Below are 57,221 nucleotides of genomic sequence, written 5' to 3'. Positions count from 1 at the left end.
AATCAGCGGTCAGTAGGCCAAGAGTGTAGGCACCGATGGCAAAAAAACCGCCGTGGGCCAGGTTCAACTGGCCGCAAAAACCGGTAATGATGTTCAGGCCGTAGACCGCGATCGCCCAGACAAAGGCGGTAGCCATCACGTACACCTGGTACTCATTCGCGGCGACCAGAGGGAACAGTATGGCGAAGGCCAGCATCAGGTATTTGGCGGCGGGCGTCATCAGCAGGGAAGCGACTTTGAACATGATCAGTGCGCCCCCTTCGCAAACAGGCCCTGTGGACGGACTGAGAGAATCAGCACCAACAGACCGAAGGCGATGATGTCCTTATAGGACGTCGAGATGTAAAAGCCTCCGAGGGCTTCGGCGAAACCGATGATCATGCCGCCGGCAATGGCGCCGGGCACGCTACCCATGCCGCCAAGGATGATAATGACGAAGGCTTTCATGATGACCAGGTGCCCCATGGCGGGATACACCAGATTGATGGGTGCATAGAGTGTGGCGGCAAACGCGGCCAGCATGCCCGAAATCGCAAACGTCATCATGGCCACCCGGTTGGCATCAATGCCCACCAGGAAGGCACCGTCCCGGCTCTGTGCCATGGCGATAATGGTCGCCCCCGTCATGGTCTTGCGCAGGAAGAGCTGCAGCGCCACCACCAACACGAACGCCCCCGCAATAATCAGCAGGCGCTGCTCAGGAATAATGAGTCCGTCGAAATTCATGATGCCGGTAAACGGCGATGACATGCGGCGGAAGTCCGATCCCCAGAACATCTGCACCACCGCTTCCAGGAACAGCAGAATACCGATGGCGGCGATCTTGTCGTGGATCGGTGGCGAATGCCTCAGCGGATGGAACACCAGGCGCTCACACAGTATCGCCAGAACAGCGACCACCGCGGCCGAACCGGCCATGGCGATCCAGTAATGCGCACCCAGATCCACCATGAAAAAGTAGGACATGAATGCCCCGACCATGTAGAGCGCGCCGTGTGCGAAATTGGGGATATGAAGTATCCCGTAAACCAGGGTCAGGCCCAGGGCTACGAGACCGTAGATACTGCCCAGGGTTAACCCATTGACGATTTGTTGTAAGAAAAGGCTCAAGTGTGCTCCTCCGCTGTTTTGTTGTTGTAGCAAGTTATGCGGTTTTGGGCAGGGCCTTGCGACCCATCAATCAGCTTGATGAAACAGTTACACTGAGCGTCTCAGTTGTCAATATTTAGAATTTGGTTTCGCAGTGCAGAACATTAATCGTGAGTTTGAACGTTAACCTTTGGTCTTCCATTCCTCTTCCTGCAGCGCACGCCACATCAACTTACCCGTGGGTGACTTAGGCAGCTCATCCACAAACTCAATGATTTCAGGCACTTTGTAAGCGGCCATCTGTTCCTTGCACCAACTGACGATATCCGCTTGGGATGCGTCTGCCTCCGGCGTCAGTACGATGCAGGCTTTCACGGTCTCCCCGCGTTTGGGGTGGGGCGATGAAATGACACACACTTCGTGGATGGCCGGGTGCCGGTACATCAGTCCTTCCACTTCCGAGGGCCACACTTTGAAGCCGGACGCGTTGATCATCCGTTTGACCCGATCCACCATGAAGAAATAGCCCTCTTCGTCGTAATAAGCGAGGTCACCGGTGCGGAAAAACCGTTTGCCGTCAATGTCGACGAACGCCGCCTCGGTTTCAGCCGGGCGATTCCAGTACCCCTGGGTTACCTGGGGGCCGTTGGAGACAATTTCCCCCACCTCGCCCGGGCCTTTCTCTTCCAGGGTCTCAACGTCAATGATGCGGCTATCCACATCAAACACAGGAATGCCCAGACACTGGGGTTTGGGATGTTTGGACGGGTTGATATGGGTGGCGGCCATGGTTTCCGACAGACCATAACCCTCGATGTAATCCAGACCGGTCATGGTCTTGAGTTTGGCAGCCACCGCTTCCGGCATCGCCGCTCCGCCACCACCAATGGTGTTGAGGCTGGAGAGATCGTATTGGCCAATCTCCGGATTCGACAGAAAATCCACCGCCATGGTGACAATGTTGGTCCAGCCGGTGATCCGGTATCTTTCTATCAGCCGGGCGGCGGTGGTGCGGTCCCAGCGCGTCATAATAATGGTGGTCGAACCGCTGAAGATGGGGCTGTTCATGGAACCGGTCATACCGGTCACATGGAAGAACGGCAACGTCGCCAACTGGACTGTGTTGGCCGTACTCAAATTCCAGAACGCCCGGTGAACCGCTGTGGCCATGACACTGTGGTGGGTGTGCATACAACCCTTGGGCGCGCCGGTGGTCCCGGAACTGTAGGGAATCACCGCCAGGTCGTCCGGGCCGGCTGTGTGCTCTGCCGGCTTGTGATTCCCGGCCAGCGCCTGTTCCCAGCTCACCACGCCCGGAACGTCTTTGGACCAGGCCGGTGCGGCCACCTCCGCTGGCAAATCCAGGTCGGTGTCCTTATTGATGTAGGTGTTATAGGACGCCACCACCACCTGTTCAAGATCCGTGCTGTCCAGCATCGGCAGGATAAAACCGGCCAGTTCCTGACCGGCCAGGCATACCCTTGAACCGGTATCCGCAATGTAGTGTTCCAGCTCAGCAGCCCGGTTCATCGGGTTCACCGGAATCACCACCGCGTCGGCACGGAGTATGGCGTAGTAGGAAACGACATACTGGGGGGAGTTCTGCATGTAGAGCAGAACACGATCACCTTTCTCCACACCCTGCGCCTGGAGATAACCCGCCATCGCTTCAACCTCAGCCAACAACTGGCGGTAACGCATCGGTGCATCGTAATAGATGACGGCCGTGTGGTCCGGGTACCGCAGAGCTGAGATTTCCAGGTTGGTGAAAACGCTGGTGTCAGGCAGCGTCATGGTTTTTGGCAACTCTTTTGGCCAGACGCTGTGGTGGCGTGTAAATGTCATTGTTGTGATCCTCTCAGTCAATTCAGTGAGCCGCAGCAGCAGCCAGATCGAATGTTCCAGTACCCCCGGGCAAGCCTTCCCGGTGACGCAAGGGCGTTATCGCAATGACTTTTTCCCGCAGCACGGTAACGTCCTCATCCGGTGCGGTAATGTGCCGCGAGCTGCGATCGAACCCGAGCCACCAGTAAGGCAGGTTGCGGGCGTCCTGACCTGCCAGCAGGCGGGGCTGCTGAATGGAGCCGGTGGATTGGCGACACCATTGCGCCTGCCGGATCACCCCGGCTTCGCAGGCCGGAAAGTTCACATTCCAGGCACGGTTCTCGCCGGGTTGCCAGAGCTTACGAATGACCTGCTCGCCAAACACCGACACCGGCGACCAGTCAACGCCCTCCCGGCTCAGGAAGGCCTGGCTCAGGGCAATGGCGGGTATACCCATATGCTCGGCGCTGAGCACCGCGCCCACGGTTCCGGAGTATTGCACTGAATCACTGATGTTGGCGCCGCAGTTCACCCCGGACAGCACCAGATCCGGCGGGCTGTCACCAAACCATTTGGCCATCGAGTACAACACACAGTCTGCGGGCGTACCGGACACGGCGTAGCGTTTCTCACCATTTTCATACACCCGTAGCGGGTCGTGGATGGAGATACTCTGCCCGGCGCCACTGCGATCATGCTCCGGCGCCACCACCCAGACCTCTTCCGCCAGGTTGCGGGCAATACGTTCAAGAATCGCCAGGCCCGGTGCGTTGATACCATCATCGTTGGTAATCAGAATGCGACGAACCATCGGTTCAGTTATTGCAGCAGGCTCACTCATGACCGGTCTCCTTCACTGGCTATTTTCCAGCCCGCTTCCGCCAGCTGACTCGCACGTTTGCCCACCTGCAGGGCATCGGCATTGGCGGCATTACCCTGCAGCGCGCGGGCATAGACCCCCTGAACAATCGCCGCCAGACGGAACAGGGAAAACGCCAGGAACACATGCCAGTCGGCGATGCCCTCGCGACCGGTCTGTTGGCAGTAACGGGTAATGGTTTCCTGCTCAGTGGGAACGCCCAGGGCTTCCAGATCCTCTCCCAGCAAACCGCGGGAACCTTCCATGTCCGAAGGCAGGTGGTACGGCAGGCAGTAATAGGCCAGATCCGCCAGCGGATGTCCCAGGGTGGACAACTCCCAGTCCAGAATGGCGATCACGTCCGGCCTGTCCGGCGCCAGCATCAGGTTGCCAAAGCGGTAGTCACCATGGGCAATGGCGCACTCATCGGTGGATGGCAGATTTTTCGGCAGCCAGTCCATGAGCTTGTCCATGGCGGGCTGCTCGTCCGTTTTCGACGCCAGGTACTGCTTGGTCCAGCGGGATACCTGCCGTGCCACATAACCTTCCGGACGGCCATAATCCCCAAGGCCGACCTGATTAACATCCACCGAGTGCAATGCTGCCAGTGTGTCGATAGCCGACCGATGAGCCGACAATCGCTCCTGACGATCCAGCGCCCGCAGTGCCGGATGGCTGACGATGCGGCCTTCCAGATAATCCATGACGTAGAACGGTGTGCCGATGATGCTGCTGTCTTCACACAAAGCACGGGTGGCCGGTACTGGCACATTCGTGTGCTCAGACAAAGCGCGCATGACTTTGTATTCTCGTTCCACCATGTGGGCGGAGGGCAGTGTTTTCCCGGGCGGCTTTTTGCGCAGTACGTATTGGCCGCTATCGGTGTCCAGCAGAAAAGTAGGGTTGGACTGCCCACCTTGAAATTGTTTCACGTCCAACCTGTCACCAAAGCCATCAATGGCTTTCTGAAGCCAGGCGAGGAGTTGCGATTCATCGAATTGGTGGGCTGGCAAAACGTCTACCAGGTCTGGGTTCATGGTCATCTTTGCTGTTGCCTTCCTTTGTTACATGGTTGCCCGGCATTGGGGGCAGCGGCCGGCGGGTGGAGGTGTCTTTCTTCCGGGAAAAAGAACTCGCGGCGCTCAGACATCTTTTTCCCTGCACAAAGACACCCCCACCCACCTGCCTTGGCATGCTTTTGGTGATGGCTTCTTAACAGATGGTTTCGCCGCCGTCGGCGACGATGACCTGGCCGGTGACATACGCGCTGGCCTTGGTTGACAGGAAAACGGCCAGGCCGGCGATGTCGACCGGATCACCAATTCTACGCAGTGGGGTTTTGTCTTCGGCGCGTTTAACGCGGACCGGGTCTTCCCACAGGGCTCTGGCAAAGTCGGTTTTGATCAGACCGGGTGCGATGCTGTTCACGCGGATGCCCTTTGGCCCCCACTCCACAGCCAGATTCCGGGCCAGCGCTGCTTCGGCGGCCTTGGATACGCCGTAGGTACCGATGGTGGTATTGCCGCGGATTCCAGCAATGCTGGACAGCAGCACGACGGCACCTTCACCTTTCTCGGCCATCTGCGGCAGCACCATGTTGGTGAGCCAGAAGGTGCCTTTGACGTTGGTGTCCATGATCTTGTCCCAGGCTTCGTCGGTCATTTCGGCGGTGGTGCCGTAGACCGGGTTGGTGGCGGCGTTGCACACCAGCACGTCGATGGAACCCCAGGCTTTGTTGGTTTTATCCACCAGGTTCTGCAGGTCTTCCTTCTTACCCACATGGCAGGGAATGGCGATGGCTTCGTAGCCCTGCTCTTTCAATTCGTTGGCGACCTGCTCACAGGCATCGGCCTTGCGGCTGGAGATCACCACTTTGGCGCCCAGGCGGGCCATTTCCTCGGCGATGGAACGGCCGATGCCTTTGGTGGAACCGGTGATCAGGGCGACTTTTCCGGTCATGTCAAAAAGCGGATTTACCATCTTTCGATCCTCATGCACTGAAGCTTGGGAGTGGCCGGGGTGATGTCCTTCCGGGACTGTGCAAAACAGGGATGTTTTGCTCAAGCCTACATGGACGTATTCACGGCGTGTCCTGGAAGGACATCACCCCGGCCGCTCTCCCCCTGATTCAGAGGTTGTCGTATTAGCGGTATTGGCGAAGTTCGATCTTGGCAACAGAATCCAGATGCACCTCATCCGGCCCGTCCGCCAGCCGTAAAGTCCGCACCTTGGCCCAGGCTTCGGCCAGGAAGGTATCCTGAGACACTCCGGCACCGCCGTGAACCTGAATCGCCCGGTCCAGTACCTTCAGCGCCATGCTCGGCGCGATCACCTTGATCATCGCAATCTCCTGACGAGCCACCTTATTACCAACGGTATCCATCATGTGCGCCGCTTTCAGGGTCATCAGCCGCGCCTGCTCAATTTCCATGCGACTGCGGGCAATGTCCTTGCGAATGGAATCGAAACTGGACAGCGGCTTACCGAAAGCCTCGCGGGCATTGGCCCGCTTGCACATCATCTCAAGGGCACGCTCGGCAACCCCGATGGTGCGCATACAATGATGAATACGGCCCGGCCCAAGGCGGCCCTGGGCAATTTCAAAACCGCGGCCCTCACCCAGCAGAATGTTGCTCACCGGCACCCGCACATTGTCATAGTGAATCTCGGCATGACCATGAGGCGCATGGTCATAGCCAAACACCGTCAGCGGGCGGATCATCTTCACGCCCGGCGTGTCCAGCGGCACCAGAATCATCGACTGTTGCTTGTGCTTCTCGGCGTCTGGATCGGTCTTGCCCATAACAATGGCGATTTTAGAGGTCGTGGTCATGGCACCGGACGACCACCACTTGCGACCATTGATCACGTATTCATCGCCTTCGCGACGAATTTCACAGGCAATATTGGTGGCATCGGAAGAAGCCACGTCGGGTTCAGTCATGGAAAAACAGGAGCGGATTTCGCCATCAAGCAGTGGCCTCAGCCATGTATCTTGCTGCTCTTTATTGCCGTAGCGAGCGATGGTTTCCATGTTGCCGGTGTCCGGCGCCGAGCAGTTGAACACCTCCGGCGCCATGGCGGAGCGCCCCATGACTTCACACAGATGGGCGTACTCATAATTGGTCAGACCAGCGCCGAATTCGCTGTCGGGCAGGAACAGGTTCCAAAGTCCCGCGGCTTTCGCCTTGACCTTCAACTCCTCGACGATCGGTACCGGAGCCCAGCGATTCTCCGCCTGCTCGACCTGTTCATGGTGCTTGTGCTCATTCGGGTAAATATGGGCGTCCATGAATTCGTGAAGCTGCGCCTGCAGTTTTTTTGCGTTGTCAGACAGCTCAAACATTCCAGTACCTCATTGGTTGAAGGATCAGATTGGCACGCCTTCCGGCTTCTCACTTCCGGAGCGAATTCGGAAGGTGCCTTCGGCGATGGCCAGGAGGTTACCCTTGTCGTCGTGAACCTCTCCGGTGCTGTTGAAAATCCGGGTGCCGCCGGCTCGCTTGCGGCCCGTGACCCGGATGGTTCCTCCGGAACACTGTCCGGTGAACGTCGTCGTCAGCGACAGGGTAATGGCCTTGCGTATCCGGCCGGGGTGCGGGCAGTAAGTGCCGGCCTCGGCCATTACTATATCCAACAGCGACGTCAAAACTCCGCCGTGAATCACACCGCCCAGATTGAGGTGGCAGGGCTGCAGCTCCAGGCCAATCACCGCCTCGTTCTCCTCCCAGGACAACTGGTGATACCCCAGCAGATTGTGAAATCCAGGCAGGTCCTGGCCACCACGGATATGCAGGCTGTCTTCATTCATTACACTTTCATTCCTGGCAAGTTGAGAGAGGCAGTGTTGCCGCCATCCACGGGCAAAGACTGGCCAGTGATGTAGCTGGCGTCATCACTGGCCAGGAATAGAATGGCGGCAGCAATTTCTTCCGGCGCACCATAGCGCCGCAATTCGCACCGTGATCCCAGCTTATGAGCTTTCTCATTGGCGCGGGCATAGTCAAAAACAGCCTGGGTCATGCCGGTTTCCACCAGCCCCGGGCACACCGCATTGACGCGTACGTTGTCGTTACCGAGATCGCAGGCTGCGGTCATGGTGAGGTTGATCACCCCGGCCTTGGAGGCACTGTAAGCATTGCCGCCGGCACCCGAGCGAAGACCGGCCACCGAGGCGGTATTAACAATCGAGCCTAGCTTGCGGGCCTGCATATGAGGCGCAACATGCTTTATAAACAGCATGGTGCCAATCAGATTCACCGCCAGCACCTGTTCCCATTCGCCCCGGTCGTTACCGGTAATATCGGGGTGACCACCGCTGGTGCTGGCGATGCCGGCAACGTTGCACAGAAGGTCGATCCGCCCAAAGGTAGAGATGGTTTCTTCCACCAGTGCGCTGACCTGTCCCTCATCAGACACATCACCAACGCGACGCAGGGTTTCGACTCCCTCGGGCATCAGGCCCTCGGTATCCAGCAGGCCAGCCTCGGACATATCCATCATCACCACCTGCGCGCCCTCCCGCGCCAGGCGAACCGCCGTGGCCCTGCCGATGCCACTACCGGCCCCGGTGACGATGGCGACCCGCTTGTCGAAACGCCCCATGCCGATGCTCCTTTTGTTGTGTTTGTTAGCGTCGTAAATTCGTCGTGACTGTAATTTGTCACGCCTTCCGGTTTTGAGTCAATATATTCGGAAGTAAATTTCACTAGATAAAACACTCATACAACAATAGGCGAAAAAATGAAAAACACGCAGCACATGCCCGTCTATGCCCCCACCGATCCAGAGGAGTCCATGGAGGCCATTGGCCAACGCATCCAACACCTCGCCCTCGAACGCCCGGACCATATCGCTCTCATCGATGGCGAGACCCAACTCAGCTGGCAGACACTTGCCAGGCAAGCTAACCGCATTGCCAACCGGCTGCGATCTGCTGGTCTGAAACGGGGCGATGCCGTAGCGGGATTATCAGAAAACAGCATCAATTATGTTGCTCTGTATCTAGGGACGCTGGTGGCCGGCGGTTGCATGGTGCCACTCTCGGGCATGGCGAGCGGAGACAGCCTGGCACTGATGCTGAATGACTGCGGGGCCCGCTTCCTGTTTGTTTCCAACAGGAATATCGAGCTCCTTGAAGGCATTGCCGATAAACTCGATACGCTCGGGCGCGATCAATGTATAGGGCTCGACAGTCACAGCCCGGGATTGCGTCAGGATCTTGAGTCCTGGCTGGGCGATATTGGCTCGGAGGCCCGTCCGGTACCAGTTACTCTGGATGATCCGTTCAATATCATTTACAGCTCCGGCACCACCGGCACCCCCAAGGGCATTCTTCACGACTACCGTTTCCGCCAGCGCCAGATGGTCCGAATGAGCCGCTTTGGGCTTGATGGCGACGCCATTAACCTGGTGTCCACGCCGATGTACTCCAACACCACGCTGGTGTCCGTACTGCCAACTCTGTTCTACGGCGGCACCCTGGTGCTGATGTCAAAGTTCGATGCCCGACGGTTCCTGGAAATGGCTGAACGCTACCACGTAACTCATGCCATGCTGGTGCCGGTCCAGTACCAGCGCATCCTCGCCGATCCGGAATTCGGTCGCTTCGACCTGTCCGCGTTCCAGCTCAAGCTGTGCACCAGCGCTCCCCTGAGGGCGAACGTCATCCAGGAAGCCATGGAACGCTGGCCGGGCAACATCCGCGAGGTGTATGGCCTGACGGAAGGCGGCATATCCACCAGCCTGGACTGCGCGGCCCACCCGGACAAATGGGACTCAGTGGGAAAACCCACGGAAGGCGCGGAAGTCCGGGTGATTGACGACGAGGGCAACGAGCTGCCCCAGGGCGAGACCGGGGAGATCGTCGGCCGCGCCATTTCCATGATGCGGGGTTATATCAACCGCGAGGAACAAACCCTGGCCATGCTCTGGACCAGCCCCGAGGGCTTGGTCTTCTATCGCAGCGGTGATATGGGCCGAGTCGACGAAGAAGGTTTTGTGTATATCCTGGACCGCCGCAAGGACATGATCATCTCCGGCGGCTTCAACATCTACGCCGTGGATCTCGAAACGGTGCTGTTGGCCCATCCCGCTGTCGCCGATGTAGCGGTAATTGGCATTCCCAGCGAGCAATGGGGCGAAACCCCGCTGGGGCTGGTGGTACGCAAGCCCGGCTGCACAGAGACTGAAGCAGAGATCCTCGAGTGGGCCAATCACCGACTGGGCAAAACCCAGCGCCTTGCCAACATTGAGTGTCGCCCGGAGCTGCCCCGATCTACCATTGGCAAGGTGTTGAAGCGTGAGTTACGGGCGCCTTACTGGCCCTGATCTAGCCCTTACCCATTCGCGCAAGGGCCGCCCGGCAGTCCTCCGACCGGAGCCTGTCGGCGAACACGGCGCGCTCCCGCTCAAGGGCCTCGCTCACCGCTTCCCGCCAGGGCGCCTTGATAAGGCGCTTACTGGCCCGCAGAGCGTCCCTGGGTTTGGTCGTGAGTGCGCTGGCCTGTGCCAATGCTTCGTCCACCGCCAGCCCGTCATCAACCACACGACTGACCAGGCCACATTCCCTGGCTTCCTCGCCGTCCAGGGTGTCACCCATCAACAACAGATCCGCGGTACGCCGGGAACCCAGGTGCAACGGCATGGTCACGGTAGACGCAGCCTCCGGCACCAGTCCCAGATCCACAAAGGCGGTCTTGAACCGCGCGGAGCGGCCAGCAATGACGGAATCACAATGCAACAACAGGGTAGTACCGATCCCAATGGCCAGTCCTTCCACGGCAGCAATAACAGGCGTATCGCAAACCATCAGGGCTTCGATGAAGGCCAGACCGGCCGAGGGCTTTGGATTCTCATCCGTAGCGCGGGCGCGGAAATCATCGAGATCGTTGCCGGCGGTAAACACACCACCCTCACCACTGAGCACGATGGCATGCACGCTGGTATCGGCCGCTGCTTTGCTCACGGCTTCGGCCAGGGCCCGGTACATATCGCGAGTCAATGCATTTTTCTTGTCCGTCCTGCTGATCACCAGATGGGCCACACCTGGCTGATTTTGAGTGATGATCACGATGAACGCCTCCATGAACTAAACTTTGGTAATGGAATATCGGCAACCATCCTATTGCAAAAAGCAAAGTGTGTGATAGATTCAGATACGAGAATTCATTCTGCAGTCACTAATTCCGCATAGTGAAACAATGAACGGGACGTCCAACACAATAATGATCGAGGTCCAGCAATGAAGATACTAACCACCGCCAGAAAAACCCTGATTACGGTCGGTTCTGCCCTGACCCTGGGCCTGACCGCCGCACTGGCCAGCGCTCCGGCAGCTGCCGCTGAGGAAAGCTTTACCTGGAAGGTCCAATCCCATTGGCCTGGCTCCAGCAGTTCCTATGAAGACAGCCTGGTTCGACTCAAGACCATTCTTGAAGAGCGCACCGATGGCCGTCTGGAGCTGGAACTATACGAAGCGGGCTCGTTGTTCAAAGCCAAGGAAATCTTCAACGCTGTCAGCCGGGGCATTCTTGAAATGGGCACCATTTCTCCGGCTTACGCCCAGGACAAGATCACCCTCGCCGGTATTGCCTCGGGCCTGCCGTTTGCCTTCCGCAATGTATGGGAAGCCGCCTATTTCCACCAGGGCCTGGGTTTCGAACAGATGCTCCGCGATGAAGCGGCCAAGCACAATGTCTATTGGGCGACTGACAAGGTCTACCCAACCGAGATGGTGGTCAAGCAGCCCATTAACAGCTGGGATGACTTCACCAAGCTGAAAATCCGCTCCTCCGGTGCGCTACAGAGTTTTCTGACCGACGCCGGTGCCGCCGCATCCTACATCCCGGGCAGTGAACTTTACTCCGCCCTCGACTCCGGCATTGTTGACGGTGCCCACTGGGGGGCCTCCCAGGGCGCATTCAGCATGGGTCTGTATGAAGTTGCCAAATACCACGTACAGCCAGCACTGAACATTGCCGGCACCGACGTCATCATTGTCAGCCAGAAAGCGTTGAACAAGCTGCCCGAGGACATGCAGAACATCGTCAAGCAGGCTCTTGAGGAACAATTCTGGTTCCGTACCAATGAGTATCAGTACAAGGAACGCATCACGCTGTCCAAAGCCATCAACGAACACAATGTTCAGGTCAACACTTTGCCGGAGGACGTTCAGGACCGCCTGACCCAGACCGCACAGACGCTGTGGGATGAGGAAGGCAAGCGCAGCGATAACGCCCAGAAGGCGCTGGACATGCTGAAAGACTACCTGTCAGAGCTGGGCTATCTGTAAACGCCCGACACCTGCAACCGGCCGGGCCAGCTTTTCAGGCCCGGCTTTGCTTTTGAACGAACCGTTTCCCGGAGAATACCAATGGGTGTGTTGACCGCATTCATGAGAGGGGTTACCCGTCTCAATGATGTCATCGGGCGCGGGATAGCGCTGATCGTTTTTGCCATGTTCGCATTCCTGATCATGGAGGTGGCGTTTCGCTACCTGTTCAACTCACCCACGGTATGGACCAACGAACTGACCCAGATGCTGTTTGGCATCTACGCTGTCATGTCAGGGGGTTACATCATGGCCCACCGTGGCCATGTTAACGTTGACCTGCTGCACTCACACCTTCCGCCCCGCGGCCGTGCCGTGCTCGACATTCTGACGTCAACGGTATTCTTCATCTTCACCCTGGCCTTGCTGTACTTCGGCTACGACATGGCAAGTGAGTCCATTGCCAGCTGGGAAACCTCCTATTCCGCCTGGAACCCGCCTATCTGGCCGGTGAAAGCCGCCATTCCATTGGGCACTGGCCTGCTGGTTCTGCAAGGCATCGTCAAGTTACTGGAAGATATCGCAGTGGCCTTCAACCTCAGTTACTACACCCCCGAAACCCAAGACGACGCTAAAGGAGAGCCATTGTGAGTATCGAAATCCTCACGCTGCTGTTCTTCGGCTCCCTGCTGTTTTTCCTGCTTCTCGGCCTGCCACTGGCCTTTGTGCTGGGCGGCGTGTCCGTTGTCTTCCTCTACTTCACCTGGGGATTCGATTCCTTCTACATGGTGTCCTCGCAGATATGGGGCACCATGGAAAGCTTTACCCTGGTGGCGATACCCCTGTTTGTCTTCATGGCGATGATTCTGGAGCGAACCGGGGTTGCCAAAGACCTGTACCGCATGATGCATCTTTGGTGCGGCGGCCTGCGGGGTGGCCTCGCTATTGGTACCCTTGGCATCTGCGCCGTTTTTGCAGCCATGGTCGGAATCAGTGGCGCGGCGGTCGTCGCCATGGGCACCATCGCACTGCCGTCGATGCTTGAGCGGGGCTATGACAAGAAGATGGCCCTGGGTGTGATCAACACTGGCGGGGGCTGGGGCATACTGATTCCTCCCAGCATTCTGATGATCCTCTATGCCCTGATTACCGGTGTGTCGGTGGGCAAGATGTTCGCTGCCGGCATCATGCCCGGTATTCTGCTGATGGTACTGACCGCCATATACATCCTGGTGCGCTGCCACCTGCAGCCCGAACTGGCCCCCGCGCTGCCCAAGGAAGAGCGTGGCACCTGGCCGGAGAAGTTGCGTGCCCTGCGGGCGGTACTGCTGCCCATCGGTGTTGTGATCATGGTTCTGGGCTCCATCATTGGCGGCATTACCACGCCAACCGAAGCCGCCGCCATGGGCGTGCTCGGCGCTCTGATTTCCGCCGCAGTGTACCGGCAGTTCAAGTGGAGCATCCTGCAGGAAGCAGCGATCCGGACCTTCAAGCTCACCGGTATGATCATGTGGATCCTGTTCGCTGCCCACGCCTTCAGTGCTGCCTATCAGAGCATGGGCGCCCAGGATCTGATCGAGGGGCTGATGAACATGATTCCCGGCGGCCCCTGGGGCATCATTGTCGCCATGATGGTGATCGTGTTCCTGCTGGCCATGGTGCTGGATCCGGTCGGCATCATGTTGATCACGCTGCCGGTATTCATGCCCATCGTTGAATCCCTGGGATTTGACCCGATATGGTTCGGCATCCTGTTCGTGATCAATATGGAAATCGGCTACATGACGCCGCCTTTCGGTTTCAATCTGTTCTATCTGAAAGGGGTCGTACCACCGAGCATCACCATGAAGGATATCTACTCATCGATCATCCCCTTCGTGATTGTTGAGATTGTTGGCCTGGGATTGATCATGATCTTCCCGCAAATTGCCACCTATCTGCCGGATCTGCTGTTCTGAGCCGACTCTTTTCATTGCCGATCATAACCCTGCATGGATTGTTGCAGGCGGTTTAACAGAGGACTACCTTTAGGGAATCCCGATCAACGGACCCGGGATTCCCGATCACAAGGAGACGTTCTCATGAACCGATTCAGCCCTGCCTTAGTGCCTCTGCTTTTCCTGCTCTCGTTTGCCCCCTTCGCGGCCCAGGCCGAAACCCTGACCGACCAGACCATCCGCTCGTTCATCAGCAGCCTGGAAACCCTTCAGGGCATGGAGAACGAATTCGATGCGATGAAGGAGGATTTCCCGGCTGAGAAAGGTGGGCGCGGCACCGAAATGCCAGACATGTCGCGAATATTCTCGTCGTCCATCGAGCGGATGAAAGGCCATGATATGTACAACCGGTTGGAAGACGTGGTGGAGCAACACGGATTCGCCAATCCCGAGGCGTGGGCGAAGACCGGCGACCGCATTTTCCAGGCCTGGAGTGCCCTGGAAATGGGCGAACAGTCCGGACAGATGAACCAGGAGATGGCCAAAGCCATGGAGGAAATCAACAACAACCCTCACATGAGCGAAGCCCAGAAACAGCAGATGCGGGACATGATGGGCGGTGCCATGTCCGCCATGGAAACGGCAAGTAAAGCACCGGAAGCCGACAAGCGCGCCCTGCGGCCACACCTGGATGCTTTACGCTCCGCGACCGAATCAGACCGTTAAGCAATACAGGCCCCGAAACAAAAAACCCGGCCATGTTTGGGCCGGGTTTCTTCCAGTCTTCTGGCTGCCTCTACGACATCAGGTTGTAAACAAACACGATAGCAACCGCCACCGGCGTCACGAAGCGAACCAGGTTGTACCAGAGCGCAAAGCTACCTCCGGCCAAGGCCAGGTTACTCTGCAATGACTCTTTCGCCACGCACCAGCCGACAAACAGCGCCGTCAGCAAGCCGGACAGCGGCAGCATCACGTTGGCGGTAAAGAAGTCGAGCAGATCGAAAATAGTGTTGCCCTCGAAACGCTCGAACATGCCCAGGGGCGCGAAACCGGACCACTCGTTCAGGGACAGGATGGAGGCAATACCCAGAAGCCAGCAGGCAATCCCAACCACCACCGTGCTACCCACACGGCCAACAATCAGTTTGTCTTCCAGCCATTCAACCACCGGCTCCAGCAATGAAATAGCGGAGGTCCAGGCTGCAAACAACAGCAGCACAAAGAACAGGGCACCAAAAACGCTACCCATCGGCATCTGGCCGAAGGCCAGCGGCAGGGTCTGGAAAATCAGGCCGGGACCGGCACCGGCTTCCAACCCATTGGCAAAGACCACCGGGAAAATGGCCAGGCCGGCCATCAGCGCCACCACGGTATCCATGATGGACACCGTCACTGCAGTCCGCCCGACCGACACGTCATTACCCAGATAGGAACCGTAGGCCATCATGATGGCCATGCCCAGGCTCAGGGTGAAGAACGCATGGCCCAGGGCCACCAGCACGCCGTCCATGGTCAGGGCACCGAAATCCGGCGTAAACAGAAAGGACACCGCCTCCCCGAAGTGGCCGGTGGTGGTGGCATAGCCCACCGCAACCAGCAGCAACACAAACAGCGCCGGCATCAGGATGGTCACGGCCCGCTCAAGGCCGGATTTGAGGCCACGGGCCACCACCAAAATCACCAATGCCATAAAGATCGTGTGCCAGATCAGTAGCGTGACCGGGCTGGCCAGAAGGCCACCGAACAGCTCGCCGATGGCGTCCGCGCTCTGGCCGGTAAAGTCGCCCATGGCCGCGTGGCCGACGTAGGACGCCGCCCAGCCACCAATCACGGAATAGAATGACAAAATAATGAAGGCTGCCAGCACACCTACAATGGCAGAAATCCGCCACACGGGTGACGCCAGGTTGCGCTCGGCCACCAGGCGGAAACTGGTGATCGGATTATGCCGGCCACTACGACCGATATACACTTCCGCCATCATGATGGGAATACCGACGATGGCGATACACAGCAGGTATACCAGTACGAAGGCGCCACCACCATTTTCGCCGGTGACGTAAGGAAATTTCCAGATATTGCCCAGCCCGACGGCCGAACCGGTCGCGGCCAGGATAAAGGCCATCCGGGAAGACCATAGCCCACGATGGGCCGGGGTAGATTTGGAACCAGTCATTGTTTCATCCTGTGCTTCTGGCTGATAAATCGATTAGATGAGGTATGCCAAAGGCCTGCTTCAGCAGATGGGGCGGGATTTTGCCAGCAGTATGCTCAGGATGCCAGCCAGGGCCGGCCCCGGGATGTAAACGTCTCCGGGACCGGCCGACAACTAGCCGTTTTTACTCACGAACCGGGAAACCAGATCTTTCAGCCCGCGGGACATCTGGCTCAGGCTGTTACTGCTGTCCTTGGCAGATTCCGCCTGCTGGGTACTATGATCAGCCAGTTCGGCAATATTGACCACCTGATGGTTGATCTCCTCGGATACCTGGCTCTGCTCTTCAAAGGCCGCCGACATGCTGATAAAGCTGTCGGATATATCGTGGATCGAAGACACGATTTCCTGCAAGGACGTTTCTGCCTCCCGCACCTTCTCCAGGCCCTTGCCCGCATCCAGTTCCCCTTCACGGGTGGCCTGAACGGCTTGTTCCACCTGGCTACGGAAGTCGTCAATGACCTGCTGTATACGTACTGTGGAATCCCGGGTGCGGCGGGCCAGCGACCGAACCTCGTCTGCCACCACGGCGAACCCGCGACCCTGCTCGCCAGCACGGGCGGCTTCAATGGCCGCATTCAGTGCCAACAAGTTGGTTTGTTCAGCAATGTCTGAGATCAGACTGGCGGCCTCACCAATGCTTTCCGTTGAGGCACCCAGTTTCTGGATGGCCGTACCAATACCGTTCACCCGGGTCACCAGCTGTTCGATGGCCGTCAGGGCCTCACCGCTGCGCTTGCTGCCGGTGGCCGCCATCCGATTGGCTTCTTCCGCCACTTTGGCGTTGCCATTCACGGTTTCGGTCACTTCCTGGATCGACACCGTCATTTCGTTAACGGCCGATGCGGTCTGATCAGTCTCGGCCCGCTGCTTGGCAATCGACTCAGCGCCCTCGCTGATGTAGCGATGGCTCGCCCTGGCATGCTCATACAGGAGCTCAGCCTGGTCATCAATACGGGCCAGGGCAGTACGAATCCTCGCTTTCTCGCTCATGATCAGCATGGCCATCTGCGAGAACAGGCCGCTTTCATCACTGTAGGTTCGTGCCACAACGGCATCACGGAAAGCGTCAGGGCGCAGGTCAAGCAGGCTCTGCAGGCGAGCGGTTATGGACCTGAGAGTCAGCCCCGCTGCCAGCACATGAGCAACCACGATCACGCCGATGGCCATCCCGGAATTGCCCAGCGTGGTCAACGCCACCAGACTCAGGACCAGCGAAAGGGCAAAGGGCCATCCTGATCGCATCGCAGAGACAAGCCGGCCCTGGACACTGACTGCCGCCTTGCCAGAGGACAGCTTAGGGTAGAGTTTCTCAGCCCGCGCCACTTGCTCACGGGTTGGCGAGACTCTTACCGACTCGAAGCCAATCATTTTCCCGTTTTCAAGAATCGGGGTCACGTATGCGCTCACCCAGTAGTGGTCACCGGTCTTGGTGCGGTTCTTGACCACGCCCATCCAGGGTTTTCCGGCCTTGAGGTACTCCCACATGCCGTGAAATACGGCTGAAGGCATATCCGGGTGACGGATCACGTTGTGGGGCTGGCCAACCAACTCCTCTCGAGGGAAACCGCTAATGTCGACGAACTCGTCGTTGCAGTAGGTAATGACGCCTCTTGAATCAGTGGTGGTAATCAGCCGACCGCTTGCGGACATTCTGACTTCACGCTGGGTAACCGGAAGGTTTTTTCTCATTACGGGCTGTCTCCCTGACATGGCCATTCCACATTTGGTATGGCAGTTATAGCAACTCTAAGCGTAGGCGCCATCAGCAAAAAGTGGGGAACATACGATATCCAGCGGATATCTGAGTGAACCGAGACGCTTCTTTACAGACGACGCGGAATACCGTTACAACGCCAGCCTGGCACGGGGATGAAAACGCGTATTCAGCCACAGCGACAGGGCGATGACACCGCCACCGATGGCCAGTCGCAACAGATCGGCATCCCGGTTCCAGATCACCAGATTGACGAGCAGCCCGGCGGGCACCAAGACGTTGTTCATGATCGCCAGAGTGCCGGCATCCACATGGCATGCCCCCCGGTTCCACAGGAACAGTCCAACACCGGACGCTGCCAGGCCCAACCAGGCGAGAATGCCCCACTGCAACGAGGTAGTGGGCAGACGACTGGCGTCGCCAAAGATCAGGAAGGATGGCAGAGCAATGATCAGTGCCCCGAAAAAGAAATAACCAAACGTACGGTAGGCTGGCAGTTCCGTCGGGAAGCGCATCATGGTGTGCTTGTAGCCGACCTGACCCGCCGCAAAGGTGAAGTTGGCCACCTGCAGCAGCAGGAAGCCAGTGATAAAGCCCTGGCTCAGACCATCGTAACGGATAATCCCCGCACCCAGCGTTGCCACGGCCGCAGCAACCAACGCCATTGGCGAGAAGCGCCGGTACAGGGCGTCATCGATCAAGGTGACGTACAGTGGCGTAAAAATGGTAAACAGCAGAACTTCCGGCACGGTCAGGTAGCTGAACGAGCGATACAGGCACAAGTAGGTCACGCCGAACTGCAGCATACCAGTGACCAGCACGCCCAGTTTCAATCCGCCGGGAACGCCACGCCAGCGGGTCAGCGGCAGAAACACCAGGGCGGCAAGCACCACACGGGTCAATACCGCGAAATCGCTGTCCACACGCCCGGCCAGAAATTCGCCAATCAGGCTGAACGAGAACGCCCACAGGACTGTTACGAAAATCAGAAGACCCATACTACCCGCACCTGAAACATTGGAAGGCGGCACTTTACCCGCTACTGCACTGGGTTGTACACAGTGCGGCGGAAACACCCTATGACATTCGGGGTGGGGAATGGGGTACCATCCCGCGTTCCTGACACATTCCGATTTACTTCTCCGGCCCAGGCTCTCGATTCCATGGACGAAACCCACCAGCCATTACCAGAAGCCCGCCAGCCGCTGGTCCAGCGTACGCTGATCGAGTGGCGCACGCTGGCCGTCCTGGGCGGACCGATTCTGATCGCCCAGGTGGCACAAATGGCCAACGGGGTTATTGATACAGTCATGGCCGGCCACGCCAGTGCCGAAGACCTGGCTGCCGTGGGTATTGGCAGTAGCCTGTGGATGCCAGTGTTCCTGTTCTTCATGGGACTCTTGGGGGCCTTGCAGCCGATCATTTCCGGTTATAACGGCGCGCGCACCACAGAGAAGATCATGCCGGCGACCTGGCAGGGGCTCTACATAGCAGCCGGCGGCTCGGTGATCATGATCCTGCTGCTGACCAACGTGCACCCGGTACTGGATGCCCTGAACCTGGAAACCAACACTGCCCGTATCTCACAGGGGTACCTGAACGCCTTCGCCTGGGGCATTCCTGCGATGCTGATGATCATGGCACTGAGGGGGCTGACGGACGGATTGGGCCATACCAGGGTCATTATGGCCTTCTCGGTGCTGGGAACCCTGGTCAACCTGCCCCTGAACTACATCTTCATTTACGGCAAACTCGGCCTCCCTGCCATGGGCGGCATCGGCTGCGGATGGGCTACCTCCATCTCCAACGGCGTTGCGGCCCTGGCGTTGCTGATCTACCTGAACCGCAGTGCGGTGTATCGCCGTTTTCACCTGCTGGCAGACTGGGCCAAACCGGATGCTGCGGGCATCCGCTATATTCTGCGTCTGGGCATTCCCATTGGTTTCACCATCTTTGTTGAAGCCAGCATGTTCTCGGTCATTGCCCTGTTCCTGGCCCCATTGGGGCCAGTGATTGTGGCGGGGCATCAGATTGCTCTGAACGTGGTATCGCTGGTGTTCATGTTGCCGCTGAGTATCGGCATGGCGCTGACCTTGCGCGTGAGTTTCCTGGTGGGTGCGAAGGCGCCGGATACTGCCCGGCTCATCGCCCGCAGTTCGCTTATTCTGGCGTCAGCGGTGGCGCTGATATTTGCCGTGCTGCTGTTTGTGTTCGCAGAGGGTATTGCAGCGCTTTACACCGGTGAGCAGGATGTTCAGTCCGTGACAGTGACGCTGCTGGTGTATGCGGCCTTCTTCCAGATCGCCGATGTCATTCAGGTGACCTGCATCAGCGCCTTGCGGGGATACAAGGACACCAGCATTCCCATGTTCATCATGCTGTTTTCATTCTGGGGCGTTGGACTGCCACTGGGGTGGGTACTCACGTTTACCGACTGGCTGCTGCCCGCCATGGGGGCCGCTGGTTTTTGGGTGGGGCTTACCGGTGGGCTGGCATCAGCCAGCATCCTTTTAGGGCTGCGACTGTTTCTGTACTCGCCAAAACCGGAATAATCTTGCGGAGGGGTCAACCGTAGCTGGGCATAAGATCGCTCGCGTAGACAATACGGTCGCGTCCGGTTTCCTTTGCCTCGTATAGTGCTTGATCTGCCCGTGCCAGCCAGTCGTCAGGCTTTTCACCAGCCTGGAGCAGAGCAACCCCAAAGGACGCGGTAACCTGCCCCCCGGGGTGACGCAGGAACTTGTGCATGATGTGCTGCAGGTTGTGCATGACCGCTCTTAACCCGGTTGAGTCCACACCGGACATCAGCAACACAAACTCTTCACCGCCAAAGCGGAACAGTTGATCGGATTTGCGGATGTTCTGCTCGATCAACGCCACCATTTCCACCAGCACGTCATCACCCACGTTATGCCCATGCTGGTCGTTGATCTTCTTGAAGTAGTCGATATCCAGCAACACCAGAGCGTAGGAGATACCGTTTCTGGAAGCGCTGGCAACGGCCATTGCCAACTCCTGATCCATGGAGCGGCGGTTTTTGACACCGGTAAGGGGATCGATCGTGGCCAGATGCTCCAACCGCTCCCGCTGGTTCTCGTTCCGGTGGGCAAAAACATAGGCGCAGCAGCTGACGACCACAGCCGTGGCAGCAAAAGTCCACATCTGGATAAGGGAGCTGAAGGCCACGCCATGTATCATCAGGGCCAGCACGGCGGCCAGGTTGATAAAAATCGCGTAGCGGGGCTCCGTCAGGAAAAAGCTCGTCACCAGGCACGGATATAGCCAAAACAGCCCTGGTTCTCCGACCAATGCCCCGACTGTTACCGCCCCGCCACAAGCCACCAGGGCCATTGCAAAACCACTGCGGGCGGTATCGCCTGTTATCCACGCGTAAACCGTTCCGGCGGTAATCGCCAGCATAATACCCAGATCGACCGCCCCAGCCAGCACGTTGCCCTGGAGAAAACGCATCACCGCAAAAGGAGTTATTCCAAGAATGGCACTGATGGCCAACAACGTGATGATGGACAGCCTGAAATCTGTTCTCAGACGATAAAGCATAGTAACAACACATCCCGACCAGAGTCTTGTTAGCAAACTATCATAGCGCAAGATTTACCCGGGAAAGACGGACGCAACGAAATTTAACAAACGCGCAAATGAAATATTTTGTCAAATCAGAGGGCGAAGCTTCCGGCATCACAGCAAACGCCCTAGTCCCGGCCTTCCAACAACTGGAGTTGGTATCGGCTTAAAGGGTAAACTTAAGCAATGTTATAACAAGGATCAGGAAGCCATTGAGTGCAGAATCTTCTTCGTATCGCACCCGGCGCGTTGACCATCGGAAAGCCCTTGCCCTGGACGGTTTATGACGCCGATGGCAATGTACTGCTGAGACAGGGCTACGTCATACAGAATGATATTCAGCTGGAGCAGCTGTTCGAGCGTGGCCTGTTCCAGCCCCGGGTGATTGAGCGCCCCGACGAGGATATTCAGGAAGATATCCGTGTCCGCAACCCATTTGCGGATTATCCCGTGTTGCTGCAAACACTGGAGCTCACACTAAACGCCATTACCAACCAGGATGACAGTGCCCGTCAACGGGTACTTGGCCTGTCGCGAATGATTGACCAGATGTGCCAGGAATCGCCAGAGGCCAGCCTGGCACTGGTGCACCTGTACTCCATCGAGCCCACCATTCATGAACAAATCCTGTTCTACGCCATTCTCTGCCAATTTACCGCACGCCGATTCGGGCTTGATGAAAAACGGACGGCTGTACTGATCAGCTCTGCGCTGACGGCGAACCTGGCTCTGGTGCCAGTGGCCGATAAGCTCAATGCCTCCAACCGGGTACTGACCGACGAGCAACGCGCGGTGATACGCAAACATCCGGAACGCAGCGTCCAGGCGCTAAAAGAGGCCAACATTACCAGCCCGCTGATACTCAAAATCATTGCCCAGCACCACGAACAGGCTGACGGTTCAGGCTATCCTCATGGGTTGAGTGGTACCGAGATACGGGGTGAAGCGGAAATCCTGGCGCTGGCGGAACGTTATGTGGCGATGATAACGAAGCGAGCCTACCGCAAACGAATGAACATTACCGAAGCTCGCAAACTTATCGCCTCGCTGGCAGATGGCAAGTTCCGCCCTGCCATTCCGAGAGCTCTGCTGTCGCTACTGACCGACTATCCGCCGGGGACTCTGGTGAGACTCAGCAACAACGAGGTCGCGGTGATCGTCCGGCGCCCGCACCGTCACCGTGGCCCGTTCGCCAAAGCCATCATCGGCCCCAGGGGCAATCGTTACAGCGGCACCTTTGAGCGGGATTGCAGCCTGCTGGATTTCAACATCGTCGACGTTGAGCAGCCTGAAGTGATGCCTTCCATGGACTTCGGGCTGCTCTGGGGCTTCCACTGACGCTCTACGCGCCTCGCATTATCTCAAGCCCAACGCCTGGGCATGATGTTCCAGATGATCATCAATGAACGAGGCGATGAAGAAGTAGCTGTGATCATAGCCCCGGTGCATTCGCAGATTGATGTGGTGATGCACCTTCTCACAGGCATCAACCAGCGCCTCGGGATTGAGCTGACTTTCAAGGAAGTCATCCGCCGTACCCTGGTCCACCAGCAGCGGTAAGCGTTCGCTGGCATTGGGAAGCAGCAGCGTCGCGTCCCACTCTTCCCAGGCTTTGGGATCATCCCCCAGATAACCGCTGAAGGCTTTTTGGCCCCAAGGGCACTCGCTGGGGTTGGCAATCGGCGCAAAAGCCGATACCGACCTATAGCGCCCGGGGTTCTTCAATGCCGCGATCAGTGCCCCATGGCCACCCATGGAATGACCACTGATGCTGCGATCCTCCGTCACCGGCAAATGGCCTTCCACCAGTTGCGGCAACTCCTTCACCACATAATCGTACATTCGATAGTGAGGGGCCCAGGGTTGGCGTGTGGCGTTAAGGTAAAAACCGGCACCACTACCAAAATCGTAACTGTCATGCTCACCGGGCAGGTCCAGACCACGGGGGCTGGTGTCAGGACACACAATGGCGATGCCCAGCTGCGCCGCTTTTTTCTGGGCCCCGGCCTTCTGCATGAAATTCTGGTCGGTACAGGTCAGCCCCGACAGCCAGTAAAGAACCGGCACTTTTTGCGGATTGCTGCCCACGGCAACAGGAGGAAGGTACACCGCAAACTCCATATCGCAGTCCAGGGCTGCCGAGTGGTGCTGGTAGCGACGGTGTTCGCCGTCGAAACAGACGTTGGTGGAGAGCAGTTGCATGGGTACCTCTCAGTCGAAAAATTCACCGTCTTCTGACTACGCGTATTTCGGTACTTCTATGCCGTAACCAGCCTTTGCAAACTCTGCCAGGATGGCGGTACGGGTTACAATACCGATCAAACGGTCATGATCAACCACCGGGTAGACCTTGGGCTTGCCTGCACCCAGGTTCTGGGCCAGATCCACGACAGACATTTCCGGGGATATGGTGACCGGATCGCAGAACATAACGTCGTCCACAATCGGGTCGCCTTCGTGGTGATAGTTACTCACCAGCAGGGCGTGGATACAGTCCTGCTCGGAAACAAACCCGATCACCTTGCGGTGGTCATCCACGACCGGCAGGCCCGTAACGTGGTTGTGAAGGAGTGTTTTGACCACTTTGGTTAAAAGCGTTCCACGACGAATGGGCTCGATGTGGTTCCACATGACATCGGATACTTTTAGCGATTGCATTGGCAGACTCCCTGACCCGTCATATTCTGGATTCGTCCCTCTTTAAACATAGGCAATGGGGGCGAAAACTGGAAGCATAAACCCTCCACCGGCGACCTCTTTTTACCGGCACGGGCCGTCAACCGTTGTCCTGCCTTGGCTGTTTCGCCATGGTTTCAAACCCGATCTCGGCAAACCGCGACAACAGAGGTTCCGGAAGATCGTGCCCCATACCCTCAATCATCTCAACGCGGGCATGAGGTAACAGGTACCCCAACTGCTCCGCAGCCACCGGCCGCACCAGCGGGTCGGCCTTGCCGTGGATCACAGATACCGGCACCCGTATGCGCCGTGTCGCCGATGACAGGCTGCCAGTGGCAAGGATGGCACGGGTCTGGCGGAGAATGCCGGCGGGATGATAGCTGCGCCGGAACTCCCTTAAGATCCGGTCCCTTACGTCCTGTTCGCAAGGTGGATAGCCCGGGCTCTGGATCGCTTTCCAGAAGTCCAGGGAACGTGCGACGACTGCAGCTTCGTCATGCCCTTTCGCTCCGATACCTGCCAGGCGCCAGATCAGCTTTGATTTCGGCATTGGCAATCGCGGGCTATTGGTGGATGTCATGATAAGTGTTGCCGAGCGCACGCGTTCGGGGTAATTCGCAGCCACCAACTGGCTGATCATCCCTCCCATGGACACACCCACCAGATGGGCACTGGTCAGGCTCAATGCGTCCATCAGGTGACACACATCGTCCGCCATGTCATGCAGAGTATAGGGCGCGGCGATCGGCAGGCCCATCCGGTGCCTTGCCATGACCACAACCGGATGCCCCTCCAGGCGATCCTTCAGGTGCGATGAAAGGCCGATGTCACGGTTATCGAACCGGATTACCCGGAAGCCCTCACGAACATACTGCTCCAGAAACGCCTCCGGCCAGAGCGTCATCTGCGCCCCCAATCCCATCACGAAAATCACTGGCTCCCCAGCGGGATCTCCCCGGGTTTCCACACAGAACGAGAGCTCGCCTGCCTGGACGTGAACAGTCTCAGGCATGGCGTTAACCGACGTATCGGCAGAACGCCAATCAGAGCGGCTTAGGGTTTCCGGCATAGAAGGGCTCCTGAGGTAATCAGTCCACAGCTTAACCCGAGAGGCTCCGAATCCAATAGCTTTACAGACCCACGTCGCGTCAGAACGGCTAATTCTTTGCAGCGAATATTTACAGACAAGAATAAGTATATAAACTCAATGAGTTATACGCTCCCGCCGAGCTCGGATCTGTACTGTTCAGATCCATATCGCCGATGTCGCGGAAGCGCCTCAATACCAAGGCACAAACACAGGGAGATTCCCATGGAAGCCTTTGAGTCTTTTATTAGCAGCATAAACGCACTGGTCTGGGGTCCGCCCATGCTGGTGATGATTCTTGGTGTCGGCCTGTTTCTGAGCATTGGCTTGAAGCTGATGCCGGTATTGAAACTGCGAGCCGGTTTCCAACTGATGTGGAAAGGCCGCACCGGGGCCGAATCAGAGGGTGAGATACCCCCGTTTCAGGCCCTGATGACCGCACTGTCTGCCACTGTCGGTACCGGTAATATCGCTGGCGTTGCCACCGCGGTATTCCTGGGCGGCCCCGGAGCCCTGTTCTGGATGTGGCTGACGGCGCTGGTTGGTATGGCCACCAAATATTCGGAGGCGGTACTGGCGGTACGCTTCCGGGAAGTGGACGAACGCGGCGCCTACACGGGTGGCCCGATGTACTACATTCGCAACGGCCTGGGCAAGAAGTGGGCCTGGCTGGGTGTGCTGTTTGCCATCTTCGCAGCGGTGGCCGCGTTTGGCATTGGTAACACGGTGCAGGCCAACTCGGTGGCGGATGTTCTGGAAACCAACTTTAACCTGCCACACTGGGTGACCGGCCTTGTGCTAATGGCTCTGGTGGGCCTTGTACTGATTGGTGGCATCAAACGCATCGGACAGGTCGCAAGCGCGTTGGTGCCGTTTATGGCCATCGCCTACGTCCTGGTCGGCCTGATGGTATTGGCCATTAACGCCAACCAGATTCCGAATGCCATCGCCATGGTGTTTACCCACGCGTTCAGCCCGGTTGCAGCCGAGGGTGGCTTTGCCGGCGCCGCTGTCTGGGCCGCCGTCCGCTTTGGTGTGGCCCGCGGCATTTTCTCAAATGAGGCCGGCCTCGGTTCCGCCCCGATCGCCCACGCTGCAGCTCAGACCAAGAGCCCCATCAATCAGGGCATGGTCGCCATGCTGGGCACGTTCATCGATACCATTATCGTGTGCAGCATCACCGGCCTCGTCATCATCAGTTCTGGCGCCTGGACCTCCGGCGAAACCGGTGCGGCGCTGACCTCGCTGGCCTTTGAAACCGGACTGCCCGGGTTTGGTAATTACGTGGTCGCCATCTCACTGGCGATTTTCGCCTTTACCACCATTATCGGTTGGTCGTTTTACGGCGAACGCTGCATTGAGTTCCTGTTCGGCGTCAAAGCCATCGTGCCGTACCGCGTGATCTGGATACTGGCGATACCGGTTGGTGCCACCATCAACCTTGGCCTGATCTGGCTGATCGCCGACACGCTTAACGCCATGATGGCACTACCAAACCTTGTGGCCTTGCTGCTACTGAGCCCAGTGGTGTTCAAGCTCACCCGTGAGCATTTCGAGAAAGAGCGATCAGTCGGCGTGAATTGATCGAAACATGGAGACGGATGAGGCGGATCAACGCCCCTTGGTTTTCTCCCATCCGCCTCCACTGTTTCTTGTATAGACTGAATCTTATGCCGGCGCTTCGTCTGGCCGGGCTTTCGTATCATCAAAAGGAGGAAACGCGATGAGTTTACGTCTGGGAGATACCGCACCGGATTTTGAGCAGGATTCCAGTGAAGGCAGGATCGATTTTCATGACTGGCTGGGCAACAGCTGGGGCATACTGTTCTCACACCCTGCTGATTTTACGCCGGTGTGCACCACAGAGCTGGGCCTGACGGCCAAGCTGAAAGACGAATTCGCCAAACGTGACGTCAAGGCGATCGCCCTGAGCGTGGACCCGGTCGATTCCCACAAGGAGTGGATCAAGGACATCAACGAAACCCAGGGTTGTGCCGTCAACTTTCCGATCATTGCCGATCACGACCGCAAGGTGTCCAGCCTTTACGACATGATTCACCCCAGCGCCAATGAGACGCTGACGGTGCGTTCGCTGTTCGTGATTGATCCGAACAAGAAAATCCGCCTGATGATCACCTACCCGGCCAGTACCGGTCGCAACTTCAACGAAGTGCTTCGGGTTGTCGACTCGCTGCAGATGACCGACATCCACAAAGTGGCGACACCTGGCAACTGGGAACCCGGTGGCGACGTGGTGATCGTGCCGTCCCTGCAGGATGAGGAGGAAATAAAAGAACGTTTCCCGAAAGGCTATCGGGCGGTGAAGTCCTACCTGCGAATGACGCCGGACCCGGGGGCGAACTGGAGTGGCGATTAAACGCTGAAGGCGCAATCCGCTGAAACGAAAAAGCCGGGCTGATGCCCGGCTTTTTTATGCCATATCGTTCCTGGCCTCAGAATGCCGGAACCACGGCTCCCTCGTACTGCTTCTTGATAAACGCCCTGACCTCATCCGTAGTCAGCACCTTTGCCAATGTCTGAATTGCCTCGTCGTTGGCGCGGCTTTCATGAGCAACCAGAATATTCACGTACGGCGATTCAGCACCCTCAATAACCAGAGCATCTTCCGTCGGATTAAGGCCGGCTTCCAACGCGTAGTTGGTGTTGATGAGCGCCAGGTCCACCTGGTTCAGGATACGCGGCAAGGTGGCGGCTTCCAGTTCCTTGAATTCCAGATCTTTCGGGTTATCAGCGATATCACGCGGCGTAGCGGTGATCTTGCTGCCGTCCTTCAGGGTGATCAGGCCGGCTTTCTGCAGCAAAAGCAATGCGCGGCCACCGTTGGTGGGATCATTGGGGATCGCCACTGTGGCACCCTCTTCAAGGGCTTCCAGAGAGTCAATCCGGCTTGAATAGGCACCGAACGGCTCAACGTGCACACCCACTACGCTGACCAGATTGGTACCACGGCCGTCATTGAACTCATCCAGGTACGGCTGATGCTGGAAGAAGTTCGCGTCCATCCGCTTCTGATCCACCTGCACGTTAGGCTGGACGTAATCGGTAAACACCTTCACATCCAGCTCCACACCCTGTTCTGCCAGCTTGGGCTTAACAAATTCCAGTATCTCGGCGTGGGGTACCGGCGTTGCCGCCACGGAAAGCTTTTCCGCAATCGCGGCGGAAGAGAATGTTGCAACGGCAGCCAGGGCTACCAGCGTCTTCTTAAAGTTCATAAGCACGTTCTCCTGTTGTTTAAAATATCATTCAGACCTCGGAAACCAGCAAAGACTCCGGGCCCGTGGCGGGAAAGCCCTTCCGAAAACGTGGAGCGCCAGGGATGGCGCGACCGAGCCCTACAGGGACGTATTTACGGGCGTTTTTCGGAAGGGCCTTCCCGCCATGGGCTTGCACCCAAACTGAGCCTATTTGCGGCTGAAATACAGAACCAGACGATCTCCAGCCATTTGTAGCAACTGAACGAAAATAACCAGTAGGGCTACGGTAATGACCATGACATCGGTCTGGAATCGTTGGTAACCGAAGCGGATGGCCAGATCGCCCAGGCCGCCACCGCCGACTACACCGGACATCGCCGCATACGAAACCAGCGTAATAGCGGTTACGGTAATACCGGCGATGATCCCGGGCAACGCCTCTGGCAGAAGGGCTCCGAACACTATCTGTTTTACCGTCGCACCCATGGCCTGGGTGGCTTCTATGATGCCCCTGTCCACTTCGCGCAAGGATGTCTCTACCAGACGAGCAAAGAAAGGTGCACCACCGGCCACCAGTGGCGGAATCGCACCAGCCACGCCAAGAGATGTACCGATCAACATCACCGTGAACGGGATCATCACGATCAGCAGGATAATAAACGGTACCGAACGCAGCACGTTCACCACAAAGGACAGCACCGCATACGCGATGGGCTGCTCCAGCAGTTGGCGCTTGCCGAACAGGAACAGCAGCACACCGACCGGCAAGCCAATCAGCACGCTGAACAGCAGTGACATGCCCACCATCACCAGGGTGTCCCAGCTGGCCCATCCGATCTCGGTCCAGTCCACGTTACTCAGCAGATCTCCCATCAAGGCCTCCATCAGCGCAGTACCTCCACGTGAACGTCCGCCGCTTCAAAAGCCTGCATGGCGGTATCGAGATTGCCGCCCACCAGCGAGAGGGTCAGCTGGCCGTAAGGCGTATCCTTGATGTGGTCGATCCGGCCGGAGAGGATACTGAAATCCACACCGGATTCCCGCGCCACGCTGCCCAACAGTGGCGTGTAGGTCGATTCGCCACGGAAGGTCAGGCGCAGGATGCGGCCCTTGGCATGCTGCAGGTCCTGCTGCATTTCCTCGTGGTCGATGCTTTCGCTTTCGAAGACAAAGTCCCGGGTGGTGGGGTGTTTCGGGTGCAGGAACACATCACTGACCGCCCCCATTTCAACGACTTCACCGGCATCCATCACCGCCACACGGTCACAGACACGGCGCACCACATCCATTTCGTGGGTGATCAGTACGATGGTCAGGCCGAGTTCGCGGTTGATGTCCGCCAGCAGCTTCAGAACGGATTGGGTTGTTTGCGGATCAAGGGCACTGGTGGCTTCATCGCATAACAGGATCGTCGGGCGGCAGGCCAGGGCGCGGGCGATGCCAACACGCTGTTTCTGTCCACCCGAGAGCTGCGATGGGTACTTATTGGCCTGATCCACCAGGCTGACCCGTTTCAGCAACTCATCCACCCGGTCACGAATTTCGTTGCGGGAATAAATGCCAGCGAGTTTCATGGGAAAGGCAATGTTGTCCGCCACCGTTTTCGAAGACAGCAAATTGAAGTGCTGGAATATCATGCCCACCTTGCGACGGAAGGCCCGTAGCTCGCTGGCGTTGTAGCCGGTGATATTTTCATCATCAATCAGGATGCGACCACCGGTGGGTGGCTCCAGCAGATTGATCAGGCGCACGAGGGTGGACTTGCCCGCGCCGGAGTGGCCGACGATGCCAAACACCTCGCCGGTGTCGATGGTCATACTGGTGGGGTGTAACGCGGGGATCGCCCGCCCACCTACCTGGTAGGACTTCTGTACCTGGTCAAATACAATCACAACGTTGCCTTGTGAACGCTTTGTCAGCGCCTTGTGGGTGCAGAGGTAAAACGCGCGATTATAAACCAAACCGATGGCAAACCCGAATCCGCCGCCTTGGTAAATCCCCTTACACCATTTGCCACCTGACACACCGGCCACGACTGAACTAGACTGATCCGTTACAAGAACATCATTAACACTCCCGAGGCGCGCGCAATTTTGACCACAAAAACCGAGACTCCGCCCTCAAGGATGAATTCGACCCAGGCATGGGTCACCTATCTGAGCAAAGTGGAGCTGCCGGTACTGGCAAACACTCTCCGCAGAATTGATGAACTGACCGACAGCAGTAACAGCACCGTCAACGAACTGGCTAACGTCATTCTCAATGACGCCCAGCTCACCTCTCAGGTACTTCGGCTCTCCAACACGGTGTTCTACAACCAGACCCGCACCCAGGTAAGCACCGTCAGCCGCGCCATCACCCTGATCGGTTTCGACGCCGTGAAATCCATGGCCATTTCGTCCCTGATCGTGGACTCCTTGCTCAAACGCAACGACCGGCCACACCTGCTTCGCTGCCTGGCCCGAGCCATTCACGCCGCCGTCCAGGCCCGCTGCCTGCTGCCAAAGCGCAACGAACACGCCCTGGAGGAGGTGTTCATAGGGGCCTTGCTGATGAACATTGGCGAGTTGGCTTTCTGGTCCTGCGAGACCGAACAGGCCAGTGAACTGGAATCCCGGCTGCGCGAGGGGGAGCCCACACTGGAGGCTCAGAAAGCCGCGCTCCACACCACCTTTACTGAAATTACCCGTGGTCTGGTGGACGCCTGGTCGCTCGGCCCCTTCATCCGCGAGGTGGTCGCGCCCGGGCAGGCCAATTCGAAGGCCGCCAGCCTGGTGCGCCACTCCGTTGAGATGGCAAGGCTGTCCGAGAATGGCTGGCGCGGCGACGACATGGAAAAGGTCATGGAAGCCTTGGGGCAGGACATCGGAGAGAACCCTGCAGCCGTTCGGGACCAGCTCAAGGTGAATGCCGGAGAAGCCGCGCGGGTCGCGGTGTCGCTGGGCATTCCCCAGGTGACCGCGCTGATGCCTGGCAGCCAGGGCAGCTCCGGCGAGGAGGCGGTGCGCCCACCTGAGGTGGACCCCAACCTGCAGTTACAGATTCTCCGTGACCTTACCCACAGCCTTACCGACAAACCGGACATCAACGAAGTCTGTCAGCTGGTCATCGAGGGCATTCACCGGGCAATCGGCATGCAGCGGGTTGTGTTGCTGATGAGCGACCGCAGCGGGCTTGAACTGGTGCCGCGCAAGCTGGGGGGCAGGGGCACCGAAGCCTGGAAGAACAACTTCACCATCCGCAAGGATGGCACCGGTCCTCTCGGGGCGCTCTTACCCCACGCTGATTGCAGTGTCTATCTGCCAAAATCGAAAACCGAAGGGGTTGCCTATGACCGCTGGCTGGGGAACGTGCCGGCGCTGATCGGCCCCCTGAAAGCGAAGGGGCGACTGGTCGGCCTGTTTTACGCGGACAACGCGGCGGCGGACTATGTGCCCTCCGAGGAACAGCTGACGGCGTTCGGGCACTTTGTGCAGAACGCCCAGCTATGCATCACACTGCTGTCGAGTCATTAACCAACCACCAATTGATCACTGCTCTCACAGCCGCTTTAAACGCGCCGCTTACCATCCACTAACTGAGGAACATTCAGTGGATTGCCATCACGAAGGGCTTCCGGCAACAGCGCCTGGGGAAGGTTCTGATAGCAAACCGGACGCAGGAAGCGATGAATAGCGGCGCTTCCAACGGAAGTCGTGCGCGAGTCGGACGTTGCCGGGAAAGGCCCTCCGTGCACCATCGCATGACACACCTCAACCCCGGTCGGCCAGCCATTGGCCATCACCCGGCCAGCTTTTTCTTCCAGGGTCGGCAACAGCGATCTGGCTTGCTCAACATCACCGTCATCCATCTGGATGGTAGCCGTTAGCTGTCCTTCCAGCTTTTCTGCAACCTGTTTCAGTTGTGCCATATCATCGCATTCGATCACCACAGAACTGGCTCCGAACACTTCATCCTGGAGGCTCTGATCACTGATGAATGACTCGGCAGTTGTGGCAAACAGCGCGGCCTGGCATTGATTAGAGGCTTCGCCTTGCTCTCCGTTACCCAGTGCGCGGACATTGTCGTTGCCAGACAGTGCTTTGACGCCCTGTACATACGCGTCATGGATGCCTGGCGTCAGCATGGTCTGAGCTGCAACAGTGGCGATGGCCTTGCCCGCCGCTGTGACGAATTTATCAAGTGCCGGGCTGCGCACGGCAATGACCAGGCCCGGATTCGTGCAGAACTGGCCAGCGCCCATTGTGAGTGAACCAACGAAGCCTTCCGCCAGCGCCTGGCTTCGCGACTGCAAAGCTTCGGGCAGAAGGAATACCGGGTTGATACTGCTCATCTCTGCGTAAACTGGAATCGGCTGGGGGCGTGCCTGGGCCGTCGCCATCAGCGCCATACCACCGCGGCGCGAACCGGTAAAGCCGACCGCTTTTATCCGCGAGTCCGATACCAGCGCCTGGCCGATTTCGTTGCCGGAGCCAAACAGCAGTGAGAATACGCCCTCGGGCATCTCACATTGCTTGGCCGCTGCTTGCACCGCGAGCCCTACCAGCTCGGAGGTGCCGGGATGTGCGGAATGTGCCTTTACAATAACCGGGCAACCCGCCGCCAGGGCCGAAGCGGTGTCACCACCGGCAACGCTGAACGCCAGAGGGAAGTTGCTGGCGCCGAACACCACCACAGGCCCCAGCGCGATGTGTTGCTGGCGCAGATCAACTCTGGGCATCGGCTTGCGCTCTGGCATTGCCGGATCGATACGAACATCCAGCCACTCACCTTCACGCACTACGGATGCAAACAGACGTAACTGGCCACAGGTGCGGCCCCGCTCACCCTCTAAACGTGCACGCGGAAGGCCGGACTCAAGCATGCCGCGCTCGATCAGTTCGTCGCCGATCGCTTCAATCTGGTCGGCGATAGCGTCCAGAAAGGCCGCGCGTTGTTGTAGCGACGTTGTTCGGAATTCGACGCTTGCCGACTCGGCTAGCTCGCATGCACGCTCGACCTCGGCCGAACCACCGGCTGCGTAGATCGGCTCAAGGTGCTCACCGGTGGCAGGATTGACTGCCTGAATGGGAGCTCCTGTTGCGGAAAAGGCTTCTTGGCCAATGAGTTGCTGACCTTTAGGTTGCATATTCTTGCTCCTACATTGCACATAACAGAAAAAGGATTTAATCCCAACGTATCGACTCTAAGCCCTACCCTGCAGACTGGAGTCACCGGGTAAGGCTGGCTTAATGGCTACTTCAGGTGCTCTGAGCAGCACCAACTGGTTTCTTGAGCGGCTTTTTGATCGCCAGAAAGTAAACAAACACGAGCGTGAGAACGACGAAGAACAAACTGTCCAGACTGGTAAAAAACGTCATCGGGTTGCCATTGGAAAGGGCCAGCGAGCGTCGCAAAAACTCTTCCAGATTGGGGCCAAGAATGAACCCCAGCAGCATCGTGATGACCGGAAAATCATGCTTTCTCATGTAGTACGCCAGCACACCCAACACCAATGTCATCATCATCTGGAACGTGGAATACGTGGCAACGTAACTGCCCACCACGGCAAGAAGTGCGATCGCTCCATAGAGTACGTCCTTGCGGATCGAGACAATCTTGATGAAATAGGGCCCCAGCAGGAACAGCGTTAGGGGAATCAATATCAGGGCGCTGAACAGCAGCGAGGCGAGTACCGGCGCAATCAAATCAGCTTGCCCGGCCATCAACTGAGGGCCTGGCTGAATGCCGTTAATCACCAGTACCCCGAGCATGATTGCGGTTATCGGATCACCAGGAATACCGAATGTCAGCATCGGTACCAGGGCACCCCCACAAACCGCATTGTTGGCACTTTCGGATGCCGCAATGCCTTTTGGATTGCCCTTGCCAAAGCTCTCAGGGTTTGAGGAAGTACGTACCGTTTCAACGTAGGCCAGAAAACTACCCATCGACCCACCGGCTCCAGGCAGTGTGCCAACCGAATAGCCAATCAACGCCGATTTGAGGTAACAGACAACGCCAATGTCACGAATGGACGCTAGTGGGGGGATGAAATCGCGACGTCTGATTTTAACCTTGTTCATCGCTTCTTCGGTTTTGCGAGTCTCTTTTGCAGCCCCGACCTGAATCAGTATTTCACTGATCGCAAAGGTGCCAATAATCACTGGCATCAGGTCAATACCTGCCGTGAGATTGCCAAACCCAAAGGTGAAGCGGGTAACCGGCTCCATCGCATCCAGGCCTATCGTTGCCAGCATTAAACCAATGCAGGCTGCCATGGCTGCTTTAATCATCTTGCCGCGTTGCGCGATGACGATAACGATCACGGCAAACGCCAACAACGAGAACTTACCGGTGGTCTGCACCAGTAACGACGCCTCGGCAATGACGGGCGCGAGGCCAATCAGCAGCATAGCGCCCAAAGCCCCTCCGGCCATCGAGCCAATGGCTGCGTGTCCCAGTGCCAACGCGCCTTTGCCCTGCTTTTGCAGAGGGTAGCCATCCAGAGCGGTCATCATTGAAGACGGCGCACCGGGGATATTGATGGTGGTCGCGGTAATGCTTCCGCCACACATACCCGCCATATAAATACTGGCGCAGGCCATCAATGCGATGGTGACATCCAGGCTGTATGTCAGAGGTAATAACAGCGCCAACGCCAGCGTTGCAGTCAACCCTGGAATCGCGGAAAAAATGGTACCGATTATAAAACCTGCGACAACGTAGGCCAGTACCAGAGGGTCAAGCAGCTTTGTGAAACTGCCCGCTACAAGCGTAATAAATTCCATCAGTTACCTCCCCCAAACGCCGGGAGCCTAACGCCGAAAAGCAGTTCGAATATGAAGTACCCAAGCGTGACGATCACGATTGAAATGATGGCCTTTTGAACAAACTTTTCTTTTTCGGAAAACATCAACATCATCGAAAAAACAAACAGCACTGAAGGGATGAAATATCCGATAGCTGAAAAGGCAAGAATGTAAATGAAGGTCAATAGAATGATTATTGGAGCAGCGAATGGACTACTTTCATCACCCGCATCTGCCACACGTCTTTTTACAAGGTCCCATTCTTTGAACAGTAATATTCCGCTAAACAGCACTGCAAAAGAACCGACAATCAGCGGAAAAAAGGAGGGTTGAAGACGGCCGTCGACAGTTGGACTTCCAAGGTCAATAGCAGTGACGAGATAGCCAACTGAAACGATAAATATAAAAATTTGAAAGATGATTTTTTTATAGATATAAAACATATCATGCACCCTTGGGCATCCCCCTATCAGCGTTACAGGGGGATGCGCGCCACATCGTTACAGATTAAGTTCGTCCATAACTTTGAACGTTTCAGATTGCAGCTCATCGATCCACGCCTGCACATCATTGGAGCCCAGCCAGCTCGGCGTTACGCCGACACCCGCTACCCAGGTCTGAAACTCTTCGCTCTCAAAGGCATGCTTGAAAGACGACTCAAGTTTATCGATCACGGCGTCTGGCGTATTTTTCGGAGCGGCCAGCAACACGAAGCTGCCCGTCTCCAACTCATAGCCTAAGGTGTTAATGGGTGGAACACTTGGAAACGAAGGGTTCTGCTCTGATGAAAGCTCTACCACCCCTTTCACATCGCCTGATTCGATGACGCCACTAAAGTCACCCAGGCTTGAAATGGCGGCATCCAGTTCACCGGACAGCAGTGCTTCGGCCTCAGCACTGGAGGACCCAGGGTAGGTGATCACATTGAATTTAACCCCGGCCTGTTTTTCGAGACGGCGGACGGCAAGAAAAGGCCCTGACCCTCTTGGCGCAACGCCCACGCGGACGCTGTTGGGTTCTGCTTTGGCTGCTTCAATCAGTTCCTTGAAATCGGTAAAGCCAGACTTCTTCGAGACCACTACGGCGTCAGCTTCGCGTGTGATTCGAGCGATCGGGGCCATATCGTCGAGTGAATAGCCTGGAACCATTTTGCCGCGCGGAAGGGTGATCACGCTGTCGTAGGTCAGAACACCAATGGTGTGACCGTCAGGTCGAGCACGGGTCATCTGCATCAAACCGGAAGCGGTCACGGCACCAGCGATGTTTTCTACATAAATAGAAACCGGCATTTGCTGCTCGGCAATGTTAGCGAGCTTTCGCGATATGGCATCGGCGCCACCGCCGGCTGGCCAAGGTACGATAAGACGAATGTCGCGGGAAGGATAATCAGCCGCGGCGACGGTTGAGGCGAGCAGGCAAGCGCCGATAACGCAAACCAGCTGGTTCTTCAATCTTCGTAAAATCATGGCTATATCTCTTTTGTCTGATTGTTATTTATAGGCACTTAATTCTTACAGCAATCTTTTAGGAGCGAGGCGTGAATACCGTTGTGGATTATTGTTTCCACCTCCCGGGCCTGGTGACCGCTATGCTTTTTGGCTGTTGTACTCCTCCAGGGTTTCTGCGTTGGGAGGGTACAGTCCAATGACCTTGCTTCCCGCCCGAACTTTTTTCAGCACATAATCTTCGAAGACCTCCATCGCCAGTGCTTCTTTGGCAATTTCCTGTGCAATTTCCAGAGGGATGACGATGATGCCGTCACCATCGCCGACTAACACATCGCCAGGATTAACCATCACACCGCCACAACCGATCGATACTTGTATGTCTACCGCGTGGTGCTTGGTCAGGTTGGTTGGGGCGCTCGGTTTGGCGCAGAAAATCGGCATGTTCATTTCAGATGCGTCGTCGAAATCTCTGATGCCCGCATCGGAAACAAAACCTGCGCACTTGCGAACTTCCAGACGAGTGAGGAGGATGCTTCCGGCAGAAGCAGCTGTTGCGTCTTGTCGGCAGTCTGAAACCAGCACCATGCCTTCCGGGACGGTTTCAACGGCCAGACGCTGAGGGTGCTCAGGGCTTTTGAACGCCGCAACGGTGTCAATGTCTTCACGAGCCGGGATATAGCGCAGGGTGAATGCCTGGCCGACCATCTTTAATTTCTGCTTGTTGATCAGGCTGACACCTTGGATGTAGGTGTTGCGCAAGCCCCTTTTGAAGAGCGCGGTGTGCAGCGTTGCTGTCGACACACGACGAAGGTCATCGATAACTCGCTGACTTATCTGCATATATTGATTACTTGTTGTCATGCATATTTACCTTGATCGAATGGAACACACTCTCGACTGTACGTTATGGGATTTTACAAATCAAACAACTTTTTACAACTTTTCCATTTTTGTAATAATTTGTATGGCTGCAATCAGTATGAAGGCCCTTAGGAAGTCAACACTCGGAGTTTAGCTTGCTGAAAAACGCTTCATAGTGGTAGAGTTTGGTGCCTTTTACGCTATTTTGTTGATAGCACGCGCAGAAATCGCAAAAATACTGCCAGTTATTGTGTCGAGGACTGCTTGGTCCGAATGGCAATCAGAGTTGCTAAAAGTTGTCTTTTTCGGCGCTAATCACCCTGTTCTGGTCTTTTAACTATGCAGATGCAAAAACAAGATATTAGCCGGTCGCTCTCGTCGGTGGCTTACCAGAAAATTCTGGTTTCCATCATCAATGGCGAATACCCGGCAAACGAGAAGCTTCCCAGTGAGGCAAAGCTGTGCGAAAAATACAGCGTTTCACGGCCCGTGTTGAGAGAGGCGCTGACTCGGCTCAAAGAAGACAATTTGATTGTGTCCCGGCGGGGGTCGGGTAGTTTTGTCATTAAGCGCCCAGATGACACCGTTCTTTCCTTCTCAAAAATATCCAGCATTTCAGATATTCAACGGTGCTTTGAATTTCGCACCAATCTCGAAGGCAGCGCAGCAGGTCTTGCCGCTACGCGACGTACAGCCGATCAGTTGGGTCGTATCGTTGCAGCAGCTGAAAAGATCAATGAAGCAAACAGGCTTCATGCCATAGCCAGCGAAGAAGATTTTGAATTCCATCTCGCCATTGCTGAGGCCGCCAACAACCACTATTACTCGACGGTGATGAAATCGCTTCGGGAAAATATTAAAGAAGGGATGAACATTACACGGACGTTGTCACTAAAATCCTCTGACAGCAATCGTATGGCGCTGGTTCAGGATGAACACAATACGATTTTAAGACATATCATCGATGGCGATGCCGAGAAAGCAGAATCAGCGATGAAGAATCATCTCAATAACGCGAGGATCAGGATGTTCGAGGGAACTGACAACTGATTATTGCGGCCAGAATTCAAGCTGGCGGCCACTTTGCCCAGACCGCCAGCTATACATTACTCTGTTTTCGACCCAGCCCCCTCTTCCGGGCCATCAGAGCTCGTAGAGTTTCGCAACGTGCAGGATCGGCCCGGTCGGCTGGCCGGTGGGGGAGCCTCCCACCGGCTCCAGGCTAATCGCCAGTGTTCGGCTATTGCTGAGAAGCGCACGCGCCTCATCGTCCAGGGTTACCTGGTAGGTTCCGCCTACCGGAATAACCCCGAGAGACAGAGGCTGACCATCCGCAGGCACGATCCACAATTCATAATCCTTGCCCTGCTGGGCAGCCGTCGCGGCAACAGGGCGTAGTTTCAGTTGTCTGTCGAGCGATGACTCACTGACCAGCCACAGGGGGTCGCTCACGTCCGCCTGTACGATGGCCCCCGACAGACGATCATCCATCTCGGGTTCCGGCTGCTGCACCAGGATAACGGCCAGCACCAACGCTGCAGCCGTTGCCAGCATGCTCCAGCCGGGCCAGAACCAGCGGCCGGACGCGTCGTTCGCTGCTTCTGCGGACACAGCGTTACCCGTCTGAGGCCAAAGCCGACGTTCGATTCCAGCCCAGACCGACGCCGGAGGCTGTTCTTCTTCAATGCGTGCGCCCAGGTGCCCCAGTTTCTCTTCCCAGAACCAGACTTCCTGGCGGACTCGAACGGACTCCATCATCCAGCGCTCGAAACGCCGGCGGGCCGCCCCATGAAGGGAGCCAAGCACGTATTCCGCGGCCAATGCTTCTATTCTTTCCGGTGTCTTTTTCATCGTTCCAGACACCTCTTCAGAGCCATTAGTCCGCGCCGAATCCAGCTTTTTACGGTTCCAATGGGAGAACTCAAGGCTTCGGAGAGTTCATCGTGGGTAAACCCCCGGTAATAGGACAACAGAATACTGTCCCGCTGTGTCTCCGAGAGTTCATCCAGGCACCCGCGAAGCTCGGCGGTACCCGCTACCCGAAGTGATTCGTCCAGCGGGCCGTCACGTTCATCGGCAACACGCTCAAGATGGGCGTCGCCGGACGTCGGCCTCGATTTCCTGTTCCTCATAAGATCGAGTGTGCGATAGCGTGCGATCGTCAGCATCCAGCTCAGGGGAGCACCACGCTCACTGTGATATTCACCGGCGTGGTGCCAAATCTGCACAAAGGCATCCTGGACGGCCTCTTCTGCCAGATCCCGCTGACTGGCCAGTTTCAGGCAAAGCCCGAACATCCTGCCGGAAATTTTTTCATACAGCCGCTGAAAGGCCAGTCGGTCTTCCCGGGACACTGCAATCAGCAGTCCCATCAGATCATCCTGCTCAGAGTTGCTGGTTACCATCGATACGATCCCTTGTCTGGTTCTACAGGTATTAGTCGACCTTACGTTCCGAATGCCCACCAGGATGCATGCAGGTCATCAGATCGGGCTCAAACACACCGCTTTGGTCAAAGTCGTCCAGCGCTGTTTCCCACTTGGTTAACTCCAGGCCCTGGCTGGCAAGCCACGTGGGATTGAAATAGGTATCGGTGTATCGGTCGCCACCATCGCACAGAAGCGTGACAACCGAACCGCCCTCTCCGGCGCTTTGCATCTCGCTGGCAAGACTCAGTGTGGCAATCAGGTTGGTACCTGTCGAGCCGCCACAGCGCCGGCCAAGATGACGTTCCAGATATCGGAGCGCGGCAAAACTCGCAGCATCAGGTACGCGAACCATACGCTCAATCACTGTCGGGCTGAAAGAGGGCTCAACCCTGGGGCGGCCAATACCCTCAATGCGCGAACCGCACTGCCCGACAATATCAGACCGCCCACTGGCGAAGGCGTCATAGAAAACCGAGTTTTCCGGATCCGCCACACACAGCTCACAGCCCTGGGCGAGATGGCCACCGTAGCGGATGTAGCGCCCGATGGTTGACGACGTGCCACCGGTGCCCGCGCTGACAACAATCCAGCGCGGTATGGGGTGCGGTTCCCGTCGTAACTGCTCGAAAATGCTCTCGGCAATGTTGTTGTTACCCCGCCAGTCTGTTGCCCTTTCAGCGTAGGTGAACTGGTCCATGTAGTGACCACCAAGCTCACGGGCCAGGCGCTGAGATTCCGCGTAGATCTCACTGCCGTTTTCCACCAGGTGACACTCGCCCCCATAGAACTCGATTTTGGCAATTTTCTGTGCCGACGTCGTTCGGGGCATGACCGCGATAAACCGCAGCCCGAGGAGTCTGGCAAAATAGGCCTCGGAGACCGCTGTCGATCCACTCGAAGCCTCGATGATCGGGGTGCCTGGCGTAATCCAGCCATTGCAGAGCCCGAACAGGAACAGTGAACGTGCCAACCGATGTTTCAGACTGCCGGTAGGGTGGGTCGACTCATCCTTGAGATAAATATCGACGTTCTGAAGGCCCGGCAGGTCCAATTTGATCAGATGAGTGTCTGCAGAACGATTGAAATCCGCATCAATGCGGGCAATGGCGTCGGCTACCCATTGGGTGCGATGGAGCATGTTGTTGGTCCTGAAATCAAACAGTCACTATGGAGCATAGTCGTTCCGGCTCGACTTGAAGAGTAACGCTTTGAAAACCAGGGCCGATACGCCAACTGACACTCGGCTCGCACGTTTTGGCTGAACGTGGTGCACTCATACTCATAATATGTCAGCCCGTTTCCGGAGAGGACGCTTTCAAATTCTTTTTGTGAGAACTGCATCCTTTTCTGTTATCGCTCCGTACCCTCCCTTGCAACACCAACAATAGAAGAGGAAAACGGAATGAATACATTACTAAAACGCTCCGGCCTCGCCATTGCGGTTGCCGGACTCTGTATCAGCGCCGGCACAGCAAATGCCTCAAGCCACCGCGAAGCTCCCTTTATTACCGAAACACCAAAAGTAGACGGCACCGACTTCTACATGTTCCGCAGTTATGAGACGGGGCGTGCGGATTTCGTCACCTTGATCGCGAATTACCTGCCGCTGCAGGATGCGTATGGAGGTCCCAATTACTTCGATCTGGATGAAGACGCGGTTTATGAAATCCACATCGACAACAGCGGCAACGCACAGGAAAACCTCACGTTCCGCTTTGAGTTCTCGGATAACCTGAACGACATCCAACTGCCAGTGGGACCGGACGGCGACAAGAAAATGGTTTCCGTTCCGCTCAAGAATGTTGGTGATGCCAGCAACGAAGCCAATGTACAGTTCAGCCAGGAATACACCGTCTCGGTGATTCGGGGCGACCGTCGTACCGGTACTGTCGAAACCGCGACCAACGTTACAGATGGCACCGCCACCTTTGACAAGCCGCTGGACAACATCGGCAGCAAGTCTTTCCCCGGCGGCTACGAAGCTTACGCCAACCAGCATATCTTTGAGATGGCCATTCCCGGCTGTAGCACCAACGGTAAGGTGTTTGTGGGTCAGCGTAAGGAAGCCTTCGCGGTTAACCTTGGTGAGATCTTCGACCTGGTTAACACTAACCCGCTCGGCCCGCGTAACGCCGAAACCAATGACCTGGCAGACAAGAACGTGACCTCGTTTGCCATGGAGGTGCCGACCGATTGCCTGACAGGAACAGCGGCCACGGCCTCTGGCGACCCGGTCATCGGCGGCTGGACCACAGCTAGCGTGCGCCAGGCACGGGTCATCAACCCGGCGCCAACCTCAAACGGCAAGGGGGCGACGGTAGAAGGAGGAGCCCTGACTCAGGTATCCCGCCTGGGCATGCCGCTGGTCAACGAGGTTGTTATTGGCCTGAAGGATAAAGACCAGTTCAACGCCAGTGAGCCAATGAACGATGGCCAGTTCGCCACCTATGTCACGCATCCCACACTGCCAGAACTGCTGGAAGCCCTGTTTGGCGTAACAGCGCCCAATAACTTCCCACGCAACGACCTAGTTACCGCGTTCCTGACCGGCGTGCCGGACCTGAACCAGCCCCAGGGTGTAACTGCCTCAGAGATGTTGCGTCTGAACCCGGCTGTCGCGGCCACGGCACCAGCCAGTCAGAACGATCTCGGGGTGCTCGGTGCCGATAGTGCCGGCTTCCCGAACGGTCGCCGCCCGGTGGACGACACGGTGGATATCGCGTTGCGTGTTGCCATGGGCGTTCTGGCGGATCCAGCTGACGCTCCAGACGGTGACCTTGGATACACCGATGGCGTGCAGCTTGACCCGGCCGAACTCCAGGAAGTCTTCCCGTACTTGGCCACACCGATCGCCGGTTCACCCAACAGCTAACAGGAGATCACGATGAACGCGCTTCTGAAAATCTCATCTCTGGCTGTTGTGGTCGCAATGCTGGGGGGCTGTTTCGGCGGCTCTGGTGGCAGCGGGGAACCAAGACCGGACCCTGCGGTTGATTTCACGGCGTTCGTGAAGACACAGATCGGCAACACGAACAATACTCGTGCAGCTGTTCAGATCAACGACAAGGAGTTCAACTTCAATGACCAGAATAATGAACAGGCGTTCGACGATCTGTTCATCCAATAGGACCCCTTGCCGGCCTTCAGTACGCCTGAAGCCGGCGAGCACATTCCCTGCCCTTCGGGGCGGGGCTTTTTGTGTCGGGCTGTGGTTGATGGCCGGTTTTTCAAACCTCGCAACCGCTTCACCGGGGCCGATTGAGACAGATTTTGCCGACACCGACATTCTTGTTGAACTGCCAGAGCCGGCACTGACCGCTTCCGAATTACCGGATTCGCCAGAGCAACTGGCAGACACCGTACAAAATCAGATCTCCCGTGCCAGAAGCACCGGAGATCCCCGTTTCCTGGGCTATGCCGACGGGATGTTGCAGCGATGGCCCGGAGAAATGACAGACCAACTGCTTACCCTCAGGGCAACGCTGGACCAGAGCCTCCACCGTTTTGACAGCGCCAGGAAAGACCTGGAAACCGTCATTGCCCAATCCAGGGCCATACTCCAGAAAAACCAGGCTCGCCTGCTCCTGGCCAACCTGGAAATCGTTCAGGGCAATTACGAAGACGCACGAAAGCATTGCGGACAGTTGCAACAATCCTACCCCGGATTGATTGCTGACAGCTGCAAGGCTCAGGTTGATGCCCGCACGGGCAGCCCCCAAGCAGCCTATCAGACGCTCAAGCGCCAGACAGACACAACCAGTACCGATGTCACTAGCCGACTTTGGGCGGAAGGAACTCTGGGGGATATCGCCGCTCAGATGGGCAGCCCCGCCGCGGCGGATCACTGGCAAACGGTGCTTAACATCGCGCCTGACGACCTGTATACCCGCACCCAACTGGCAGACTGGTATCTGGGCCGCAACCAGAATGACAAGGTACTGGCCCTAACCGACAACTATGAACAGGTGGATTCGCTGGCCGTCATTCGGGCTATTGCCATGGCTGAATCAGAGCACCCGAATGCCGAGACGTTGGCGGAAAGCCTCAGGGAACGCTTCGCAGAGGCGCGTTGGCGCGGAAACCTGTTGCACCAGCGGGACATGGCGCGCTTCCAGCTTGATGTGGAGGGCGACGCCGAGACCGCATTGACCTTTGCGGCGGACAACTGGCGCAGCCAACGCGAGCCCCTCGATACCCGGCTGCTGCTGCGTGCCGCCGATGCGGCGGGTAACAACGAGCCAGCCCGGAAGGTGAGATCCTGGCTGAAAGAACAGGGGCAAACCGATGCCCGCTACCCGGAGGCTGGATCATGAGGGATATGAAACAATGGGGTAGCCTTGTGGTATCAATGGTCCTGCTGGCCCTGATCTCCGGAACGGCATGGGCCCACAAGGCCAGCGACAGCTTTATCTACCTGAACCAGGACCGGGCCGAGATACGGATCGATGTGGCACTCCGGGACGTGGCGGTAGCCTTGCCGCTGGACCGGAACGGGGATCGCCAACTCAGTGGTGCAGAGCTGCGTGCTGGCCGGGACCGAATTACCCGATGGGTGGAGCAGGGCGTAACCTTGTCCAGCGCCCAGGTTGATTGCCGCCTGACCGGCCAGCAATGGGGCCTTTCCAGCCATAGCGATGGCCTCTATGCCGCCGGTCTCTACACCATTAGCTGTCCCGATGGCGCCACGCCTGACACCCTGACATACAACCTTTTGTTCTCACAGGACCCGTTGCATCGCGGCCTGATCAGCCTGGAAAGCGACGGGGCCAGCACACTCGGGGTAGTAGGCCCTGACAGCCGCCAACTGGCGCTCTCCGCCGGAGACGCACCGGGAAGCCTGCAGCTGTTCGGAACCTTCCTGTACGAAGGGATCATCCATCTGCTCATCGGCCTTGACCACATACTGTTTCTGTTAGTGCTGATGTTGCCAGCCACACTGAGAAAAAACGATGGCAGTACACCCGTCGGGCTAAAGCAGCGGCTATGGGAACTGACGGGGATCGTGACCGCATTCACGGCGGCCCATTCCGTCACCCTGGCACTGGCAGCCCTTGGCATTGTTCGCTTGCCCATCGCCTGGGTGGAGACCATCATCGCCCTGTCCATAGCGGTGGCAGCCATGAACGTGATGTGGCCGATACTGGGCAGGAAAACCTGGAAACTGGCCTTCGGATTCGGGCTGATACACGGATTCGGGTTCGCCAGCGTTTTGGGGGATCTCACCAGCGGTGTTTCCCAGACCGTCCTGGCCCTCGCCGGCTTCAATATTGGCGTAGAGCTCGGGCAGTTGGGTCTGCTGGTTATTGCCTTCCCGCTGCTTTACCTCTGGGGTAAAACACACCTTTACGGCAAGGCGGTCGTTCCGCTCACACTGATTGCAGTAGGCGCGATCAGCCTGTACTGGGTGGCCGAGAGAGCAATGGCCATCTGAGCCTGGCCCCGGTGCCTTTCGACACCGGGGCTCCCAACGGCTGATTAATCAGTGCAGGGCGCGGAGTTGGCGGGGGTACAGAGCGGCGCTGACCTCCGGTTCATCCAGCAGGTCCGCCAGTTCCATATCCACCTCGGTTTCCTCGCCTTCATCAGGCAGCGGCTCAAACAGGGTGTTCAGCCAGGAGGTTACTGACGGTGCTTCGTCACGACCGTATTCCGTGGACAGGGCCTTGATCCGTCGGAAGCCGATAATGCGCTGGTGTTTGGGATCACGGATCTGCTCAAAGCCACGCCAGTAGATGCGGTCGCGGGTGTGCAACTGCACAAACAGTGTGTCGATGGGCTCTGCCGGATCCTCACCGCGCGCAGGCTGCTCTTCGTCGCTATCTGCCACTGACTGGGTGTCCTCTGACCCTGCTTCGGCTTTCGCCGGTTTCTTACTGCGGATGGTGGTCCACGCAGGGTACAGCACGGCAACCGCATCGGCTTCCACATGCTCTCGGGCCGCGCGTAGGATCAGTCCCCAGCGGGCCTTGTCGGCATCGGTTTCAAGAGAGTTAATGGGCAAGTCGTAGCTTTGTTCGCTGGACAGTACGATCGCCATCATCGGGGCATCAAGCTCCCCCATGGCCTCGGCCTGTGCTACAGACACCAGTTCGTCGATTGCCATCGGTTGGTTCATAATACGCTCGCCTCCTCGATGCCATCAGGGTCGTTCAGGAAGAATGGGCTCCTCCTGACTCACAGCATAGCCTGTTCCTGCCATAAAGATAAACGTGGATACGTTGATCCTGGATCACAATGCGTTATTTATTGTTTCAGTGCGTGGCGTCAGATCATTGCTTCCAGCAGTTCGTAGCGTCCAAACCAGGGGTTGGCCTCTTCCAGTTGTGCCGCCAGCTGAAGTAGCGTGCCTTCGTCTCCGTGCGGAGCGCCAAACTGCACCCCCACCGGCAATCCGGCTGCTGTCCAGGCGAGCGGGACAGACATCGCAGGGGTACCGGTAAGGTTTGCAAGTTGGGTAAAGGGCGTGCGGGCGAGGCTTTCCATGGCCATCTGGTCCACTTGCCCGCTGCGGTGTACCAACTTTCCGGCTTTCAGCAGCAACATCAGCCGGGCAGCCACCTGCAGATGGGATGGGGTATCCAACTCGCCTATCTTCGCCGGTAACTGGCCAGCTGTCGGACACAGGTACATGTCGTAACCTTCAAAGAAGGCCCCCAGGGCGCGAGCAAAATCGTTCCACTGCTGGCGACGGCGCACGTAGTCCGGTAATGGCATGGTCCGCCCCAACATTCCGATCAGACGGGTATCCAGCTCGAAGTCGTCATCGCGGGCACCAAACTCGGCTTTCGCGCGGTCCATCAGGGTGGACACTTCCCCGAAATACAGCCCCAGATAACAGCGGGCGAGGGCCATTCCGTCGAATTCCGGGCGCGCATACTCCACCCGGTGGCCGAGATTTTCCAGAGTGCGTGCGGTCTCCTCAACCGCATCCACACACTCCTTTGCCACGTCGGTGTCGTAGGGCGACGAAGTAAAAACACCAATCTTGAGAGGGCGTGGCGCCCGCTGTATCAGCTCGGCATAGGGTGCGGCCGGTGGTGCGATGGCAAAGGGATCTCCCACCGCAGGGCCAGCCAGTACGTCCAGCATGGTGGCGCTGTCCCGAACCGTGCGGGTGACCACGTGATCGGTCGAGGCGCCCGTCCATGCCTCACCCACCGAGGGGCCGGAGGAGATCCGACCGCGTGACGGTTTCAGCCCGAACAGCCCGTTGTAAGCCGCCGGAATACGAATCGAGCCGCCACCGTCATTGGCGCCCGCCATGGGTACGATACCCGCCGCCACCGCAGCACCGGAGCCACCACTGGAACCACCCGGTGTCCGCTCCGTATCCCATGGATTACGGCAGGCACCCCAGAGTTTCGATTCGGTGACCGCCTTCAGCCCGAACTCCGGCGTTGCAGTGCGGCCCAGGAATATCAGGCCCGCAGCCCGTGCGCGGCGCACAAACTCCGAATCCCGGGACGCGATGTTTTTCTTCAATCCCCGGCTGCCGTAGGTACAGGGCTGGCCCTGCTGTTCCTGGGCCAGATCTTTAAGCAGCATGGGAACGCCCGAGAAGGTACTATCCGGTGTAGACGTCTGGCTCAGTGCGTCGGAGAACTGGGGGTGGCAGATGGCGTTGAGCTTACCGTTCACCGTGGCCGCACGTTTGATGGCCGCCTCACAGATTTCACTGGCCGCGACTTCTCCGCGGCGAATCAGGTCGGCAAGCGCTACCGCGTCGTACCGGAGGTATTCGGATTGCTTCATGATCGATTCCGTTTGTTATTCTGTTTTCGGGAGATTGGGGAAACCGGTGTTTATGAACATGAGCTTTAAGTCTTACCTACTTGCTGTCGTTATAATAGTCACATCTATTATCGCGTCCACTTCGCAAGCGAGTAAAAAGCCCCCGGAACCTGCCGAGAACTGGACCAGCGTTGTTCGCAGCTCACCCTACTGGTCAAGCCAGGGGGTTTACCAGAACATCACAACCATTCGCCGCTGGGTATTGAAGGAGTCCGGTTACTGCAGTGACCCCGATCGGCATATTCTGTTCGATATGCGTGGCCAATTCCTTGGCTACATCGACGATGGTTCGGACCGCGAGGCCACCCAGGTTCGTCTGAATGATACCAGAGCCTCTCTGGCAGCCTCTGGGCGCGCTGACGACTGGACCCCGGGGGGGCCTGACAAGACCGGGTATCCCTTCGCGCTGTCCTGTCGACAGCCGCACGTCAATCTGGAGGAAGCCGTGGCACGCTACCTTGGCACCCTGCCGTCGGAACTGATATGGGGTGCCTGGGACGATCTGTCATTCGCCTCTCAGGAAACGCCACGGCCCCTCCACGAGGCACTGATGTATGTTTATGGTCTGCGCGAAGAGCAGCAGCGGCTCAACCTGCCAGCGACCCTGCCAAAATATCTCGGCGGCCAGGTATTGATTGAAAGCAGCGGCCAGCAACGGGCGCACTCCGCCGCCAACGCCAAAGGCATACTTCAACTCTCACCCTCTGCGCTTAACGACTGTCGAATCAAACCCGCCAATCACTGGCACCGGTTGGCACAGATTGACTGCGCGCTCAAACTGATGGATCAGAATGCTCGCAACCTCAGGCCGCCCTTCGAGGCGCGCTTTGGTCACCTCCCCGACGATAAGCGGGGTCAGCTTTTTACGCTGCTTCTGGTTCAGGCCTACCACGGCGGTGCCAGCCGTGTTCAGTCCCTGCTAGAGGATGAAACGCTGTCGAAGCCAGCGGCTTACTTTGCTCAGGAGCATGAGCGATTCAGCGCGGGAGACATCGCTTTCGGCATGGTATTCCACAATTTGGGAAGGGATCGCTTCGGGCTCGCTTCGCTGTATTATGTGGCGGATGTTCAACTCGCCACCGAGGCGCTGTGCAAAACCGAACGCCTCGCTGATACCCGCTTCTGTCCATAAACCTGGAGCCCGCCTTGGAACTGACGCTCATCCCGGAAGGCCTGAACACCGCAACGGCCGTTTTCCTGCTGCTGAGTTCTGTCATTACCTCGATGATTACCGCCAGCCTTGGCGCCGGGGGCGGTGTTCTGCTGCTGGTACTGATGGCGTTCTGGATACCACCGGCGGCGATCATACCGGTTCACGGTATGATCCAATTGGGTTCCAATGCCGGGCGGGCCACACTGACCTGGCGGCATACCGACTGGAAAGCCATTGCTGCCTTCGCACCGGGGGTACTGGTCGGAGCAGGACTTGGCGCCTGGTTGCTGATCGACCTGCCGCCCTATCTGTGGCAACTGACCATTGGCGTTTTCGTGCTTTACCTATGCTGGGGCCCGGCCCTGCCACGAAGTGCCTTCGGCAGTGTCGGGGTTTTTCTTGCCTCTGCGTTGACCAGTTTCATTTCCCTGTTTGTGGGCGCAACCGGTCCCCTGGTGGCATCCTTTATCAAGCAGATGCACACCGAGCGTTTCACCACCGTCGCGACATTCGCCATGGCGATGACGCTCCAGCACGCACCCAAGGCGTTGGTTTTTGGCCTCGCCGGTTTCGTTTTCCGCGATTGGCTGATGTTCATACTGGCCATGATCGGCTTTGGTTTTGCCGGCACCTGGCTGGGGCTTCACGTGCTCAAATCCTTGAGCAACCGGTATTTCAGCCGCGTGTTCAACGTTCTTTTGAGCCTGCTCGCACTGCGTCTGCTGTGGCAGGCAGGCGGCTCAGCGGGATGGTGGTGATCAATCCGGCTCCTGCCGTAGCGGCAGGGACATCGTAACCACACAGTTACGCCCCCGGGCCTTGGCGGCGTATGTACCTTCGTCGGCACGTGCAACGACTTCCCGGGGGCCCAAATCCGCGTCACAGATCTCGGTCAGGCCGATGCTGGCAGTCACACCAAACGTCCTGCCATCCTGTTCTATGCGCAGGGCTTCAATACCGGCACGGATTTTCTCGGCAAGTTCGACCGCGCGCTGCTGACCACAGGCGGGCAGGATGATGCCGAATTCATCGCCACCGAGGCGTGCCACCGTATCCGACTGGCGAACGGACTGCGTGAGCAGGTCCGATAGTCGCCCCAGCAGATCATCTCCCAGCAAGTGCCCGCCTTCGTCATTGACGGGCTTGAAGTAATCCAGGTCGATCAGCATCAAAACGCTGGCCGCCGTTTTCTTGTTGGTATCCATCAGACATTTGACCAGGGACGAATTGAACGCCCGGCGATTGAGCAAGCCTGTCAGGCTGTCGTGGGTCGCTTCCCAGGACAGCCGCTCTTCTTCGCGACGGCGGGCGCTGTCATCCCGGATCACGAACACCATACGGTGATTATGACTTTTCCGGCGAAGATGAAGCATTGCCAGGTCTATATCGAAGAGTTGGCCTGTCCTGTTTCGCAGGGTGGCATACAGGCTATCGACATCAGCACTGCGCAGGAAATCGTCCGCTTCCCAGCGACGATTCTCGTCTTCAATCGATACCAGTGTGAAAAAGTTCCGCTGCTCACCACTGTCGGCCAATCCCAGGAACCCATAGGCGGCTTCGTTGGAGTATCGGATAATGCCATCGGCATCCACCATCAGTACGCCTTCCTGCAGTACGCCCAGAATGCTGTCTGCGCGTTTCTGTTCCTCGGCCAGCTCCGCCTCGATCTCCAGTTCATGGGTGATGTCCCTGACCACAGTGATGGTACCCAGGGAACGCTCTTCCGTCTCAATCACCGACGTCATGACATCCGCCCATACCAGATCAATACCCTTGCGACTTTTCAGGCGAAAACGACCCCGAAACACCATCTTGCTACGCAGCGCCTCCCGCCACGCTTCAACCGTGCCAGCCCGGTCTTCTTCATAAACACCTTCGATCAGGGGGGTGTGCTGGAGGTCATTGGAGCTGACCCCGATGATCCGCTCAAACGCCGGGTTCACAAACTCAATCCTCCCCAGAACATCAGTCTGGATAATGCCGATCGGCGCACTCTGGGTGAGCGAGCGGAAAAAGGCCTCACGCTCGGCCAGGGAGGACAGCACTTCGTCACGCTCTTCCATCACGGTGTTGAAGGTTTCCGCAACCTGTCGAATTTCCGTGCCTCCCAGAACGTCCACCGGCTCGGTCCGTATCCCCAGATGGCGCTCACTGATCTGGACCCCCAGATTTCGCATGGGCGCCATCAACCGACGAAACACCACCAGCGCCAAGGGCGTCACGATCAGAATCACGATCAGCAGAGTCTGTGCAAAACTGTCCGTCAACCGGCTGAGCGGCGCATAGGCCTCTTTCACCGGCCACACCGCGGCCACAAACCAGGGCACCTGTGACATTTGCCGCACCGAAGTGATGGTTTCGGTGCCTTCCTGGTCAAGCGTCTGCACAGTGCCTTCGAAACCCGCCATGGCCTTCTTGTAGGCCTCGTTTTCAAGCCTGAGCGGCACCATGGTTTCACCGGTACGGCCGTGGCCCAGGGTTACACCCGAACGTGTGGCAATGCTGACATAACCGGTTTTGCCGATACGCACACCGCTGGTGTCTTCCATGAAGTTGTCGCCGTCGAGAAAAACCGCTCCTCCCAGCACGCCAATAAACCGTTGACGGTGATCGAAAATCGGCGCCGTCATCATAACGGCGGGCCGCTCGCGATAGTTCGACACATAAGGGTCACTGATTATGGAGGTGAGCTGGCTTGAGGTCTGCCGGAAATACTCACGGCCGCTGATATCCAGCCCCGTCTGCCGGAAGCTTTGCGGATACTCGGCAATGACCTTGCCACCGGCATCGAACACGTAGATCCCATCGAACATATGTTGCAGCGCAATCTCGCGACGGATGAGAAGGCGGGAGCGGGAGCGCAGCACCACCTCCTCCATGGTCAACCCTTCCGCGACATGAGTCAGGGTATCCCGGCGCTGGGCCAGGCGTGCATCAAGATCGCTGGCAACCAGTTCTGCGATGGTTTCTACCTGTTCCCTCGTCTGCCCCGCCAGCTCCGAGCGTCCCACCAGAGAACTGACCACAGCCACTGCCAGAGCCGCCAGCACGATGGCCAGGATGACAAAGGCAACCGCACGGTTGACCAGGCTTGCGAGCCAGCGTCTTATCATCACAGCGGCGTGACTCCGGCTTCACGAACACAGGATAGGTCCGGGCTGATGCCCCTTCGTGATAAATATCTGTTTTTCACTGGATAAGGTGTCGATTACTGGAGGATTTAATATTGGTAAGTCTAACAGAGACTCGGCTCTGAACAGGTTACATAACTTGCAATTTCAATGATAATCGTTATTATTTAGACCTATTTCTTAACTGAGGTTTCCCCAATGTCCGAGTCCCTGCTCGCCGACGCCACCGGAATCAGCGCCGGCCCGGTCAGTCAGCTGCTGGAAATGGGCGGCCCCGTCATGATTGTGTTGCTGGCCATTGCCCTGGCAGGTGTCGTCACCTTCCTTTACCTCATGTTATTCGGCACTTTTTTTGCGCCGAGGTTCACCTCCAAACTTAAAAAAGCCATTACAGAATGGCAACAAAAGCCTGACGGCAAAGTGGCGGAGCACCTTCAACGATCCGCTGGCCGATACGCCCAACTGAATCCGCTGTACCACCTGATCGTCAACACTATGAACGCCCGCAATGCCGGCACCGATCCCCAGCAGATTCGGGAGTCCGTCGCCAGGGACGCCCATGAGGCCCTCGAACCGTTCGAGGCGCCGCTTAAGATCATCGAAGTGATTGCCGCGCTGGCACCGCTGTTGGGTCTGTTAGGCACCGTTCTGGGCATGATGGAGGCGTTTGGGGCTATGGCTGCCACCGAAGGGCGCGCCAATGCCTCCCAGCTGAGCGGCGGCATCTACGAAGCACTCACCACAACCGCGGCCGGCCTGGTTATCGCCATTCCGTTTGCCGCGCTGGCCGCCTGGATTGAATTCCGCCTGCGGCGTATCCAGAAAACCATTAATAGCGCACTGGTTACCATCCTTTCGGTCCCCGTCGCCACAGAAAGCGAACCGCAAAAGGAAACCCAGGACGAGACGGCACCGGCTGCCACCAGGACTGGGCGCGCAGTGGAGTATTCCGGGGAAGAGCATCAGGGTCGCCTGGCCAATGCAACTGGTTGAACCACGCCCGGCACGCCCGATCCCGATCCGCATCACCCCACTGATTGACGTGGTCTTCATTCTGCTGGTGTTCTTCATGCTCACCAGCCGTTTGCTGCCGGTCAGTTTCATGGAGCTTAGCAACAGCACCGGCGACACCAGTTCAGTAACCGGAGAGCCAATCCCCGAAGTGGTCATTCAACGTGACGGCCAAGCTCGCTGGCAGGGAGAAACCTATGCGGTGGATGGGCTGGTCAAGCAACTCCGGGCCGGCGGCGTCAGCGAAATCAACCTCGCCACAGAGTCTGCCACCCAACTGACCCACTTTACCCAGGCCTACAGCCAACTCACTGACAGTGGTGTTACCACCCACTGGAAGCGCACACCTGGCGCTGCGGAGCAGCCATGACGGATCTGGTACCACCGCCCGTCACCTCGGGAAAGTCCTTGATGGAGCGTCTCGAGGACGCTCTCCTGCCACTCATCAATCTGGTGTTCCTGCTACTGATGTTCTTTATCGTGGCAGGCCAATTGTCAGACACCCCGTTGCCGGAGCTACCGGGCACCGGGCAACAAGCCAGTAATGAACAACCCTATGCCGATCTGACCGTCACTGCAAAAGGCGAGTGGCAAGTCGACGGACGCACCGTAACGGCGGATGGCCTGCCCAAAGCATTGCCAGCACCGGATGAAGAATCCCCGTTGAAAATTGCCGCTGAACGCGAGATTGCCATGTCCGATCTGGAATCGCTGCTTCGCGTGCTGGAGGAGAGCGGCTACCAGGAAGTCATCCTGCTGACGGAGCCCGCCAGTTGATGGGTGCCAGCAAAACCGTCCGTTGTCTTTTTCTGCTCGTTTCCGTTGTTATCACTGCAATTGTGGTGGTAGTCGCCACGCCCGAGCGAATCCCCGAACTGAAACCGCTCGGAGATGCCGCCGTAAATTCTACCCCGTCGATCAGGATTTCCCTGGCCGGCAACTCCGAGCCCGAAACGCCAGAACCCCATCCGCCTGTTGAACAGGAAACGCCCCCCGAACCCACTCCGAAACCAGAGCCAGAGCCAGAGCCAGAGCCAGAGCCAGAGCCAGAGCCAGAGCCAGAGCCAGAGCCAGAGCCAGAGCCAGAAATTGTGCCGGAGCCTGAGCCCGAACCACAACCGGAACCTGAACCGACGCCGCAACCCGAAGTGACTGAACCGGAGCCACAGGTCGATGCGCCCGAAAGCGACACGCGTACGGAGGAGGTGTCCGAAAACACCGCTGAAGAAGAAAGCCTCAACCGGCAGGTTGAACTCACTGCCGGAGAGTCCTCCGATGTCGACCGCTATCTCACGGAACTGAGCCGGCATCTGGGGCGCTACTACGAATACCCTCGCCGTGCCCGTCGTCTTGGCCAGGAAGGCGCACCGGTTGTGGTCTTCGAGTTCAGCCGGGATGGCACCCTGGTGCACCACTCTTTGCGCGCCTCCTCAAGCCACGCCTTACTCGATGATGCTGCGTTGGACATGCTCAAGGAGGCCGAACCACTGCCGGAAGTCCCCGACTCCATGAAAGGGCAGACCTTCACCTATGCCCTGCCCGTGCGCTTCAGACTACGCTGAGCAATTTTTTGCCCGCCCAGCAAGATCTCGCCCCAAAGCCAGCAACCGATTGCCTACCCAGCCTCAGACCATCAACCTAGAAACCGTTACTTACTGTTATTAAAGACATTTATGTTTCTGGCACGGCCTTTGTTATGTGTTAAGTGTCCAGGGAGATCCCGAGGACACTTACTCATTCACATGTCATGGAGCAGACTATGCCAACTCCTTGTTATATCAGCATCGAAGGCCAGACTCAGGGCAACATTACCGCCGGCGCATTCACCTCCGACTCCGTAGGCAACATCTACGTTGAAGGTCACGAAGACGAAGTGCTGGTTCAGGAATTCAGCCACGTTGTGACCGTTCCTACGGATCCGCAGTCCGGTCAGCCCTCCGGTCAGCGCGTTCACAAGCCGTTCAAGTTCACCTCTGCGCTGAACAAAGCAACCCCGCTTATGTACAACGCCCTGGCGTCTGGCGAAATGCTGCCGAAGGTTGAGCTGAAGTGGTACCGCACCTCTGTTGAAGGCAAGCAGGAACACTTCTTCTCCACCATCCTGGAAGATGCCACCATCATCGACATCAACTGCAACATGCCGCACTGCCAGGACGCCGCCAGCGCTGACTTCACCCAGTTGGTAACCGCGTCTCTGTCCTACCGCAAAGTGACCTGGGAACACGCTGTTGCCGGTACTTCCGGTGCGGACGACTGGCGTTCGCCGATCGAAGGCTAAGGTAATTTACTGAGCTTTTCAGCAAAGCGTCGCTTCAGACAGCATAAGCAGTCATGAGCGGCGCTTTGCTCCTTCAAGGACGAAGAAAATGAGCAACTCTCTCACTCAGAGCGACGTGGACATTATTCAAGCGATCATCGGTTCCTTTTATGGACGAAGCAATGCCCGAAAATTTACAAGCTCTGCTATCACTGATGATACGATCATTCTGATCGTACAGCTGCTTTCAGAAACGGCAGATTGCAGCACTTGGATCGATGCAGTTCCCAACCCACAGGACCTAGTAATGCCAGCGAATAAACTCAGAAAATGGGTCATGCGGGTCATTCGCAAATCTGGAGAACCTTTTCTGGCGGGTAATGTAAGAGTTAATTTAATGTGTAAACGATTCCGTGCTGCTCAATTGAAACCTGTAATCTTTGACTCGCTTAATTGAAAAGGAAGGCCTGCAATGAAGACATTTGTCATGCTGATCTGTTTGATGACCGGCTTCATCTCTGGCTGCGCCTCGCTTAATAACCAAACTGTCGAGTTTCGAGCCACCTCAAGTACAAGCTTTGGGATCAGTAGTGACCAATTTAATACTGTAGAGCTTCAACCGTCTGAGATTTTACTCTGGAAGGGGGCTGACCTGATTGGCTCCATAACGACCGTTAAGACCAATCCGCAGTCCGAAACGGCCATCAATGAGGTAAAACAAGGATTTGTGGAGGCGCAAAAAGGTCCCGGCGCGCCACGAGAGTTAACGTTGCCCGAAGGCGCCTATGGTTTCGCCTCGTCTTTTCGAGGTTTTACCACAGCATTTATTGCAGTAGTTGGCGACAGCGAGTTCTGGATCACGATCAGTGTAAAAGATGATGTTTTTGATCAAGTTTTGTCATCAATTACTGTTAGGTGAATATCCTGGAAGACTGTCCACGACAATCACGGGCTTGAAAGCACAATGAAACTCATCGCCCCCATCGTTCTGACAATTATCCTCACCGGTTGCACATCAGCACAGCCAATATTGTTTTCACCCAGTAGGGATTATGCGGTATCTATTCAGTCGGAGTTGTTCGATGCCGTTCGTATCGACAAAAACGACGTAACACTGTTTCGTGATGGAAAAGCCATCGGATACCTACGGGTCGAACCAATACCAGCCGACGTGGCCTCATCGCCCGATATTCTGAAAACCCTGAGATCCGCTTCAGAATCTGAGACTGTAAAAACCCAAGCACTGAACGTCTCCTCGGGATTTACAGGGTTCTCGGCAAAGGTTCGTGAATACCTGACAGGCTACCTAATGAATGATGATAGCCCAGACACCATCCTCATTATCAGTTTCCCCGAGGGTGAGTTTGACGAAATTAGTCGCACAGTTTCGTCCGGCATATGAAACACATACAGATTCGTAAAGCCCACTGCGGTGGGCAAACGAATACTCAAATTAGCAACGTACCCGCCACCTTATTGAAAATACCGATGTTCTTGAAGCGGGCCTTCTCCACCTCGTTGCCCGACTCCCTGGTTAGTGTCAGCAGGCGCCTCTGCTCAGCTTTCCAATGATGCTATACCTTGTCGTACATACGCACGGCGGTGAACTTATCCAGGGTGACCACCATGCCTTTACCCAAGTAGCCACGACGTGTATAGCAATCCAGCACGTTGAAACCGTGAATGTGCTGGAGGCGCTGCAGCAGTGCTTACTCAATGTTGTCTGGCAAGCCCCCGATACAGTAGACGCCTGATAGCGTTACACTAAACGCAAATCTACAGGTGTTGGTAATGAGCGGAAAGCGATACTCCGAAGAATTCAAAATCGAGGCGGTCAAGCAAGTCACGGAGCGTGGCTACAAAG

General features: G+C 57.2%; 57 protein-coding genes (1 of these 57 running past the window's edge). 26 read left to right on the top strand and 31 right to left on the bottom strand.

The features are described from left to right. The 9 genes from AC13D2_RS02975 to AC13D2_RS02935 form a co-directional block, all read right to left on the bottom strand. Positions 1-244: the beginning of a branched-chain amino acid ABC transporter permease gene (locus tag AC13D2_RS02975; protein ID WP_482938205.1), read on the bottom strand. It extends 788 nt beyond the left edge of the window; 244 of the gene's 1,032 nt are visible here — the first part of the coding sequence; the start codon lies at positions 242-244; its stop codon lies beyond the left edge, outside the window. 2 nt (positions 245-246) lie between these two features. Next, positions 247-1,110, bottom strand: coding sequence for a branched-chain amino acid ABC transporter permease (locus AC13D2_RS02970; RefSeq protein ID WP_292046718.1), 864 nt, complete (start codon positions 1,108-1,110; stop codon positions 247-249). Positions 1,111-1,272: 162 nt separating this feature from the next. Continuing rightward, positions 1,273-2,934 (bottom strand): long-chain fatty acid--CoA ligase, encoded by a 1,662-nt coding sequence (locus AC13D2_RS02965; RefSeq protein WP_292046719.1) that lies wholly within the window; start codon positions 2,932-2,934, stop codon positions 1,273-1,275. A gap of 22 nt (positions 2,935-2,956) precedes the next feature. Next, complete coding sequence (gene surE / locus AC13D2_RS02960; protein WP_292046761.1) at positions 2,957-3,736, bottom strand: 5'/3'-nucleotidase SurE; 780 nt, start codon at positions 3,734-3,736, stop codon at positions 2,957-2,959. Positions 3,737-3,750: 14 nt separating this feature from the next. Continuing rightward, a complete protein-coding gene (locus tag AC13D2_RS02955) occupies positions 3,751-4,815 on the bottom strand; it encodes a phosphotransferase (protein WP_482938204.1) in 1,065 nt (354 codons plus the stop codon). Between the two features lie 169 nt (positions 4,816-4,984). Beyond that, positions 4,985-5,752: an SDR family NAD(P)-dependent oxidoreductase gene (locus AC13D2_RS02950; protein ID WP_292046721.1), complete on the bottom strand. Its 768-nt coding sequence runs from the start codon at positions 5,750-5,752 to the stop codon at positions 4,985-4,987. 163 nt (positions 5,753-5,915) lie between these two features. Further along, a complete protein-coding gene (locus AC13D2_RS02945) occupies positions 5,916-7,118 on the bottom strand; it encodes an acyl-CoA dehydrogenase family protein (protein WP_292046722.1) in 1,203 nt (400 codons plus the stop codon). A 24-nt stretch (positions 7,119-7,142) separates the two neighbouring features. Beyond that, positions 7,143-7,583 (bottom strand): PaaI family thioesterase, encoded by a 441-nt coding sequence (locus tag AC13D2_RS02940; protein WP_292046724.1) that lies wholly within the window; start codon positions 7,581-7,583, stop codon positions 7,143-7,145. Further along, on the bottom strand, positions 7,583-8,377 hold the full coding sequence (locus AC13D2_RS02935; RefSeq protein ID WP_292046725.1) for an SDR family NAD(P)-dependent oxidoreductase: 795 nt from the start codon (positions 8,375-8,377) through the stop codon (positions 7,583-7,585). Before AC13D2_RS02935 ends, AC13D2_RS02940 begins: the two co-directional genes overlap by 1 nt. 138 nt (positions 8,378-8,515) lie before the next feature. On the opposite strand from AC13D2_RS02935, the gene AC13D2_RS02930 reads away from it, so the two are divergent. Continuing rightward, a complete protein-coding gene (locus AC13D2_RS02930; RefSeq protein ID WP_300497326.1) occupies positions 8,516-10,102 on the top strand; it encodes a class I adenylate-forming enzyme family protein in 1,587 nt (528 codons plus the stop codon). Between the two features lies 1 nt (position 10,103). Here the strand turns inward: AC13D2_RS02930 and AC13D2_RS02925 are convergent, their stop codons facing one another. Beyond that, positions 10,104-10,844 carry an enoyl-CoA hydratase/isomerase family protein gene (locus AC13D2_RS02925; RefSeq protein WP_482938203.1) on the bottom strand — a complete coding sequence of 247 codons (741 nt, stop codon included), beginning with the start codon at positions 10,842-10,844 and terminating at the stop codon, positions 10,104-10,106. 171 nt (positions 10,845-11,015) lie between these two features. Here AC13D2_RS02925 and dctP point away from each other — a divergent pair, with 171 nt between their 5' ends. The 4 genes from dctP (at position 11,016) to AC13D2_RS02905 (ending at position 14,707) form a co-directional block, all read left to right on the top strand. Beyond that, positions 11,016-12,065: a TRAP transporter substrate-binding protein DctP gene (dctP, locus tag AC13D2_RS02920; protein ID WP_482938202.1), complete on the top strand. Its 1,050-nt coding sequence runs from the start codon at positions 11,016-11,018 to the stop codon at positions 12,063-12,065. 81 nt (positions 12,066-12,146) lie between these two features. Further along, a complete protein-coding gene (locus tag AC13D2_RS02915) occupies positions 12,147-12,695 on the top strand; it encodes a TRAP transporter small permease subunit (protein WP_300497319.1) in 549 nt (182 codons plus the stop codon). Continuing rightward, complete coding sequence (locus AC13D2_RS02910) at positions 12,692-14,002, top strand: TRAP transporter large permease (protein ID WP_007155586.1); 1,311 nt, start codon at positions 12,692-12,694, stop codon at positions 14,000-14,002. Before AC13D2_RS02915 ends, AC13D2_RS02910 begins: the two co-directional genes overlap by 4 nt. Before the next feature lie 123 nt (positions 14,003-14,125). After that, the gene (locus AC13D2_RS02905) at positions 14,126-14,707 is read left to right on the top strand and encodes a hypothetical protein (protein WP_482938201.1); all 582 of its coding nucleotides are present in this window, start codon (positions 14,126-14,128) and stop codon (positions 14,705-14,707) included. 70 nt (positions 14,708-14,777) lie between these two features. Here the strand turns inward: AC13D2_RS02905 and AC13D2_RS02900 are convergent, their stop codons facing one another. From AC13D2_RS02900 to AC13D2_RS02890, 3 genes are all read right to left on the bottom strand, one after another. Then, positions 14,778-16,160, bottom strand: a complete 1,383-nt coding sequence (locus tag AC13D2_RS02900) for a sodium-dependent transporter (RefSeq protein WP_292046733.1) — start codon at positions 16,158-16,160, stop codon at positions 14,778-14,780. Positions 16,161-16,313: 153 nt separating this feature from the next. After that, on the bottom strand, positions 16,314-17,891 hold the full coding sequence (locus AC13D2_RS02895) for a methyl-accepting chemotaxis protein (RefSeq protein WP_292046734.1): 1,578 nt from the start codon (positions 17,889-17,891) through the stop codon (positions 16,314-16,316). A gap of 156 nt (positions 17,892-18,047) precedes the next feature. Then, positions 18,048-18,914 (bottom strand): EamA family transporter, encoded by an 867-nt coding sequence (locus AC13D2_RS02890; protein ID WP_482938200.1) that lies wholly within the window; start codon positions 18,912-18,914, stop codon positions 18,048-18,050. 165 nt (positions 18,915-19,079) lie between these two features. Between AC13D2_RS02890 and AC13D2_RS02885 the strand changes: the two genes are divergently transcribed. After that, complete coding sequence (locus AC13D2_RS02885; protein ID WP_292046737.1) at positions 19,080-20,468, top strand: MATE family efflux transporter; 1,389 nt, start codon at positions 19,080-19,082, stop codon at positions 20,466-20,468. Positions 20,469-20,481: 13 nt separating this feature from the next. Here the strand turns inward: AC13D2_RS02885 and AC13D2_RS02880 are convergent, their stop codons facing one another. Continuing rightward, positions 20,482-21,477, bottom strand: coding sequence for a GGDEF domain-containing protein (locus AC13D2_RS02880; protein ID WP_292046739.1), 996 nt, complete (start codon positions 21,475-21,477; stop codon positions 20,482-20,484). A 240-nt stretch (positions 21,478-21,717) separates the two neighbouring features. On the opposite strand from AC13D2_RS02880, the gene AC13D2_RS02875 reads away from it, so the two are divergent. After that, positions 21,718-22,839, top strand: coding sequence for an HD-GYP domain-containing protein (locus tag AC13D2_RS02875; RefSeq protein ID WP_482938199.1), 1,122 nt, complete (start codon positions 21,718-21,720; stop codon positions 22,837-22,839). A gap of 18 nt (positions 22,840-22,857) precedes the next feature. Here the strand turns inward: AC13D2_RS02875 and fghA are convergent, their stop codons facing one another. From fghA to AC13D2_RS02860, 3 genes are all read right to left on the bottom strand, one after another. Next, positions 22,858-23,703: an S-formylglutathione hydrolase gene (fghA, locus tag AC13D2_RS02870; RefSeq protein WP_482938198.1), complete on the bottom strand. Its 846-nt coding sequence runs from the start codon at positions 23,701-23,703 to the stop codon at positions 22,858-22,860. A gap of 36 nt (positions 23,704-23,739) precedes the next feature. Then, the gene (locus tag AC13D2_RS02865) at positions 23,740-24,159 is read right to left on the bottom strand and encodes a CBS domain-containing protein (RefSeq protein ID WP_292046744.1); all 420 of its coding nucleotides are present in this window, start codon (positions 24,157-24,159) and stop codon (positions 23,740-23,742) included. Positions 24,160-24,277: 118 nt separating this feature from the next. Continuing rightward, the gene (locus tag AC13D2_RS02860; protein WP_482938197.1) at positions 24,278-25,249 is read right to left on the bottom strand and encodes an alpha/beta fold hydrolase; all 972 of its coding nucleotides are present in this window, start codon (positions 25,247-25,249) and stop codon (positions 24,278-24,280) included. 243 nt (positions 25,250-25,492) lie between these two features. Between AC13D2_RS02860 and AC13D2_RS02855 the strand changes: the two genes are divergently transcribed. Both AC13D2_RS02855 and AC13D2_RS02850 read left to right on the top strand, forming a co-directional pair. Continuing rightward, the gene (locus tag AC13D2_RS02855) at positions 25,493-26,851 is read left to right on the top strand and encodes an alanine/glycine:cation symporter family protein (RefSeq protein WP_292046747.1); all 1,359 of its coding nucleotides are present in this window, start codon (positions 25,493-25,495) and stop codon (positions 26,849-26,851) included. Positions 26,852-26,990: 139 nt separating this feature from the next. Further along, entirely contained in the window at positions 26,991-27,644 is a 654-nt protein-coding gene (locus AC13D2_RS02850) for a peroxiredoxin (protein ID WP_292046748.1), read from the top strand. Between the two features lie 76 nt (positions 27,645-27,720). Here the strand turns inward: AC13D2_RS02850 and AC13D2_RS02845 are convergent, their stop codons facing one another. The 3 genes from AC13D2_RS02845 to AC13D2_RS02835 all read right to left on the bottom strand — a co-directional run bounded on the left by AC13D2_RS02845 (position 27,721) and on the right by AC13D2_RS02835 (position 30,377). Further along, on the bottom strand, positions 27,721-28,503 hold the full coding sequence (locus tag AC13D2_RS02845; RefSeq protein ID WP_420390126.1) for a MetQ/NlpA family ABC transporter substrate-binding protein: 783 nt from the start codon (positions 28,501-28,503) through the stop codon (positions 27,721-27,723). A 189-nt stretch (positions 28,504-28,692) separates the two neighbouring features. Next, on the bottom strand, positions 28,693-29,370 hold the full coding sequence (locus tag AC13D2_RS02840; protein ID WP_007155138.1) for a methionine ABC transporter permease: 678 nt from the start codon (positions 29,368-29,370) through the stop codon (positions 28,693-28,695). Next, positions 29,370-30,377 carry a methionine ABC transporter ATP-binding protein gene (locus AC13D2_RS02835; RefSeq protein WP_482938196.1) on the bottom strand — a complete coding sequence of 336 codons (1,008 nt, stop codon included), beginning with the start codon at positions 30,375-30,377 and terminating at the stop codon, positions 29,370-29,372. The genes AC13D2_RS02840 and AC13D2_RS02835 overlap by 1 nt, the downstream gene beginning before the upstream one ends. A 201-nt stretch (positions 30,378-30,578) precedes the next feature. Between AC13D2_RS02835 and AC13D2_RS02830 the strand changes: the two genes are divergently transcribed. Beyond that, a complete protein-coding gene (locus AC13D2_RS02830) occupies positions 30,579-32,000 on the top strand; it encodes an HDOD domain-containing protein (RefSeq protein ID WP_482938195.1) in 1,422 nt (473 codons plus the stop codon). Positions 32,001-32,035: 35 nt separating this feature from the next. Here AC13D2_RS02830 and AC13D2_RS02825 read toward each other — a convergent pair whose 3' ends face one another. From AC13D2_RS02825 to AC13D2_RS02805, 5 genes are all read right to left on the bottom strand, one after another. Next, the gene (locus tag AC13D2_RS02825; protein WP_482938194.1) at positions 32,036-33,613 is read right to left on the bottom strand and encodes an aldehyde dehydrogenase (NADP(+)); all 1,578 of its coding nucleotides are present in this window, start codon (positions 33,611-33,613) and stop codon (positions 32,036-32,038) included. Between the two features lie 112 nt (positions 33,614-33,725). After that, the gene (locus AC13D2_RS02820) at positions 33,726-35,255 is read right to left on the bottom strand and encodes a tripartite tricarboxylate transporter permease (protein WP_482938193.1); all 1,530 of its coding nucleotides are present in this window, start codon (positions 35,253-35,255) and stop codon (positions 33,726-33,728) included. Next, on the bottom strand, positions 35,255-35,719 hold the full coding sequence (locus tag AC13D2_RS02815; RefSeq protein ID WP_292047190.1) for a tripartite tricarboxylate transporter TctB family protein: 465 nt from the start codon (positions 35,717-35,719) through the stop codon (positions 35,255-35,257). Before AC13D2_RS02815 ends, AC13D2_RS02820 begins: the two co-directional genes overlap by 1 nt. Before the next feature lie 57 nt (positions 35,720-35,776). Next, positions 35,777-36,727 (bottom strand): Bug family tripartite tricarboxylate transporter substrate binding protein, encoded by a 951-nt coding sequence (locus AC13D2_RS02810; RefSeq protein ID WP_300498966.1) that lies wholly within the window; start codon positions 36,725-36,727, stop codon positions 35,777-35,779. A gap of 135 nt (positions 36,728-36,862) precedes the next feature. Continuing rightward, a complete protein-coding gene (locus AC13D2_RS02805; protein WP_292047185.1) occupies positions 36,863-37,585 on the bottom strand; it encodes a ribonuclease activity regulator RraA in 723 nt (240 codons plus the stop codon). A gap of 339 nt (positions 37,586-37,924) precedes the next feature. On the opposite strand from AC13D2_RS02805, the gene AC13D2_RS02800 reads away from it, so the two are divergent. Then, complete coding sequence (locus AC13D2_RS02800) at positions 37,925-38,635, top strand: FadR/GntR family transcriptional regulator (protein WP_292047183.1); 711 nt, start codon at positions 37,925-37,927, stop codon at positions 38,633-38,635. 93 nt (positions 38,636-38,728) lie between these two features. On the opposite strand, the gene AC13D2_RS02795 is transcribed toward AC13D2_RS02800, so the two are convergent. From AC13D2_RS02795 to AC13D2_RS02785, 3 genes are read right to left on the bottom strand one after another with little or no spacing between them, the layout of a single operon-like run. Further along, entirely contained in the window at positions 38,729-39,436 is a 708-nt protein-coding gene (locus tag AC13D2_RS02795) for an anti-sigma factor (RefSeq protein ID WP_292047181.1), read from the bottom strand. Then, a complete protein-coding gene (locus AC13D2_RS02790) occupies positions 39,433-39,990 on the bottom strand; it encodes a sigma-70 family RNA polymerase sigma factor (protein ID WP_007155142.1) in 558 nt (185 codons plus the stop codon). The genes AC13D2_RS02795 and AC13D2_RS02790 overlap by 4 nt, the downstream gene beginning before the upstream one ends. 31 nt (positions 39,991-40,021) lie before the next feature. Further along, entirely contained in the window at positions 40,022-41,152 is a 1,131-nt protein-coding gene (locus AC13D2_RS02785; protein WP_367187241.1) for a PLP-dependent cysteine synthase family protein, read from the bottom strand. A 264-nt stretch (positions 41,153-41,416) separates the two neighbouring features. Between AC13D2_RS02785 and AC13D2_RS02780 the strand changes: the two genes are divergently transcribed. The 4 genes from AC13D2_RS02780 to AC13D2_RS02765 all read left to right on the top strand — a co-directional run bounded on the left by AC13D2_RS02780 (position 41,417) and on the right by AC13D2_RS02765 (position 45,445). After that, positions 41,417-42,886: a DUF4331 domain-containing protein gene (locus AC13D2_RS02780; RefSeq protein WP_300498967.1), complete on the top strand. Its 1,470-nt coding sequence runs from the start codon at positions 41,417-41,419 to the stop codon at positions 42,884-42,886. 12 nt (positions 42,887-42,898) lie between these two features. Continuing rightward, positions 42,899-43,141 carry a hypothetical protein gene (locus tag AC13D2_RS02775; RefSeq protein WP_292047173.1) on the top strand — a complete coding sequence of 81 codons (243 nt, stop codon included), beginning with the start codon at positions 42,899-42,901 and terminating at the stop codon, positions 43,139-43,141. Positions 43,142-43,229: 88 nt separating this feature from the next. Continuing rightward, positions 43,230-44,327, top strand: coding sequence for a tetratricopeptide repeat protein (locus AC13D2_RS02770; RefSeq protein ID WP_292047172.1), 1,098 nt, complete (start codon positions 43,230-43,232; stop codon positions 44,325-44,327). Further along, complete coding sequence (locus AC13D2_RS02765; RefSeq protein WP_292047170.1) at positions 44,324-45,445, top strand: HupE/UreJ family protein; 1,122 nt, start codon at positions 44,324-44,326, stop codon at positions 45,443-45,445. Before AC13D2_RS02770 ends, AC13D2_RS02765 begins: the two co-directional genes overlap by 4 nt. A 48-nt stretch (positions 45,446-45,493) precedes the next feature. On the opposite strand, the gene AC13D2_RS02760 is transcribed toward AC13D2_RS02765, so the two are convergent. Beyond that, complete coding sequence (locus AC13D2_RS02760; protein WP_036202020.1) at positions 45,494-46,129, bottom strand: hypothetical protein; 636 nt, start codon at positions 46,127-46,129, stop codon at positions 45,494-45,496. Positions 46,130-46,278: 149 nt separating this feature from the next. Continuing rightward, positions 46,279-47,766: an amidase gene (locus tag AC13D2_RS02755; RefSeq protein WP_482938192.1), complete on the bottom strand. Its 1,488-nt coding sequence runs from the start codon at positions 47,764-47,766 to the stop codon at positions 46,279-46,281. A gap of 52 nt (positions 47,767-47,818) precedes the next feature. On the opposite strand from AC13D2_RS02755, the gene AC13D2_RS02750 reads away from it, so the two are divergent. After that, positions 47,819-48,937, top strand: coding sequence for a hypothetical protein (locus AC13D2_RS02750; RefSeq protein ID WP_420390112.1), 1,119 nt, complete (start codon positions 47,819-47,821; stop codon positions 48,935-48,937). A gap of 14 nt (positions 48,938-48,951) precedes the next feature. Next, complete coding sequence (locus AC13D2_RS02745; RefSeq protein WP_482938191.1) at positions 48,952-49,716, top strand: sulfite exporter TauE/SafE family protein; 765 nt, start codon at positions 48,952-48,954, stop codon at positions 49,714-49,716. On the opposite strand, the gene AC13D2_RS02740 is transcribed toward AC13D2_RS02745, so the two are convergent. Beyond that, entirely contained in the window at positions 49,717-52,071 is a 2,355-nt protein-coding gene (locus AC13D2_RS02740) for a diguanylate cyclase (protein ID WP_482938218.1), read from the bottom strand. Between the two features lie 216 nt (positions 52,072-52,287). Between AC13D2_RS02740 and AC13D2_RS02735 the strand changes: the two genes are divergently transcribed. The 9 genes from AC13D2_RS02735 to AC13D2_RS02695 form a co-directional block, all read left to right on the top strand. Continuing rightward, entirely contained in the window at positions 52,288-53,082 is a 795-nt protein-coding gene (locus AC13D2_RS02735) for a MotA/TolQ/ExbB proton channel family protein (RefSeq protein WP_292047155.1), read from the top strand. Beyond that, the gene (locus AC13D2_RS02730; RefSeq protein WP_292047153.1) at positions 53,069-53,470 is read left to right on the top strand and encodes an ExbD/TolR family protein; all 402 of its coding nucleotides are present in this window, start codon (positions 53,069-53,071) and stop codon (positions 53,468-53,470) included. Before AC13D2_RS02735 ends, AC13D2_RS02730 begins: the two co-directional genes overlap by 14 nt. Continuing rightward, positions 53,467-53,877: an ExbD/TolR family protein gene (locus tag AC13D2_RS02725; protein ID WP_292047151.1), complete on the top strand. Its 411-nt coding sequence runs from the start codon at positions 53,467-53,469 to the stop codon at positions 53,875-53,877. Before AC13D2_RS02730 ends, AC13D2_RS02725 begins: the two co-directional genes overlap by 4 nt. Then, on the top strand, positions 53,877-54,662 hold the full coding sequence (locus tag AC13D2_RS02720) for an energy transducer TonB (protein WP_482938190.1): 786 nt from the start codon (positions 53,877-53,879) through the stop codon (positions 54,660-54,662). The genes AC13D2_RS02725 and AC13D2_RS02720 overlap by 1 nt, the downstream gene beginning before the upstream one ends. A gap of 197 nt (positions 54,663-54,859) precedes the next feature. Then, positions 54,860-55,378, top strand: a complete 519-nt coding sequence (locus AC13D2_RS02715; RefSeq protein ID WP_250086986.1) for an Hcp family type VI secretion system effector — start codon at positions 54,860-54,862, stop codon at positions 55,376-55,378. 88 nt (positions 55,379-55,466) lie between these two features. Further along, entirely contained in the window at positions 55,467-55,814 is a 348-nt protein-coding gene (locus AC13D2_RS02710) for a hypothetical protein (RefSeq protein ID WP_482938189.1), read from the top strand. A gap of 15 nt (positions 55,815-55,829) precedes the next feature. Continuing rightward, positions 55,830-56,276: a hypothetical protein gene (locus AC13D2_RS02705; protein WP_292047144.1), complete on the top strand. Its 447-nt coding sequence runs from the start codon at positions 55,830-55,832 to the stop codon at positions 56,274-56,276. A gap of 45 nt (positions 56,277-56,321) precedes the next feature. Continuing rightward, entirely contained in the window at positions 56,322-56,759 is a 438-nt protein-coding gene (locus AC13D2_RS02700) for a hypothetical protein (protein ID WP_292047143.1), read from the top strand. A gap of 389 nt (positions 56,760-57,148) precedes the next feature. Next, the coding region (locus AC13D2_RS02695) for a transposase (protein WP_482938217.1) at positions 57,149-57,221 on the top strand (73 nt) is incomplete at its 3' end.

The sequence above is a fragment of the Marinobacter sp. B-12 genome, from assembly GCF_056857915.1.
This window is presented reverse-complemented; position numbering and strand designations above follow the sequence as displayed.

Excerpts from the sequence above, each read along its gene's own strand:
- AC13D2_RS02840 (WP_007155138.1), bottom strand. The coding sequence starts at position 29,370 with ATGGAGGCCTTGATGGGAGATCTGCTGAGTAACGTGGACTGGACCGAG.
- fghA (WP_482938198.1), bottom strand. The coding sequence starts at position 23,703 with ATGCAACTGCTCTCCACCAACGTCTGTTTCGACGGCGAACACCGTCGC.
- AC13D2_RS02950 (WP_292046721.1), bottom strand. The coding sequence starts at position 5,752 with ATGGTAAATCCGCTTTTTGACATGACCGGAAAAGTCGCCCTGATCACC.
- AC13D2_RS02715 (WP_250086986.1), top strand. The coding sequence starts at position 54,860 with ATGCCAACTCCTTGTTATATCAGCATCGAAGGCCAGACTCAGGGCAAC.
- AC13D2_RS02750 (WP_420390112.1), top strand. The coding sequence starts at position 47,819 with ATGAACATGAGCTTTAAGTCTTACCTACTTGCTGTCGTTATAATAGTC.
- dctP (WP_482938202.1), top strand. The coding sequence starts at position 11,016 with ATGAAGATACTAACCACCGCCAGAAAAACCCTGATTACGGTCGGTTCT.
- AC13D2_RS02800 (WP_292047183.1), top strand. The coding sequence starts at position 37,925 with ATGCAGATGCAAAAACAAGATATTAGCCGGTCGCTCTCGTCGGTGGCT.
- AC13D2_RS02895 (WP_292046734.1), bottom strand. The coding sequence starts at position 17,891 with ATGAGAAAAAACCTTCCGGTTACCCAGCGTGAAGTCAGAATGTCCGCA.
- AC13D2_RS02700 (WP_292047143.1), top strand. The coding sequence starts at position 56,322 with ATGAAACTCATCGCCCCCATCGTTCTGACAATTATCCTCACCGGTTGC.
- AC13D2_RS02865 (WP_292046744.1), bottom strand. The coding sequence starts at position 24,159 with ATGCAATCGCTAAAAGTATCCGATGTCATGTGGAACCACATCGAGCCC.
- AC13D2_RS02825 (WP_482938194.1), bottom strand. The coding sequence starts at position 33,613 with ATGCAACCTAAAGGTCAGCAACTCATTGGCCAAGAAGCCTTTTCCGCA.
- AC13D2_RS02720 (WP_482938190.1), top strand. The coding sequence starts at position 53,877 with ATGGGTGCCAGCAAAACCGTCCGTTGTCTTTTTCTGCTCGTTTCCGTT.
- AC13D2_RS02755 (WP_482938192.1), bottom strand. The coding sequence starts at position 47,766 with ATGAAGCAATCCGAATACCTCCGGTACGACGCGGTAGCGCTTGCCGAC.
- AC13D2_RS02770 (WP_292047172.1), top strand. The coding sequence starts at position 43,230 with ATGGCCGGTTTTTCAAACCTCGCAACCGCTTCACCGGGGCCGATTGAG.
- AC13D2_RS02775 (WP_292047173.1), top strand. The coding sequence starts at position 42,899 with ATGAACGCGCTTCTGAAAATCTCATCTCTGGCTGTTGTGGTCGCAATG.
- AC13D2_RS02900 (WP_292046733.1), bottom strand. The coding sequence starts at position 16,160 with ATGACTGGTTCCAAATCTACCCCGGCCCATCGTGGGCTATGGTCTTCC.
- AC13D2_RS02965 (WP_292046719.1), bottom strand. The coding sequence starts at position 2,934 with ATGACATTTACACGCCACCACAGCGTCTGGCCAAAAGAGTTGCCAAAA.
- AC13D2_RS02725 (WP_292047151.1), top strand. The coding sequence starts at position 53,467 with ATGACGGATCTGGTACCACCGCCCGTCACCTCGGGAAAGTCCTTGATG.
- AC13D2_RS02765 (WP_292047170.1), top strand. The coding sequence starts at position 44,324 with ATGAGGGATATGAAACAATGGGGTAGCCTTGTGGTATCAATGGTCCTG.
- AC13D2_RS02780 (WP_300498967.1), top strand. The coding sequence starts at position 41,417 with ATGAATACATTACTAAAACGCTCCGGCCTCGCCATTGCGGTTGCCGGA.
- AC13D2_RS02710 (WP_482938189.1), top strand. The coding sequence starts at position 55,467 with ATGAGCAACTCTCTCACTCAGAGCGACGTGGACATTATTCAAGCGATC.
- AC13D2_RS02930 (WP_300497326.1), top strand. The coding sequence starts at position 8,516 with ATGAAAAACACGCAGCACATGCCCGTCTATGCCCCCACCGATCCAGAG.
- AC13D2_RS02885 (WP_292046737.1), top strand. The coding sequence starts at position 19,080 with ATGGACGAAACCCACCAGCCATTACCAGAAGCCCGCCAGCCGCTGGTC.
- AC13D2_RS02705 (WP_292047144.1), top strand. The coding sequence starts at position 55,830 with ATGAAGACATTTGTCATGCTGATCTGTTTGATGACCGGCTTCATCTCT.
- AC13D2_RS02955 (WP_482938204.1), bottom strand. The coding sequence starts at position 4,815 with ATGACCATGAACCCAGACCTGGTAGACGTTTTGCCAGCCCACCAATTC.
- AC13D2_RS02805 (WP_292047185.1), bottom strand. The coding sequence starts at position 37,585 with ATGACAACAAGTAATCAATATATGCAGATAAGTCAGCGAGTTATCGAT.
- AC13D2_RS02845 (WP_420390126.1), bottom strand. The coding sequence starts at position 28,503 with ATGAACTTTAAGAAGACGCTGGTAGCCCTGGCTGCCGTTGCAACATTC.
- AC13D2_RS02785 (WP_367187241.1), bottom strand. The coding sequence starts at position 41,152 with ATGCTCCATCGCACCCAATGGGTAGCCGACGCCATTGCCCGCATTGAT.
- AC13D2_RS02855 (WP_292046747.1), top strand. The coding sequence starts at position 25,493 with ATGGAAGCCTTTGAGTCTTTTATTAGCAGCATAAACGCACTGGTCTGG.
- AC13D2_RS02890 (WP_482938200.1), bottom strand. The coding sequence starts at position 18,914 with ATGGGTCTTCTGATTTTCGTAACAGTCCTGTGGGCGTTCTCGTTCAGC.
- AC13D2_RS02860 (WP_482938197.1), bottom strand. The coding sequence starts at position 25,249 with ATGCCGGAAACCCTAAGCCGCTCTGATTGGCGTTCTGCCGATACGTCG.
- AC13D2_RS02740 (WP_482938218.1), bottom strand. The coding sequence starts at position 52,071 with ATGATAAGACGCTGGCTCGCAAGCCTGGTCAACCGTGCGGTTGCCTTT.
- AC13D2_RS02915 (WP_300497319.1), top strand. The coding sequence starts at position 12,147 with ATGGGTGTGTTGACCGCATTCATGAGAGGGGTTACCCGTCTCAATGAT.
- AC13D2_RS02850 (WP_292046748.1), top strand. The coding sequence starts at position 26,991 with ATGAGTTTACGTCTGGGAGATACCGCACCGGATTTTGAGCAGGATTCC.
- AC13D2_RS02735 (WP_292047155.1), top strand. The coding sequence starts at position 52,288 with ATGTCCGAGTCCCTGCTCGCCGACGCCACCGGAATCAGCGCCGGCCCG.
- AC13D2_RS02880 (WP_292046739.1), bottom strand. The coding sequence starts at position 21,477 with ATGCTTTATCGTCTGAGAACAGATTTCAGGCTGTCCATCATCACGTTG.
- AC13D2_RS02790 (WP_007155142.1), bottom strand. The coding sequence starts at position 39,990 with ATGGTAACCAGCAACTCTGAGCAGGATGATCTGATGGGACTGCTGATT.
- AC13D2_RS02905 (WP_482938201.1), top strand. The coding sequence starts at position 14,126 with ATGAACCGATTCAGCCCTGCCTTAGTGCCTCTGCTTTTCCTGCTCTCG.
- AC13D2_RS02760 (WP_036202020.1), bottom strand. The coding sequence starts at position 46,129 with ATGAACCAACCGATGGCAATCGACGAACTGGTGTCTGTAGCACAGGCC.
- AC13D2_RS02940 (WP_292046724.1), bottom strand. The coding sequence starts at position 7,583 with ATGAATGAAGACAGCCTGCATATCCGTGGTGGCCAGGACCTGCCTGGA.
- AC13D2_RS02815 (WP_292047190.1), bottom strand. The coding sequence starts at position 35,719 with ATGTTTTATATCTATAAAAAAATCATCTTTCAAATTTTTATATTTATC.
- AC13D2_RS02945 (WP_292046722.1), bottom strand. The coding sequence starts at position 7,118 with ATGTTTGAGCTGTCTGACAACGCAAAAAAACTGCAGGCGCAGCTTCAC.
- AC13D2_RS02935 (WP_292046725.1), bottom strand. The coding sequence starts at position 8,377 with ATGGGGCGTTTCGACAAGCGGGTCGCCATCGTCACCGGGGCCGGTAGT.
- AC13D2_RS02730 (WP_292047153.1), top strand. The coding sequence starts at position 53,069 with ATGCAACTGGTTGAACCACGCCCGGCACGCCCGATCCCGATCCGCATC.
- AC13D2_RS02795 (WP_292047181.1), bottom strand. The coding sequence starts at position 39,436 with ATGAAAAAGACACCGGAAAGAATAGAAGCATTGGCCGCGGAATACGTG.
- AC13D2_RS02820 (WP_482938193.1), bottom strand. The coding sequence starts at position 35,255 with ATGGAATTTATTACGCTTGTAGCGGGCAGTTTCACAAAGCTGCTTGAC.